Origin of the sequence: Alteriqipengyuania lutimaris, assembly GCF_003363135.1 — a bacterium.
Classification (GTDB): Bacteria; Pseudomonadota; Alphaproteobacteria; order Sphingomonadales; family Sphingomonadaceae; genus Alteriqipengyuania; species Alteriqipengyuania lutimaris.
In genome coordinates, this window is the sequence record NZ_QRBB01000001.1 from 1,415,207 (window position 1) to 1,457,500 (window position 42,294).

Below are 42,294 nucleotides of genomic sequence, written 5' to 3' on the forward strand. Positions count from 1 at the left end.
AGCGGATCATCGTGGATCGGGTCGAAATGGTGGCTGTTGAGAATGACGTTGAGATCGGCCGCGAGGGCCTGGTCGACTACGGCCTGGACCCGGTCCATCCACGCAGGGTCGACGGTCCAGGGCGCGTCCTGCAGCGTCTTGTTGTGCCAGCGGACGGGAATGCGGACGGTTTCGAACCCGGCAGCCTTGATCCGCGTAAAGTCCTCCGCGACGATCTTGGCGCCGCCCCATTGGCCTTCCTGCTCGGGTTCGAGCATGTTGCCCATGTTGATGCAGGTGCCGACCGGAAGGGCGGCAGCCGATGCGAGTGGATCGTCGGGAACGGTGTCCTGCGCAACCGCGCCGCATGCAGCAATCGCCAGCGCGCACGCGCCCAGGCTCGTGGGTATCCTCATCCGGTCTCTCCCCTGCCGGCTTACATCGGCCAGCTTTTCGGTAGCGCTATCATAGGGATCGCGATGTCGTAAAGACCCGGCGGGCGCAGTAGAGCCGGTATGGGTTCAGCGACCGCCGAGCACAGCGATCACGAAGCGGCGGATCCTCTCGTCCCGCTCGGGCGAGGGCGGGCCGGTGACCGTTCGTGCGGGAGGGGGCAGATGGTCGGCTGCGCGTTCCGCCTCCGGGCCGAACACGAAATGGTCGAACCATGCGCGCCAGGCCGCACGCTGGGCCGGCGGCTGGTCGCGGATCGCCATGATCGCATGGACGAGCGCGAGGAACCCGCCGCCATGGGCGGCATCATTGTGCCAATAGTTGAGGAGAATGTTGATCGGCGCGCTCGCCTGGACGTGATGCCACCAGAGCGTGGGGATGTAGATCGCGTCGCCGGGTTCGAGCTCGGCCGTCTGCGCAAGCTCGCGCGCATTCTCGTATCGGGGGTAACGCGCGAGGTCCGGTGCCAGCGGGTCGACCATGCTCACCGGCTGCCCGGCGGGGGTTACGTCCAGCGGGCCCACGTAGAGGTCCGGCGTGGCCTCTGGCGGAAACAGGGTAAAACGACGCTGTCCGAGGGCCACGACGGCGAAATTGTCCGACATGTCGAAATGGGTTGCCACCTGCGTCGCATTGCCCAGCCAGATGCGGGTGGTCGCTCCGCTCGCATGATCGGCGAGCGGGAAGGGGTTCGCCGTCTCGAAGCCGGGAAGGTGGGAGGCGGCGGGCGCTGCGCCCGCATACATTCCGGGCGGCGCCGGCTCATGCTCGATCCGCTGCAGTTCCCGGCTCAGCTGCGAGAGCGATGCCTGCTGCCGCTGAAAATTGAAGCCGCGCATGTCGGCTCTGTAGAAGAACCGCCCCTTCTCGGTCGGGGGGGTGAGCATGATGTCGGTCGGCGCCCCGGTGTCGAGCGCTTCGATGAGCGATAGCGCTTCCTCCGGCGAACGCTGTCCGGCCTCGACCAGGGGCCAGTCCTTCACCAGCCCACGGATCACCACCGGCGCATAGCGCGGACGAACCTCGCGCTCGAAAGTTGCGCGGTCGGGCGGCACGATTTCCTCGATCGGAGTCATGCCGCCCGCCCTAGCGTGGGCAATATCCTACGAACAGGGCAGTACGACCTCAGCATCGGTTCCGAGCCGGACTTCACCAATGGCGTAGTCGGTCTTGCCCATCGTGCTGAGCACGAAGGGATGGGTCAGCGCGGTCATGTCCGCGCCGTTCTGGCGGAAGCACTTGAGGGGAATGCCGTAGCGGACCCAATCGGTGCTTTCGGGCAGATTCATCGTAATCTGCGTTTCGTCATCCGCCGTGCCCGTGCCGATGGTCGCGCTGTCGGGCGCATCCCACACCTTGGCGGTGAAGAGCAGCTGGATGTCGGCATTGGTTTCGCGGTCGAGGTCGATCGCCTCGAAATTGCGCAGCGTCACGCCGGCCGCGCCGCTTTCGACGGCGAAGCGCCGTGCGCCTTCCTGCACCACGAAGTTCTCCGCCGTCACGCGAATGCGGCCGTTTGCCGCTTCGGCGGGGACGGTGGTGACGCGGATCTGGTCGGTCGCGGTGCGGCCGTCGACCAGCAGCGACCAGCTCGCCGCCGGGTTGCCGTTGGTGAACCACACGCGCGCGTCGCCCGCAGCACTGGTATCCACTTCGGGCAGCGTGCTCCACGCGCCGGGTGCCGACGTGTAGGTGAGGCCGTAGCCGAACGGATACAGCACCCCGTCGGCCATGTCGGGCGTGCGCGGCCAGGCTGCGGGCAGCTTGCCTGCGAAGTCGTAACGCGGCGAACCGTCGGCCTTGCCCACCAGCACATCGGCAATACCGCCGCCTTCCGAACCGGGCAGCCATGCGACGACGAACGCATCGGCTTCGTTGAGGGCATCGTTCACGTAGAGCGGGCGGCCGGTGATCATCACCGCAATCACGGGAATGCCCTGCGCCTTGAGCCGCTCCATCGTCGCATAGGGCGCGGTCAGATCGGCATCGAGCGCGAGCGTATCGCGGTCGCCCTGGAATTCGGCATAGGGCGTTTCGCCGAAGACGACGATCGCCGCATCGGGCCGCTCGGTAAAGCTGCCGTCGGGGCTGAGGACGGCGCTGCCGCCACCCTGTTCGACCGCGTTCTTGAGGCCGGTGTAGATCGACGTCGCACCCGGGAACAGGTCGTTGGACAGGCCGGTGCCCTGCCAGCTGAGCGTCCAGCCGCCCGACTGGCGCGCGATGTCGTCCGCGCCGTCACCAGCGACCAGCAGGCGCCCGCCCGGTGCGATTGGCAGCACGCCCTGGTTTTTGAGCATGACCAGCGACTTGCGCACCGCTTCGCGCGCGATCGCGCGGTGTTCGGGCGCGCCGAGCAGGTCGTACTCGCCCGACAGCGCACGATCCGATGGCTTGCCCGCATCGAACAGGCCCAGCCGCGCCTTCACTTCGAGGATCTTGGTTACCGCCTGGTCGATCCGCTCCATCGGGATCGATCCGGCGCGCGCCTTGTCCAGAAGGTCCTCGTAGATCGGCTTCCAAGTATCGGGCGCCATATACATGTCGACGCCGGCCATCAGGGCCTGAGGGCAGCTTTCATTGGTGCAGCCCGCGACCTGACCGTGGGCATTCCAGTCGGAAACCACGAAGCCGCCGAAGTCCATCCGGTCCTTCAGCACGTCGGTGACGAGCGACTTGTTGCCGGTCATCTTGACGCCCTCCCAGCTGGAGAAGCTGACCATGACGGTCGAGACGCCCTCGGCAATTGCGGGACCGTAGGGCGCGCCGTGGATGTCGCGGAGCGCTTGCTCGCTGATCGAGCTGTCGCCCTGGTCGACACCGCCGTCGGTGCCGCCATCGGCGAGAAAATGCTTGGTCGAGGCGATCACGTAGGGACCGGCCAGCAGGTTGTCGTTGCTCGGTGGCCCCTGCAGCCCTCGCACCATCGCGCCCACATAGGACGCGACCAGTTCGGGATCGGAGGAATAGCCTTCGTAGGATCGGCCCCAGCGGAAATCCTGCGGCACCGCGACAGTGGGCGCGAAGGTCCATTCCTGGCCGGTGACGCGGATTTCCTTGGCGGTCGCCGCGCCGATCCGCTCGATCAGCTCGGGATCGCGCGCTGCGCCAAGGCCGATATTGTGCGGGAAGAGCGTCGCGCCGACGATGTTCGAATGGCCGTGGACCGCGTCGGTCCCCCATACGATAGGGATGCCGACGCCGCCGTCGGTCTTGTCGACCGATTCCTCGTAGAAATCGTCTGCCGCGGCGAGCCAGTCGGGCGCGGGGGCAAGGTCGTTCCCGTTGGGGCCGCTGTTGCCGCCGACGAGGATCGAGCCGAGATTGTAGGTCTTCACGTCTTCGGGCGTGACGCAGCACAGGTCCGCCTGCACCAGCTGGCCGATCTTCTCTTCCAGCGTCATCCGCGCCAGGAGATCGGCGATCATCGCCCGATCTTCGGCGGGGACCGTCACCGGGTAATCATATTCGGGCCAGATCGACGGATCGGCCTCGCCCGCACCGGGAGCGGTGGCGACCGCTCCGATGGGTGAGGTTGCCCCATTGTCCGCCATCGTGGAACACGCGGAGACCGCAACGGCCACGGCGAGCACGCTCGCCATTTTTTTCGAGTCGATCATTCTGCCCTCTCACTTGTGTGGCTCGAAGCCGCATTTTTATATGTGAGCGTTATCATTCCGGCAAAATGCGAGAGGGGCAAGGGCTAATTCGCGCAATGCCGATCAATGTGTCCGTGACCGACGCCGCTTGCCCGATTCGATCCCTGACCCTACACCGATGCTCAAAGCTTGCGCACTGGAGGAGGGGCAAACCCTCTCGCGATGCGAGCCCACGGGAGACGAAACATGCCGCGCATTATGAATGGTAGCGCTATCTTTGTGCCGATGCTTTTGCTTTGGGGACCCGTCGTTCCTGCGATGGCGGGCGAAGTGGATCCCGTACCGCATGGCATGGTGGTCACCACCGACGACGGGCAGAAGGTGCGCGTGCTGGCCTATGGCGATGGAACCGTGCACATCACCGCGGGCGAAACGCTGCCCGAGGAGCGCGCGACCGCACAGGTCGTCGCCGATCCCGACGGCGATCCGCAGGTGACGGAGCAGGGCGATCGGGCCGTTTTGCGCACGCCCGAAGGCTCCGCCACCATCTCCTACGACGACGGTGCGCTGATCGTGCGCGATGCGGCGGGCAGGATTCTGCTGGAAGAACATGCGGATGCGCGCCGGATCGAGCCGGTCGAGCTGGAAGGGCAGCGCTGGTACTCCACGCGCGTACAGTTCAACCGCGGCACCGACGAGGGGCTTTACGGCCTCGGCCAGCACCAGAACCGCCAGATGAACTATAATGGCGAGGACCTGGAGCTCGCCCAGCATAACATGGCGATTACAGTGCCTTACCTGGTCTCGACCAAGGGCTACGGCATCCTGTGGGACAATGCCTCGATCACCCGGGTGGGGGATCCGGAGCCTTACGAAAAGCTGCGGCTGGGCTGGAATGCGCGCTATTACCTCGGCGACCGGATGGTGGTCGAGCGCACCGAAAACACCATCGATTACAAGTATTTGTCCGATCAGGAACGCTGGCCCGAAGCGGCGAAGGCGGCGGTCGAGGCGGCGACCACGGGGCAGAACACGCAGGGGAACGCGATCGAGACGCAGCGCGTCGTGTGGACAGGCACGTTCGATCCCGAGACCAGCGGAACGCACAAATTCCGCCTCTATTCATCGAGTTACGTGAAGGTTTACGCCGACGGCGAGCTGGTGCTCGACCGGTGGCGGCAGAACTGGAACCCGTGGTACCACGTGTTTCAACTGCCACTCAAAGAGGGCAAGCCGGTGCAATTACGCATCGAGTGGGAGCCTAACCAGGGCTACATCGCGCTCGAACATGCCGACCCGCTGCCCGAAGCCGATCGCCACTCGGTCAGCTTCGCGAGCGAGGCGGGCAGGGCGATCGATTACTACGTCGTGCCCGCGCCGACGATGGACGATGCCATCGCGGGCTACCGCCGGCTGACCGGCAAGGCACCGATGATGCCGCGCTGGGCATATGGCTTCTGGCAGTCGCGCCAGCGCTACAACACGCAGGCCGAACTGCTGGACGTGATGCGGATGTACCGCGACCAGAACATCCCGATCGACACTATCGTGCAGGACTGGTTCTACTGGCCCGAGGATGCGTGGGGCAGCCACGCTTTCGATCCCGAGCGCTTCCCCGATCCGCAGGCGATGGTGGACGAGGTGCATGACCTCGACGGCCGCATCATGCTGTCGGTCTGGCCCAAGTTCTATCCGACGACCGAGAACGGCGAGGAGCTGCGCGAGAAGGGCTACCTTTACGAACGGCCGCTGGAGGCGGGCCAGCTGGACTGGGTGGGCAAGGGCTATCCGAACACCTTCTACGATCCCTATCCGGCCGAGGCGCGCGATATCTACTGGCGGCAGATGAAGGACGACCTGCTGCCGCTGGGCTTCGATGCCTGGTGGATGGATGCGACCGAGCCCGACTGGCATTCCAACCTCTCGGTCGAGGAGCGCAAGCGGCAGATGTATTCCGCCGCCACCGACACGCCGGGCGCGGCGATCTTCAATTCCTACCCGCTGGTCCATGCAGAGGGCGTGTACGAAGGCCTGCGCGCCGCGCAGCCCGATACGCGGCCCTTCATCCTGACCCGCAGCGGCTTCGGCGGCGTGCAGCGAACATCGTCCGCCCTGTGGTCGGGCGACGTCGCCGCGCGGTGGGACGACCTGCGCGACCAGATCAGCGCCGGGCTCAACCTCAGCCTCGCGGGCGTGCCCAACTGGACGCACGACATCGGCGGCTTCTCGGTCGAGCAGCGCTATTCGAGCGAGGATCCGGAGCACCTGCCCGAGTGGCGCGAGCTCTACCTGCGCTGGTTCCAGTTCGGCGCGTTCACGCCGCTGTTCCGCAGCCACGGCGAATTCCCGCTGCGCGAGACGCCGATCATCAGCGAGGGCGATCCCGAGATGCGCGCCAGCCTGATCGCCTATCACAAGCTGCGTTATCGCCTGATGCCATACATCTACACGGTCGCGGCGGGCACGCATTACGACGATGGCACGATGATGCGCCCGCTGGTGATGGATTTCGAGGGCGATCGCACAGTCTGGGGCATCGACGACCAATACCTGTTCGGCCCGTCGCTGCTGGTCGCCCCGGTGAGCGAGTTCGAGGCGCGGGAGCGCGAAGTGTACCTGCCGCAGGGCGCGGACTGGTACGATGCGCGCAGCGGCGCGAAGCTGGCGGGCGGGCAGACGATCACCGCATCGGCCCCGCGCGAGAGCATGCCGCTGTTCGTGCGCGCAGGCGCGATCGTGCCGATGGGGCCGGACGTGCAGTGGACCGGCGAGAACCCGCAGGGCCCGCTGACCGTGCATGTCTTCGTCGGGGCCGACGGGGCGTTCTCGCTCTACGAGGACCAGGGCACCGACATGGGCTACACCCGCGGCGAGTACGCGCGCATCCCGATGGCGTGGGACGATGCCACGCGCACGCTGACGATCGGCGCGCGCGAAGGCAGCTTCCCCGGCATGGCCGGGAGCCGTGCCATCACCGTGGTGCTGCACGATGGCGCGGAAGGCGGCGACGTGTTCGCGGCAGAAGAAGGCCGCACGCTCACCTACGAAGGCGAGGCCGTCAGCCTCGCCTTCTAGGCTGGCCGCAGCGCGGCGGGATCAGACCTCGACGATCTGCCCGCCCGCAGCGGCACTGGCGTACATCGCCTCGATCAGGCGGATGTCGCGCAGGCCCATCTCGCCCGGCGTGCGATGCGCCTCGCCCTTGCGCGCGGCCTGCGAGAATCCGTCGACCTGCGCGGCGAACTGGCTGGCGGCGTTGCCCGCGGTGTAGGCGCGCGCCGCGCCGCCGATCTCGGCGTTGATGCGGTTGTCGTAATAGGTCGTCGCGGGGTTCATCTCGATCGAGCCGTCGCTGCCGAAATAGCGCTGGCGCGAGACGTAGGGGTTCCAGCAATAGGACGAGGAGCCCTGCACCGTAATCCCGCTCGCCATGCGCACCCGCCAGTCGAGCGCGCCCTCCACCTCGGTGAACCGCGGATCGCCCGCGGGCGTCGAATCATAGGCCGAGACGGCGACGGGCGTGTCGTCCGGCAGCATCATCAGCGAGGTGTTGAGGCCGTAGACGCCGATATCGTACATCGATCCGCCACCGCCCAGCACCTTGTCCAGCCGCCACTTGTGCGGCGGGAAGTCGGGATTGGCGTTGAAGCCGTGATCGGCGGAGATGAAGCGCATCGCGCCGAGGTCGCCGTTTCGCACACGATCCAGCACGTGCACATTGTTCGGCTCGAAATGGACGCGGTAGGCGACGCCCAGCGTGCGGTTGTTGCGCTTCGCCGCCGCGATCATCGCCTCGCACTCGGCGCTGGTCGAGGCCATCGGCTTTTCGCACAGCACGTGCTTGCCCGCGTCGAGCGCGCGGATCGTGTATTCGGCGTGGAGGCCGACCGGGAGTACGTTGTAGACGCAATCGATCTCGTCGTCGTCGGCGATCCGATCGAAGTTGTCGTAGTTGTAGAGCCGCGACACGCCGTAGCGCTCGCCCAGTTCGCGTGCTTTTTCAGGATTGCCCGAGACGAAGGCGGTGATGCGCGAATGCCGCGCCCCATCGAAGCCGGGGATGACCTGGCCGACGCCGAATGTGCCCAGGCCGACGATCGCCCACCGCATCCGCTGGCCTGCGGGCTGCGGAAGGTCCGGATTGCCCAGCAGCGGTTGCCCCTCGGCCTCCTGCGCGATGGCTCTGGTCGAAGCCATCGCAGCGGCCGCGCCCACGCCGAGCTTGATTGCCTGACGACGGGTCGAACCCGCAGTGTCCTTGCTCTCTTTCACGATTCCTGTCCCCGATCCTTGTTTGCCCGACTATGACGATGGTCTAACCGCTTGGCCATACACAATGGTAGCGCAACCATTCTTCCGGGGGAGGGTGAAATCGACGGTGAGCGTGTAGAGGGTGACGCCCTGATCGGCGGGATCGAGGCGGGGGGCACCAAGTTCGTTCTGGCGACGGGCCTGCGCGACGGAACAGTGCTCGATCGCCATATAATCCCGACCCGCGATCCCGAGACGACGCTCGCGCAGGCGGGGGCATGGTTCGGCGCGCGAGGAGAAGTCTCGGCTCTCGGAATCGGGAGTTTCGGGCCGGTCGATCTGGACCCCGTGTCGGACACCTGGGGTCACATCACCTCCACCCCCAAACCGGGCTGGCGGGGCTGCGATCATGCGGGATATTTCCGGCGCGAGCTGGGGTGCCCGGTCGGCTTCGATACCGATGTCAACGCCGCCGCGATCGCCGAATGGCGCGCGCGTCGCGCAGATCCCGCGCAGGCGCTGGCCTATGTTACCGTGGGCACCGGGATCGGCGGCGGGATCGTGAGTGCCGGGCGGATTCTCGGCGGCGCGACGCACCCGGAGGTCGGCCATATCCGCGTCGCGCGCCATCCGGAGGACCGGGAATTCGACGGCAGCTGCCCATATCACGGCGATTGTCTGGAAGGGCTGGCCAGCGGCCCGGCAATCCTGGCGCGCTGGGGGGCTCCGCTGAACGAGTTGGACGACCCCGACGCATCCAAGATCATCGCCCATTATGTCGCCCAGCTTTGCAAAGCGCTGTTCTCGATTGCCGCGGTCGACGGGATCGTGCTCGGCGGAGGGGTGATGGGGACGGTCGGCCTGCTCGATCGCGTTCGCGAGTTCGTGCGGATTCTGGACCAGGGCTATCTCCCTCGCGGAGCGGAACGCTGGATCGAGGCGCCTTTGCTGGGCCAGGATTCGGGCATCGTGGGTGCGCTGCTGCTGGCCGATGAAGCTTTGCGGACGGATCGGAGCTAGCCGGGGGGAATCGCCATCTAGCTAGCGGAGTGTTGCCGCTTCCATTCCCGCGCGCCGGCCTGGGCCTGGCGCCGGATCGGCGGCACGTCGACCCGCGCCGAGGGATCGAGCGAGACGCCCAAATAGTCCGCCATCGCAGCGACCGCATCTTCGGGCGCGTCCACGACATCCTCGTACCAGACGACGAGCGGGGTGATCGACAACTCGCGATACATCTGCGCCCACGCATTTTCCTGCGCCGCGAGTTCGCGCTTCGCGCGCTCTACCATGGCGGCGGAATAGCTCGGCTCGGCTCGCCCACCCTCTTCCTGCTCCTGCCGCCAGATGCCGGAGAGGCTTGCCCTGGCGAGCGAGATGGCGTGCGCGGTCGTGTCGCGCCGGCGCAGCTGGACGACGCGGCTGGCCGCGCCGCCTGCGAGGAAGAGGCGCATGGCCTGACCAAGCAGGGCAGGGTTGCTGCGACCCAGCTGCTCCATCTGGAGCGGAAAGGCCTTGAGGCCGAAAATGCCATTGGGAGAGGTGCGGTACCGCACCACCCGGTCCCACAGCTCGATCTGGGCGCGGGGCGAGCCATGGACGGCTCCGAACGGCCCCGTCGGCTCGAAATTGAGATATTCGAGGGGGGCACCGAGGCACCCCGTTTCCCACAGCAGATGGCTCAGATAAGTGCTGCCCGAGCGCGGCACGCTCGCGAGCATGTAGGGCCGAGGCTCGCCGCAGAACGCGGGCCAGTCGAAGCGCTCCTCGTACCCGGTAAGCATATCTGCGGGCGGCCCGCTCATCGATCCACCTTGGCCGTTGCCGCGAGCCTCATCGGTCGCCCTGTCTCCACGCGGTGCCTCCCCCGCGCGTCCCGTTTGCCCAATTGGAAAATCGTAGGAAGCGATCTGCCGCGAGATCGAAAGAATGGCGGAGACGGAGGGATTCGAACCCTCGATACCCCGATAGAGGTATGGCTCCTTAGCAGGGAGCTGGTTTCAGCCACTCACCCACGTCTCCGCACACGTGCCCGTCCACCGGATGGCACGCGAGCGGCGCGCTATAACCAGCACGGCAGGGTGGCACAAGGGTGCAGCGCAAACGAACGCGAGTTCCCGGCGCGCGACTCGTTTCGGCGCGTTTTCGATTCGGCTCGCCGCCTTGCTCCTTGATGCGCGAGGTTCAGGCGACTCAGTCTAAATGCGGAGACTTAGAACTCAGTCACACGCGAAGGAGCGCGGTTCATGGCCCGCACTGTCAGCATCCGCCACATCGCAGCGCTGTGCGCCGCGATTTTCGGCATGGCCGCCGCGCCGCTTGCCGCGCAGCCAATCGAAACGGTCGACCCGACACGCACGATCGAGGCGGGGCAGATCGATGGCGATATCGAGGAAAACCCCGGCGAACCGTCGATCTACGGCGAGCGGGGCGCGACCCCGGCCCCTCAGCCGGAATCGCAGGTATCGACCTGGACCGATATGTCGCCCGACAGCGAGGCGGACACTGCCGCCGGTTATCAGGGTGCCGCCGCTCCTTCCGCCACGACGGCCGCCTCGCCGCAAGGCCAGGCGGCGAGCGAAGCGATCGCTTCCACCGCAGCGCCTCCGGGCACATGGCAGGACGACGACCTGATCGGCGCGGCGCAGGGCTTTTTCGGCGAGAACGCCGAAGGGATCGCGCGGATGATCGAGCGGATCCTGGCGGACCAGGGCACGCCCAACGGCTATATCGTGGGCCGCGAGGCGAGCGGAGCCTTCATCGTGGGCGCACGCTACGGTTCGGGCACGCTCTACCACAAGGTCGAGGGGCAGCGCCCGGTCTACTGGACGGGGCCTTCGATCGGCTTCGACGTGGGCGCGAACGGGGGCAAGACCTTTGTGCTGGTCTACAACCTGTTCGACACCGAACAATTATACGAACGCTTTCCTGCGGGTGAGGGTCAGGCCTATCTCATCGGTGGGCTGACCGCGAGCTACCTGCGCAAGGGCGACACCGTGTTGATCCCGATCCGGATGGGCGCGGGCCTGCGGCTCGGTATCAATGCGGGCTACATGAAGTTTTCCAAGGAACACCGCTGGTTGCCTTTCTAGGCGCGGTCACGGCAGGGTATTCGGCAATAATATCGGTTGCGATGGCGCGCGTGCGATAGCATGGGGCGTCCATGCTCGATCGCCTGCAAGACACACCGCCCGACGCGCTCCTCGCGCTGATCGCCCAATTCGCCGCGGACGAGCGGGAGCAGAAGATCGACCTCGGCGTCGGCGTCTACCGCACAGATGACGGCGACACGCCCGTGTTCGAGGCGGTCAAGGCGGCCGAGCAGCGCCTTCTGGATGAACAGGACAGCAAGAGCTATCTAGGGCCCGAGGGCGATCGCGGCTTTGTCCATGCGCTGATGCCGATCATCTTCGGCGCCGATGCGAGCATGGGCGGCCGGATCGACGGTCTGCAGACGCCGGGCGGAACCGGCGCCGTGCGGCTCGCGATCGCACTGGCAGAGCGCGCGGGCGTCACCCGCGTGCATGTCGGCACGCCCAGCTGGCCCAACCATATCCCGATCATCGAGGATGTCGGCCTGAAAGCCGTCACCTTCTCGCACGCCAGCGAAGACGGCAGCGCTGATCTCGAATCGCTGCTGGACGTGATCCGCCAGGGGAAGGCGGGCGATGCGGTTCTGATTCACGCCTGCTGCCACAATCCTACGGGCATCGATTACACGCCCGAACAATGGGAAGCGCTGGCCGACGCGCTCGCCGACAGCCCCGTGCTGCCGATCATCGACAGCGCCTATCAGGGCCTCGGCGAAGGGATGGAAGAAGATGCAGGCGGCCTGCGCAGCGTCCTCGCCAAGGTGCCCTACGCGCTGATCGCCTATAGCTGCGACAAGAACTTCGGCCTCTACCGCGACCGCGTGGGAGCGTTCTACATCAAGGTGGACGAGCCCGCACAGATGAGTGCGGCAATGGCCAACGCGGCCGCGCTTGCGCGCGCGAACTGGTCGATGCCGCCCGATCACGGCGGCGCCGCGGTGCGGATCATCCTGCGCGACGAGGAACTGCGCGAGCAGTGGCTCGCCGAACTCGATGGCATGCGCAAGCGCCTGCGCTGGGTCCGTTCGCACCTGGCGGGCGCGGACAAGAAAGTCGACAGCGTGCCGCTCGCCCACCTCGAAGAGCAGAACGGCCTGTTCGCGATGCTGCCGCTCGACAAGGCGCAGATCGTCAGGCTGCGCGAGGATCACGCGGTCTACATGGCGGGTTCGGGCCGGATCAACATCGCCGGTCTGACCAAGGGCAACATCGACACCTTCATCGCCGCACTGGCGGATGTCGCGGGCTGACCTGAACCGGCAACCCGTCCTCGAAGGGGATCGGTTCGTGTTGAGGCCACTGGCTGCGGACGACTGGGACGCGCTCTATGCCGTCGCGTCCGACCCGGCGGTATGGGAACAGCACCCCATGACCGATCGCTGGCAAGCGGACGTGTTTCGCGCGTTCTTCGACGATGCGCTGGCCAGGGGCGGCGCGCTGGCGATCATCGACAAGCACAAGGGCGAGATCATCGGCTCGTCGCGATTCCAGGCGCTGAAAAGTCCCGACGAGGACGAGGAAGAGCAAAGCTCGGTTGAGATCGGGTGGACGTTCCTCTCCCGAAACTATTGGGGCAAAGGTGCGAACCATGAGGTCAAGCGGCTGATGGTCGGCCATGCGCTTCGCAGTGTCGAACGGGTCGATTTCCGGGTGGGCGAGGCGAACTGGCGCAGCCGGATCGCGCTGGAAAAGATCGGGGCGACCCAGACGCGGCGGACCGAGCTTTCCAAACATCGCGGCAAGCGCGTGCTGCATATCGTCTATGCCATCACGCGCGAGGATTTCGCGCACGGGCCGCTCGCCCAAGGCGCCTAGACGCGGTCAGCGGCTGCGCGCGGACATCGGCAGGCGCCGCGTCATGCGCAGCCCGTCGCGCATGTTCAGCGACAGCAGCGTGACATTCACCGCACCCGCGATCAGTTCCACCGCCTGCACCGCGTAGAACGCCGTGTCGAACGCGCCCGCGCTCGCCTTCCACGCGAGGAACAGCGCCGACGGGATCAGCACCAGCACGCCGTTCGCAGCGATGATCGGCATGCGCCGCAGCTTGCGCCCCACAAGGCCGCCGCGATGTCCGCGCGAGCGGATCAGCCCGGTGCCGCCGGTGGCAGCCAGGGCGGGGACGAGCAGCAGGAAGCCCCACGGTATCGCCAGTTTGACGGCTATGATCTGCGCGTGCGTGCCGAAGGCTTCCACCAGCACGGTCGACAGCCAGAAGCTTGCGACGAGCAATGTCGCAAGGGTGCCGGCGATGGGATGGACGAGTTTCGACATGATGGGTCTCCATTGCTTGCTGGCGCACGGCGCGGGTCGTTGCCGTGGTGGATACATAGCTAGCTATCGAGATAATAAGTAGCAAGCTATGTATTTGCATGACGAGCTGTGTCGATCTATCGCAAGCGACATGACCTTCTCGAAAGACAGCTCTGCCGGCTATCTGGTGAACGACCTCGCGCGCCGCTTTGCGGCTGGCTTGCAGGCGAAGATCAAGCCCATCGGGCTTTCGACCGGCGTGTTCCCGGTGATGGTCCAGCTGTGGGAGGAGGACGGGCTCACACAGACCGAACTGGTCCGCCGGATCGGGGTGGAGCAGGCGACCATGGCCAACACGCTGGCACGGATGCAGCGTGACGGTCTGATCGCCAGGCACCGCAGCAAGGCCGATGGCCGGGTGCAGGAGATCTGGCTGACCGATCTGGGCACAAGCTTGCGTGGCCCCGCAATTGCGGCGGCGGAGGCGGTGAACGCTGCGGCGCTGTCCGGCCTCTCTCCCGAAGAGCGCGACCAGTTCGTGCACCTGATGACCAAGGTCATCCGGACATTCGACGTTCGGGATGGGGATGGGGCCGGCCCGGTGGGTGAGGGCACGCGGCAAGCCTAAGGGGGCGCCGGCAGCTCAACCGGTGCCGCCCACCAGTCTCGCTGGACAGTGCGAATAGCCGATCTATATACGTTTCATATCTGATTTGCATAAAGGTTGAGCAATTGGTCTGGTCAAGATCGACGATGAACTTCACGAGCAGGTCCGCATGGCGAGTGCGGTCATGTGCCGTTCGATCAACGCGCAGGCCGAGTTCTGGATGAAGATCGGGCGGCTAGCCGAAGCCAATCCGACGCTGTCTTTCAACGATATCGTGAAGCGGGAGCTTGCTCTCGCCACCGAGACTGAAGGCGCCAGCGACACCCGCGCCGCCGCCTGACATGGTCAAGACCTCCGAAGAACTGGCGCTGATGCGCGCGTCCGGGCGTTTGCTCGCCTCGGTGTTTGAAATGCTCGACAGGCTCGACCTGGCAGGCATGTCGACCATGCAGATCAACGACCTGGTCGAGCGGTTCATCCGCGACGATCTCTCGGCCCGCCCCGCCAGCAAGGGGCAGTACGGCTACGAATACGTGCTCAACTGCTCGATCAACGAAGTCGTGTGCCACGGCGTGCCGTCCGACGAGGTGATCGTGCGCGATGGCGACATCATCAACCTCGACATCACGCTGGAGAAAGACGGGTACATCGCCGACTCGAGCAAGACGTACCTCGTCGGCGACGTCTCGCCACAGGGCAGGCGCATTGCGCGCATCGCGCAGGAGGCCATGTGGGCGGGCATCCGCGCGGTCCGGCCCGGTGCGCATCTGGGCGATATCGGCTACGCGATCGAGAAGCGCGCCAAGGCGAACAACTGCACCGTCGTGCGCGAATATTGCGGCCACGGCATCGGGCGAGAAATGCACGAGGAGCCGCAGGTGCTCAACCACGGGCGGCCGGGCCGGGGGTTACGGTTGCGAGAAGGGATGACCTTCACGATCGAGCCGATGGTCAACCTGGGCCGCGCGAAGACCGTCACCCGCGATGACGGGTGGACGGTGGTGACCAGGGACGGAAAACTCTCCGCCCAGTTCGAACATACGGTGGCAGTGACGGCCGACGGTGTGGAAGTTCTGACGCTGAGGCAGGGCGAGAGGGCGCTCGCCTGATTGCAGCGTTTGCAGCTGTCCTACACGCAGCCTTTATCGATAGGTTGCGCCCGGCTCTTTCAAACCGTGCAATTCGCCTGAAATGCGCCGCCTGCGAACCGGGAAGATTTCTCCTCCAGGACAGTGTGTCAGGTGTGTCAGGCCGCCATTGCGAAGGGGCGAACCACCGCGACGAATTGCGCATCGGGTCGCTCGGCATCGTCGTCGTTCGCCTTGGTGAGGGCCGCCGGTGCGCGCTGCGTGCGTTTGGCGCGGGAGGTCGCGCCGGTGGCCCTGCGCTGGCTCAGGATGCGCCGGTCGGCAGGCCTTCGCCCGAAACGGGGCTTCCAGCGCGCCAGTACCGAGCGCGCGCGGCTCCACGAAGCGGAGGCTGCCGCGACCACCACGACGTCGATATAGAGCGCCATATCGGCGGCAGCGCCCAGCATCAGCTCGGGGCCCAGGATCAGAGTCGCCTCCCCACCGAGCAGCAGCACGAAGGGCGCGATGATCCAGAAGATGTACTGGTGCCGCCTGTGCGCCAGCAGGATTTCGAGAGGTCGCTCGACCAGATGCGTGTTGAGCATTCGCCGGAAAGGGATGTCCGGTCCGAAGCGCATGAACAGCGCCAGCACCACAAGCATGCCGTAAGCGATCATCGTAGCCCTCTCCCCATCAGCCCATCAGCGCCTGCATCCGCTTGAGGTAGCGCGCGAGAACGTCGATCTCGAGATTGACGGCATCGCCGGCCTTCAGCGTGCCGAGCGTCGTCACTTCGCCGGTATGCGGGATGATGTTGAGGGTGAAGGTGCAGCCGCCGTCCGACAGATCGTCGACCGCGTTGACCGTCAGCGACACACCGTCGACCGTGATCGATCCCTTGGGTGCGATGAAGGGCGCGTAGTCGGCGGGAACGCGGATCACCAGCCGGGTCGATCCTCCATCCTCGCCCGCCGAGACGACCTCGCCCGCGCAATCGACATGACCGGTGACGATATGGCCGCCCAGCTCGTCGCCGACCTTGAGCGAGCGTTCGAGGTTGAGCCGCGCGCCCTCCTGCCACTGGCCCTTTGCCGAGCGCGCGACGGTTTCGGCCGACACGTCGACCGCGAACCATGCGTCGCCCGCCTCGCCGCCGCGATCGACGACGGTCAGGCACACGCCCGAACAGGCGATCGATGCGCCGATGGCGATGCTCGCGGGGTCGTAAGGGCAGGTGATCCGCACCCGCAGGTCGCCGCGCTGTTCGGCCTGCGCGATGGTGCCGATGGCGGTGATGATCCCGGTGAACATGTCAGTCTCCTTGCCGCGTCCGCTCGAACGCTTCGTACGTATCCGGCCCCAGGGCGCGGCGTTCGACCGGCTGCCAGCGATCATGGGCCTGCGCAAGCTCGGTGAGGCCGATGTCCGCGATGGCGGGAAGGCCGGAGCCGACGATGATCGGCGCGCGGTAGATCTCGAGCCGGTCGACGAGATCGGCCTCGAGGAAGCTCGCAGCGGTCTGCGCGCCGCCCTCGACGTAGAGGTAGTGCGCCGGGATGCGCGCGATGTCGGCGGGGCCTGCGATCGCGAAAGCGTCTTCGACCGGTTGCGAGGTGAGGACCCAGCGTTGCGGACTGCGCACCTCGAGGCCCGGCAGGCGCACGTCCAGGCGGGGACGGTCGCCGCGCCATGTGCCGCCGCCGACGAGAATCGCATCGGCGAGCGCGCGGCGGGAATGGACATGCGCGCGCGCGGCCTCGCCGGTGATCCAGCGGCTGCTGCCATCGGGAAGTGCGATGCGTCCGTCGAGCGAGGTCGCGAGCTTGAGCGTGACGTGCGGCCGCCCCAGCCGTGCGCGCGTCATGTACCCCGCGAGGCTCGCCTCGGTCCGGGAGCAATCCAGGATGTGCGCTTCGATACCCGCATCGCGCAGCCGCTCGATCCCCTGTCCGCAAGTGCGCGGGTCGGGGTCCTGCGCGCCGATGGCGACCCGTGCAGGAGCCGCCTCAGCCAGCAGATCGGCGCAGGCGGGCCCGCGCGAGGACTTGTGCGCACATGGTTCGAGAGTGGCGTAGACGTCGGCACCGCGCGCCGCGTCGCCTGCTTCGGCCAGCGCCATCGCTTCGGCATGCGGCCGCCCGCCGGGCTGGGTCCAGCCGCGCCCGACCACGCGGCCATGGCTGACGATCAGACAGCCGACCGAGGGGTTCGGATGGCTCGCCGGGCGCGCGCGCAACGCGAGCCGCGCCGCCGCCGCCAGCCAGCGCGCATCACTCTCCGGCGTCGTCAACCGATCCGCCGGATGTCTGCTCTGCCTGAGTATCTTCCTGCGCTGCGGCGGCGCGCGCCTTTTCGAGCTGGGCCTGCTTTATGGCCTCTTCGCGAGCGAGTTGCTCCGCGATCTCCGCTTCCATCTTGTCGGTATCGATGCCGGTCGCCTTGCCCAGCGCGCGGTACATCTCGCGCCGCTTCTCGATCCGCGCATCCAGCAACCGCTGGCGCGCTTCCTTGCGCTCCTGATTGGCGATGTTCGAGGCGACGATTTCCGCGTCGGTCCGGTCCGGCGCGAAGGTGGTGATGTAGACCACTTCGGGCGGCTTGGGGGGCACGATCACCCGCTCCTGCGCGAAGAAATACAGGAAGAACGCGGGGAAGGCGCAGGAGGCGAGGATGATCGGGATGCGATAGGGCTGGGGGCGCCTGATCTCGGTCCAGAGATCGCCAAGACCCCCGGCGACGTCGTATTTCGGGCTGATGCGCATGGTCGCAACATAAGCGCTCTCGCCCGCACCCGCCAGTGCCGATCTTGGGACGGGGCAGAAAGGGAGCGTCAGCCGAAGGCGCTGAAAAGGCGCGGGCCGTTCGCCTTGAGCCAGGCTTCGGCCTCCACCAGCTCGCCCTCGAACAGTTCGGCGAGAAGGGCATGGAAGCGCGGCGAATGGTCGAAATGCACGCGGTGCGCGGTCTCGTGCGCGACGACCGATCGGCGCACGGCGTCGGGGGCCTGCACCAGCCGCCAGTTGAGCCTTACGGTTCCGTTCGACGAGCAGCTCCCCCAGCGCCGCCGCGCGCTGCTGAGCGCGAAGTCGGGCGTCGGCAGCTGCGCACGCGCGGCATAGCAGGCGAGGTCGTCTGCGAAGAGCACACGCGCCTCGGCCTGCATCCACCGCTTGATGCGCGGGGTGAGGCTCTCGCGCGGGCCACCGAGGATGAAGGTGTCGCCATGCATCGCGATCCGCCGCGGGCGATCCGCGCTCCAGTCGATCGTCAGATCGCGGCCCCTGTAGGCCAGCCTCCCGCCCGGTTGCGGCTCGGCGCGCGCGGGTCGCTTCGCGCGCTGCGCCGCGAGCCACGCGCTGCGCGACTGCGCGAAGCGCACCGCCTCGCGCGTCGTCCCCCAGCGCGGCAGCGTGACCCGCGCGCTCTGGCCATCCTCGCTCAGGCGCAAGGTCATGCGGGTGGCGCGCGGATGGCGGCGGATCGTCAGCGGCAATTCGCCATCGGCCAGCGCGACGACCGGATCGGCCGGTTCACGCAGCCAGTCGATCATGCGTCCCACTCGACGATATGGTGTTCGATCGGCCCGGCATCGATCTCCGACACGACGCGGCCTGCCGCGCCGGCGCCCGCGAGGTGCACATCCTCGCGCGATCCGGTGAGCAGGTAGTGCCAGCGCGGCAGCCGACGCCCCTCCGCCCGCCTGCGATAGGCGCAGGTGTCGGGCAGCCACGGCAGCTTGCCCGCCAGCGAGGGCGTCAGTTGCAGGCAGTCGGGCACGTAGCTCTTGCGGTTGGCATAGTCGCGGCAGCGCGCGGTCGAGCAGTCGAGCAGGCGGCAGGCGACATTGGTTTCGGAGATTTCGCCGGTCTCCTCCTCCTCCAGCTTGTGCAGGCAGCAGCGCCCGCATCCGTCGCACAGCGCTTCCCATTCCTCCCGGTTGAGTTCGTCGAGCGGACGTTCCCAGAAACGCTCCCTCAGCGCACCCATCGGTCGAGCTCCGCAGCCACCGCTTCGGCGCTTTCATCGACCGGGAGGATGGCGATCGGCTCCCCATCGGGGCCGAAGAGGAAGGTGAAACGGGTATGGTCGACGAGGTAGCCGCCGGCCTCGCTCTCCTCGCCGATGCTGTAGGTGCCGCCAAAGTCTGCCACCACTTCGTCGAGCTGTTCCTTGGTGCCGGTCATTCCGATCAGGCGGGGGTGGAAGGCATTGGTGAACTCGCGTAGCACTTCGGGCGTGTCGCGCTGCGGATCGACGCTGACGAACAGCGGCTGGATCTTCGCCGCGCGTTCCGGGTCGCTCTCCTCGAACCGCTTGAGCCCCGCCATCGCGCGCTGGACGTCGACCGGGCAGACATCGGGGCAGAAGGTGTAGCCGAAATAGACCGTGCGATACTGCCCGTCGAAATCGCCGAAGCTCACATCCTCGCCATCTTCGCCGGTCAGGGTGAAATCGCCGCCGATATCCGCGCCCTCGAGCGGCGGCGGACCGGCAGGCTCCGAGCCCGACGAACAGGCGGCGAGCGCGAGGGCGAGCGATGCGACAAAGGGCGTGAGGTGATGTGGCGCGGTCATGGAATTCCGGTTCAGCGTCTGCTAACGGCTTTTGGGGAAGGGGCTCCGATCAGCAGAATGTGGGGTCCTAGCAGGAGTGTTTAAGGTGTCGCAGCCGTTTATCCGCAACTGGGCGCGTATGGCCATCCTTTCGACGGCCGCTATCGCCAGCGTCGCATCGGCGCAAGTCGGGGGCAAGCGCGAAGGGTACGTCTTCCTCGAAGCGGTGCGCGACCGCGATGGCACGGTCGTGACCGACATGGTCGAGCAGCCCGGCGGGGATTCGCTGATCAACACGCGCGATCTGACCAGCGGCGATACCGCGCTGCACGTCGTTGCGGAGCGCCGGGATCCTGCATGGATCAAGTTTCTCGGCGCCAATGGCGCCAATCCCAACCTTGCCAACAAGCAAGGCGTGACCCCGCTGATGATCTCCACCCGGCTCGGCCATGTCGAAGGCGTGACCGCGCTGCTCGAAATCGGGGCGCGGGTCGATCCGCTGTCGAGCACCGGCGAAACGCCGCTGATTTCGGCCGTCCATCGCCGCGACGTCGCGCTGGTGCGCATTTTGCTCGCCAATGGCGCGAACCCCGACCGGACCGACAATTCGGGGCGCTCCGCGCGCGATTACGTCGCCCTTCTGAACGAGCGCCGGATGTCCGAAGCCTTTACCGAAGCCGACGATGCGCGCGACGGAACGGCAAGCGAAGACTACGGACCGAGCCTCTAGGCCGCCAGCGAGAGAGCCATGATCGACAATTCCGCAGACCTGACGCTCGACGAATTGCGGATCGCGCTCGCGCCCGCGATCGCGGACTCCGCCATTTTCGACGGGTGGACCGAGACCGCGCTCAACGCCGCGGCGGAGATGGAGGGCGCCGACCCGGCGCTCGCGCGGCTGGCGTTCAAGGGCGGGCCGATGGTCATGGTCTCCGCCTGGATCGAAGCGATCGATGCCGCGATGGCGCGCGACCTGCCCAAGGACGTGCTCGCGACCCGCAAGGTCCGCGACCGGATCCGCGATCTCGTGCTCTACCGGCTCGATGCGGTTGCGGGCCAGGAAGAGGCGCTGCGCCGGGCGCTCGCGATCGGTGCGGCCCCGCGCAACGTGCCCGAATCGCTGCGCGGCGCGTGGGCGAGCGCGGACCTGATGTGGCGGCTCGCGGGCGACACCGCGACCGATTACAATCACTATACCAAGCGCGCGATCCTCTCTTCGGTCTATGGCTCGACCCTGCTGGTCTGGCTCGATGACGAGACGATCGGCAAGGAAGAGACGAAAGCCTTTCTCGACCGGCGGATCGACAACGTGATGCAGTTCGAAAAGGCCAAGGCGCAGCTGCTGGGCGGCGGCCCCAAGGGCACCACGCGCGAAAGCTTCAGCCCCGCACGCTTTCTCGGGCGGCTGCGCTACCCCGCGAAGTAGCGCCGGCGTGCGGGACGGCGCCGCTTTTCACAGCCTTGCGGGAAGCACCCACTGGAACGCGTCGGCGCCATCCGATAGGCCTTGGCCAACGCAAGACGAAGCCAAGCAAGAAAGGTACGTGATTCTATGGCGGGCAGCCTCAACAAGGTCATGCTGATCGGCAATCTCGGTGCAGATCCCGAGATCCGCAGCTTCCAGAACGGCGGCAAGGTCGCCAACCTGCGCATCGCAACCAGCGAGACCTGGAAGGACCGCAACACGGGCGAGCGGCAGGAGCGGACCGAGTGGCACACGGTCGCGATCTTCTCCGAAGGTCTCGTCAGCGTGGTCGAGCGGTTCCTCAAGAAGGGCAGCAAGGTCTACATCGAAGGCAAGCTGCAGACCCGCAAGTGGCAGGACCAGAACGGGCAGGACCGCTACAGCACCGAAGTGGTGCTGCGCGGCTTCGACGGCACGCTGACCATGCTCGACGGCGCGCAAGGCGGCGGCGGTGGTGGTGGTGGCGGCTACGGCGGCGGCCAGCGCAGCGGCGGAGGCGGCTATGGCGGCGGCTCGGGTGGCGGCAGCGACCAGGGCGGCGGCTGGGACCAGGGCGGTAGCGGTTCGGGCGGTGGCTCGGGCGGCGGTGCCAATTACGACGATCTGGAAGACGACATTCCGTTCTAGGTCTCTAGCCATAGTCTGAGGGGGATCGATGACAGGGTTCAAGGGACTGGCAACAGGTGCGATCAAGCTCATCGCACCCCTCGGCATCGTTGTTGGCTATCTGGCCTTCACGCAACCATGGGTTGACGACTATCCGGCCGTTGCCAGTCTCGATTGCATCTTCGAAGCGCGTGCGGATCAGGCTCCGATCCGACTTGGCGAATACAGCGCGCCCTTGCATTCGCTCCGACTGGAGGGCGATCTCTCGGATCCATTCGAAGACACGCTCTTCAATTTCGAAGGAACGGCGAGGTACAAAATCGACGGAAAGTCGATCACTGCGCCAGTGCGTGGTTCGGTCTTCCTCGACGATTCGCTCCACCCAAAGGGTCTGATTATGACCGTGGAGGACAGAAAATTCGCCAGAAATGATGGCCTGTCGATCATCACGCTCGATGATGAAGGCACGCTCGATTACTCGGAGGATCTCGCGTTTGCTTTCGTGAGACCCGAATTCAAGCTTTCCCATCCGATGGCGATGGGTTGCAGCACCGGTCCGCCTCCCGAAGCTCGGGAGCTTCTCGACTGGCTAACCTTTGGATGAATCGATGCAGAGTGCGTCTCGAGGCAATGCCTTGACACACCTGACACAGTGTCCAGAGGCAAAAAAGACGTCTTTCCGCAAAGGGCATCTCTAGTGGCTGATCGACGGATTCAAAGAGCCGCGCGATCATGCTGCGGGGCGTTGATGTAGGACAGCGCTAAAGTGGCGGTGGGGGGCACACGCGCTCGCCTGCCGCCGCGTCGTCTCCGTCGCGTTCGACGCGTGTGAATTCCGATCCGGGTCGCAGGCGGACGCGCAAAGAATGCTTTATTTGCGCGATGCTTGGGCGCAAAGCGCGAGGGTGAACGCACTCCGCGATCCGATTCGACTGATCCCCCTGCTCTTCGCAGGCGCCATCGCGGTCGGGACCATCCTGCTCAGCCTGCCCTTCGCCACGGTCGAGGGCGTGCGTGCGCCATTCCTCGTCGCGTTCTTCACCTCCACCTCTGCCGTCGCGGTGACCGGCCTGATCGTGGTCGACACGCCGACATACTGGTCCGGGTTCGGGCAGGGCGTCATCCTGCTGCTGTTCCAGATCGGCGGCTTCGGGATCATGACCAGCGCGACCTTGTTCGGCCTGATGGCGGGGCGCGGCTTCGGCCTGCGCGACCGGATGGCGACCCAGATCGAGCGGAGCCGACTGGAAAAGCACGACGCGGTCACCGCGCTCAGGCTGATCCTCGCCATCACCATCGCGGTCGAGGCGGTGGTCGCGCTAGTGCTGACCGCAAGGCTGTTCGTGCGATATCATGAATCGTTCGGAGAGGCGCTGTGGCACGGCGTGTTCCATTCGGTCAGCGCGTTCAACAACGCCGGCTTCTCGAGCTATTCGGACAGCGTGATGGGGTTCCAGAACGATCCGCTGATCCTGGGGCCGATCATGATCGCGGTCGTGATCACCGCGCTCGGCTTTCCGGTGATCCAGGACGTGCGCACCAACGGGTTCGTCTGGCGCCGATGGTCGCTCCACACGAAGATCACCGTCGCCGGCACCTTCGCGCTGCTGACCTTCGGCTTCGCCGCCATCCTCGCGATGGAGTGGCACAATCCCGAAACGCTCGGGCCGATGGGGTGGGGCGCGAAGATCCTCAACGCCGCCTTCCATTCGGTGATGCCGCGCACCGCCGGGTTCAACAGCGTGAATGTCGGTGGCTTTCACGACGAAACGCTGATGACCAATTTCTTCCTGATGTTCATCGGCGGTGGCAGCGCGGGCACGGCGGGAGGGATCAAGGTGACGACCTTCTTCGTGCTGTTCGCGATCGTCCTGACCGAGGTGCTAGGCCGCAAGGATTCAGGGCTGTTCCAGCGCCGCTTCGGGCGCGAGGTGGAGCGGCAGGCGCTGGCAGTCACCGTCCTTTCCGCCGCGCTGATCTTCGCCTCGACGACCTACATCGCCTCGATCAGTTCGATCCCGCTCGACGATATCCTGTTCGAATGCATTTCCGCCTTCTCCACCGTCGGCCTGTCGACCGGCATCACCGCCGATCTGCCGCCGAGCGCGCTGCTCGTGCTCGTCATGCTGATGTTCGTCGGCCGGGTGGGAACCATCACCGTGGCAACCGCGCTTGCGCTGGGCGGGCGCGCCCGGCCCTACCGCTATCCGCAGGAGAACCCCATTGTCGGCTAACAAGCGCAAGCCCATTCTGCTCATCGGCCTCGGCCGTTTCGGAGGGGCGGTCGCCCGCACGCTGGAGCGCATGGGGCACGAGGTGCTCGCCGTCGATTGCGATGGCGACCTGGTGCAGGAATTCGCGCCCGACCTGACCAAGGTGGTGCAGGCCGACGCGACCGACGAGGCGGTGCTGGAAAGGCTCGGCGCGCGCGACTTCGATGCCGCGGTGGTCGGCATCGGGACCGATATCGAAGCCAGCGTGCTGACCGTGCTGGCGCTCGCCGATCTCGGGCTCACCAACATCTGGGCCAAGGCGACCAACGACAAGCACGCGCGCATCCTCGAACGCACGGGCGCGACGCATGTGGTCTTCCCCGAACAGCGCATGGGCGAGCGTACGGCGCACCTGATCAACGAGCGGCTTCTGGACTTCATCTCCTTCGGCAACGAATTCGCGATCGCGCGGCTGGCGGCGCCCGAGCCGATCGTCGGCCTGCCGCTGATCACGAGCGAATGCCGCAAGAAATACGAGGTGACGGTTGTGGGCGTGAAGCGCGAGGGCGAGGATTTCATCCACGCCGTGCCCGACACGATCATCTTTCCCGGCGACGAGCTGGTCGTGTCGGGCCGGATCTCGAATATCGAGAAGTTTTCGGGGATTTAGCCGGGCAGCGCGCTAGTCCTTCCTGAGCCCGGCGAGCGCTTCTGCGAGCGGGCCGCGCGGCGCATCGTCGCTGTCCAGACCGGCCTCTTCGCGCACCGCGTCCGCATCCGGGCCGACGGCGTAGGGATCGATCGACAGCGCAAGGCTCTGGGCGATCGCCTCGCCCAGGTCGAAGGTTTCGCCCGAATAGCCGATTTCGTCGAGATCCTCCTCTTCCAGCTCGATCTCGATCTCCGCGACCTCCGCGCTCTGGTGCGTCGGCTCCATCGTGGCTGCGGGCACGAAGCGGAAGGCCACGGGCTCGTCGATGGAGACGGGGAAGTCGTCGCCCGATACCGCACATTGCTGCACGATCTGCGCCTGAAGGCGGCCCTCGGCCGCGACCCGGTCGCCGTCGCGGTCCAGCGTCACCTGCGCTGCCAACCGCTCGATCGCGACGATGGCGAAGCGCCGCGCGAGCGCGGCCCGCTCGGCCTCGTTCGCTTCGAGCTCGATCGGCCGGCCGGTGATCTGGCGCAGCGAAATGGAGCGGGAGAATTCGGGAGCAGCGTCGCTCATGCCGCGACCTCGCCGTCCTGCAGCGTTTCGAACGACGTCGCCTTCAGCCGCGCATGCAATTGGCGCAGCCCCGCGGCGATCCGCGGCGGGCCGTTCTCCTCGTCGGAGAGGTGCATGTTGCGCTGGACCACCTCGGCGAGCCCGCTGTCGTCTTCCAGCGCGAGCGCGGTGCGCAGGCTGCCCGCACGCCCGCCCAGCGTCGCCATCATCCGGCCCATCATCTTGCCCACGGTGGGATCGCCTATCCCGGCTTCGCGCATCTGGCCTTCCATATCCTCCACGAACAGCTCGGTCAGCCGCGCGGCGGCGGGCACGCCCTGCGCATCGGGGTCCTGCTCGTCCTCCAGCCGCAGCATGACCAGCGCGGTGAGCATCGAGATCATGTCGAACCGCCCGTCGAGCGTGTCCGCCGCGCCGCGCTGCGCATACCAGTGCTCCTCGCGCGCGATGCCGACCAGCCGGTGCCACAGCGGACGCCATGTCTCGCGCGGATCGGGCCGGGTGCCGAGCAGGCGGTGGAGGAAAGACATGGGCGTAATCGTCCTTTATTCAGCGGCAATTCAATCGGCGTCGTCACAGCTGCCGGTTACCGGCCAGTAGCACGCCTCGGCGGCGCAGCGTCGCCGGTGCCATTGCGCGGGGGCGGGCGAGGCCGTAAGGCTCCCGCCACGATATAGAATGCGCGGCCTTCCACGAAAGGGCGCGCGGCGAATTAGAAGGCTAGAGAATTTATGCGGATCGTGAAGCTTACCGCGCCGGTGGTATTGCTGGGGCTGGCGCTGACGGCGGGCGGGTGCACGTCGATCCGCGAAACGCGCGGCTATTTCAACGACGAGCGGCTGATCGGCCTCGTCCAGCCCGGCATCGACAACCAGCAGTCGGTGCAGGCGACGCTCGGCCGCCCGACCTTCACCAGCCAGTTCGGGCCGGAGACGTGGTATTACGTCTCCAGCACGACCGGGCGCAAACCCTTCGTGCGACCGCGGATCGAGGACCACTCGGTCCTCGCCGTGCGCTTCGACGGGACCGGCAGCGTCGTCGCGGCGGATCGTTCGGGCATGGACGAGGTCGTGTATCTGCGTCCCGACGGCGACGCGACCCCGACGCTGGGCCGCGAGCGTGGCTTCCTCGAAGACCTGTTCGGCAATATCGGCACGGTCGGCGCGCCGGGCGCGGGCCCTGGCGGCGGCGGCCCGGGTCGCTGATCCGCTTGATAGCCGCAACGCTCTACCCATATCGCGCCGCATGAACGATTCAGCGGCGAGCCACGGCCTGCAACAATGGCACGGCACCACCATCATCGGCGTGAAGCGCGGCGACACCACCGTGCTCGCGGGCGACGGGCAGGTTTCCATGGGCAACACGGTGATGAAGCCCAACGCGAAGAAAGTCCGCCGCATCGGTGAGGGCAAGGTTGTCGCCGGGTTCGCCGGCGCGACCGCAGATGCCTTTACCTTGTTCGAGCGGCTCGAGCGCAAGCTGGACCAGTATTCGGGCCAGCTGATGCGCGCGGCGGTGGAGCTCGCCAAGGACTGGCGGACCGACAAGTACCTGCGCAATCTCGAAGCGCTGATGATCGTCGCCGACAAGGACACGCTGCTGGTGCTGACCGGCAATGGCGACGTGCTGGAGCCCGAAGGCGGGATCGCGGCGATCGGATCGGGCGGCAACTACGCGCTGGCCGCCGCCCGCGCGCTGTCCGACTACGAGACCGACCCCGAAAAGATCGCACGGCGCGCGATGCAGGTGGCGGCAGAAGTCTGCGTCTTCACCAACGACCAGGTGACGGTGGAAACGGTCTGAACATTCCCTGTTCCGCTCACCCGGAGCTTGTCGAAGGGTCGTCCTTTCTTCTAGCCTGATACTGGAAGGAAAAGCGGTTCTTCGATACCCGCCTTCGCGGGCACAGGCAGGCTCAGGACGAGCGGGGTTCGGTATGCAGTCCTCCGACTTTGAGAAATGGGCGGACACGCTCGATCGTCGCCGGCTGCTGGCCGCCGGCGGCGCTACCGGCCTCTCGCTCGCACTGGGTGGCTGCGCGAGTGTGCCACCCTCCATGCCGGGCGCAGCTGCACCCCTGTGCCTGCCGCGTGTGAAGGTCAGCCCGAACCGTGTGATCCGCACCGTTGCAGGCCTGCGGCCCTATCGCCGGACCGGCTTCGTGGTGCGCGAACAGCGCCTCGGCGCGACGCGGGTGATCCACAATTACGGCCATGGCGGCGGGGGCATCACGCTGAGCTGGGGCAGCTCGCGGCTCGCGGTCGATCTCGGCCTGCCCGGCCATTCGGGACCCGTCGCGGTGATCGGCGCGGGCGCGCTGGGCCTCACGACCGCGAAGCTGCTGCAGGAGGCGGGCCTTGCCGTGCGCATCTATGCCGAAAGCCTGCCGCCGCACACCACCTCCAACGTGGCGGGCGGGCAGATCAATCCCACCAGCGTGTTCAGCCGGTCGGCGGTGGACGACGGCTTCATGCGGCAGTTCGAGGCGGCGATGGACTACAGCTTCCGCCGCTTCCAGATATCGGTCGGCGAGGACACCGGGGTGCGCTGGCACACGACCTATGACGCGTTCCGCGAGCGGCCCTTGAGCGATCTCGAACGCCGTATCATGCCCGATGCGCGCGTGCTGGGCGAGGGCGAGCATCCCTTTCCCGTCCCCATGGTCCGCGAATGGCGCACGATGTATGTCGAGACGGGCCGCTGGCTCGCGCACCTGCTGCGCGACATCCGTATCGCGGGCGGCACGATCGAGCGGCGCGGTTTCGGCTCGCCCGCCGAGATCGCGGCGCTGCCCGAGACGCTCGTCTTCAATTGCACCGGGCTGGGCGCGCGCGATCTGTTCGGCGATACCGGCATGGTGCCGATCCGGGGCCAGCTCGCGATCCTGCTGCCGCAACCCGAGATTCGCCATGCCTATACCGGCCCCGCCGGATACATGTTTCCGCGGCCCGACGGCATCCTGCTGGGCGGGACGTACGAGCGCGGCGCGTGGGACCCTACGCCGCAGCCCGACGATATCGCCGTCATCATCGCCGCCCATGCTGAGTTCAATCGCGAGATGACCTGTACGGCGTAGCTTTCGTCCCGCCCGCCTTGCGCGCAGGGCTCTCGCGCCCCAAATGCCGCGCCAATGACCAGTTCAACAACTCCCCAGTCGCTCACCCCCAAAGCGATCGTCGGCGCTCTCGACGAACACATCATCGGCCAGAAGGATGCCAAGCGTGCGGTCGCCGTGGCGCTGCGTAATCGTTGGCGCAGGCAACGGCTCGGCCCCGATCTGCGCGACGAGGTGACGCCCAAGAACATCCTGATGATCGGGCCGACCGGCTGCGGGAAGACCGAGATTTCGCGCCGCCTCGCGCGGCTGGCCGAAGCGCCCTTCGTGAAGGTGGAAGCGACCAAGTTCACCGAAGTCGGCTATGTCGGCCGCGATGTCGAACAGATCGCGCGCGACCTGGTCGAAGAAGCGATCCGGCTGGAGAAGGACCGTCGGCGCGAGGCGGTGCGCGAATCCGCCAGCGAAGCTGCGATGGAGCGCCTGCTCGATGCGCTGGTAGGCGACAATGCCTCCGAAGCGACGCGGCAGAGCTTCCGCGAGCGGATTACGCAGAACGCGATGAACGACGTCGAGGTCGAGATCGAGGTGCAGGACCAGCCTGCGACCACGATGGACATCCCCGGCATGGGCGGCAATGTCGGCATGATCGACCTTAGCGACATGTTCGGCAAGGCGATGGGCAAGAAGCCCACCAGCCGCCGCAAGCTGCGCGTGCCCGAAGCGTGGGACCGCCTCGTCGACGAGGAGGCCGAAAAGCGCATGGACCAGGACGATGTCGCCCGCGTTGCGCTGCAGAACGCGGAGACCAACGGCATCGTCTTCCTCGACGAGATCGACAAGATCGCGGTCTCCGACCAGCGCGGCGGCACCGTCAGCCGCGAAGGCGTGCAGCGCGACCTGCTGCCGCTGATCGAGGGCACCACGGTGGCCACCAAGCACGGCCCGATGAAGACCGACCACGTGCTGTTCATTGCGAGCGGAGCGTTTCACGTCTCCAAGCCCAGCGACATGCTGCCCGAATTGCAGGGCCGCCTGCCGATCCGGGTCGAACTGCGCGCGCTGACCGAAGAGGATTTCGTGCGCATTCTCAGCGAGACCCGCGCCAACCTCGTCCAGCAATACACCGCGCTGATCGGGACCGAGAAGGTGACGCTCGATTTCACGGAAGAGGCGGTTCACGAGGTCGCGAAAATCGCCGCGCAGGTGAACGAGGCGGTCGAGAATATCGGCGCCCGCCGCCTGCAGACCGTGATGGAGCGGCTGCTCGAAGACATCAGTTTCGAAGCCGAGGAGCACGCGGGCGAGACCATCACCATCGACGCCGCCTATGTGCGCGAACGGCTCGACGACCTCGCGCGCGATACGGATCTCAGCAAGTATATCCTGTGATCCCATGACGTTCGTCGATGGATCGCGCCTTCCGCTGGATGCGGATTGACGTGGGTTTTCGTGCGGATAGCGTCCGGCGGATGAGCTCGATCACGCGATTCGCCGCCGCCCTCCTGGTTCTCTGCACGCCCGTGGCGCCCGCGCTCGCGCAGGATGGGGGCGATCCGACGACGGATGCGTCCGCGCAGGAGCCGACCGACTGGGCCGACACGGCGCGGCGCGATGTGCTGGCCGCTTACGACGCCTTCGTGCGCAACCATCCCGGGATCTACGACCTCGCCAATCCGGGCTTCCCGGCGCAGCTGGCGCAGGCGCGTGCCCGCGGGCTGGAGGCTGCCGCGAAGGCGCAGGACCTGCGGGGCTATTCGCGCGCGCTCGCGGAGTTTTCCGCCGTGCTGCAGGACGGGCACGCTGGCGTTGGCGTCCCCTCCGGCGCGCAGCCCGATGGCGAGCCGGTCTGGCCCGGTTTCATCGCGGTCTGGCGCGGCGACGGTCTGTTCGTGCGCACGCAGGACAAGGCCGATCCGCTCTACGGCGCGCGGTTCGTCTCCTGCGAAGGAGAACCGATCGACGCGTTCCTTCGCGATCGCCTGACGATGCGGTACTTCCGCCCGAACGAGGCGGGGCAGTGGTGGGTGCGCCCCATGCAGCTCTTCTACGCCTCTTCCGGATTGCAGGAGGAGCAGCCGCGATCCTGCACCTTCGCGCGTTCCGACGGCGCACAAACCGAAGTCACGCTCGACTGGCGGCCGCTGAGCGAGGACGAGGAAAAGTGGCGCAGCATCGGCTTCTGGGGCGAGCGCGAACCCACCGCGCTGAGCGAGAAGCGCGACGGCATCTACTTCATCGGCCTGCAGGATTTCGACCCCGACGAGGCCGGGGTGGCCGCTTTCGACGCGCTCTATGCCGATGTGCGGGCCCGGCGCGGCGAGTTGAAGGACGCCCGCGCACTCGTGCTCGACCTGCGCCGCAACGGCGGTGGCGGTTCGCGGTGGAGCGAGCGGCTGGCCGACATCCTGTGGGGCGAGGGCGCGGTGGAGGCCCGAACGGCCTCGTCGGCCGACGTGCTCTGGCGCACCAGCCCCGGCAATACCGCCTACATCGCCTCGGCGGAGGCGGATTTCCGCGCCAATGGCGACGACGAAGTGGCCGATTTCATCGCGCGCCTCGCAGAAGGAATGCGCGCCGCGCACGAGCGGGGCGAGGTGTTCTTCGCCGAAAGCACGCTCGAGGATGAGACCGCCGAAGCGGCGGGTGGAACCCCCGCCTCGCCCGAAACCGACTTCGCGACGCCCGTATACGTCATCGTGCCCGGCAATTGCGCGAGCGCGTGCCTCGACGCGCTCGATTACTTCACCCCGTTCGAGAACGTGACGCTCATCGGCGCTCCGTCTTCCGCCGATTCAACCTATATGGACGTGCGCAGCGAGGATCTGCCTGCCGGGCCGGGCATCGTGACGATTCCGATCAAGGTCTATGTGGGCCGCAAGCGTGGCTGGGGCGAGGTCTATCCCGCCGATATCGAGACGACCGATCTCGACTGGTCGACCAGTGCCTTCCTCGATGCGATCGAGGCCGATCTGGCGGCAAGGTAGCGGCTCCCGCCATCGCCGCTTGACCGCGCTGCCTCCACCCACGAAGGCGGGCGGGAATGAACGAGCCCACCCGCCTCAGCAAAGCGCAGGAATACTGGCTCGCCGTCGCGGCGGCGGTGGTCACTGCCAACGCCTATTACATCCATCCGATCATCGGCGACGTCGCGCGGCATTTCGGGGTCAGCGCATCGCAGATCGGGCTGGTGCCTGCGCTCAACCAGCTCGCGCTGGCGCTGGGCATCCTGCTGCTGCTGCCGCTGGGCGACCGCTATTCGAACCGCACGCTCACCATATTATTCACCATCGGCCAGTGTGGCGGCCTGATCGTGATGACGCTGGCGCAGGGCTTCACCCTGTTCACCGCCGGATCGACGCTGCTCGGCTTCTTCACCATCGCCCCCTACCTGCTGCCCGCCTACGCCTCGAAGCGCGTCGCGCCCGAGCGGCTGGGGCAGGTGACCGCGCTGCTGACCGCGGGCGTGATCTTCGGCATTCTGGTGGCGCGCGTGGGGGCGGGCGTGGTGGCCGAGCATTACGGCTGGCGCACCGTCTACTGGATCGCCAGCGGCCTGATGATCGCGATCACGCTGGCGCTGCCGACGATCATGGAAAAGGGTGTGCGCGACAAGGACCCCAGTCGGCTGTCCTATGTCGGGCTGATCGCATCGCTGCTGGCACTGGTGCGCGAACGGCGCGAGATCCTGCTTTCGGGGGCGATCCAGGCCATCGGCTTTGCGCAGTTCATCGCGCTGTGGCTCGCGCTGGCGCTGCACCTGACCGGGCCGGAGATGGGCTACGGCACCGATGTCGTCGGCTATCTCGCCGGGTTCGCCGCGGTCAGCGTGTTCTCCACGCCCTACTGGGGGCGGCTGGCGGACCGGATCGGGCCGCGCAAGGCGCGCGTCGGCTTCGCGGTGGTGCAGGCGGCGGGCATTTCGCTGCTGGTGCCCTTCGGCGACAACCTCTGGCTGCTGATGATCCCGATCCTGCTGGGCAATATCGTGGGGCCCGCGATCGACGTGACCAGCCGGATGACGTTCCTCTCGCTCGAGCCCGAACTGCGCACGCGGCTGACCACGATCTACATCGTGATGATGTTCATCGGCGGCGGCATCGGCAGCATTGCGGGCACCGCGCTGTTCGAGGCCTATGGCTGGGAGGGAACCGCGCTGACGATCCTGCTGTCCTGCCTGTGCCTGACGGCAATCGCCTTCCTGGGGTACCGCCTGTACGGGTATCGCGACGCGAAGCGGTAGGTGTGCGGCCCTACGGGGCACTCACCGGATCGCCCTCGCGGGCGCGTTCGACTTCGGTCGGGTGGCTCGATCGGCGGGGCAGGAACGCCCGGCTCAGCGCCCGGCGGACGGGCAGGTCGACATAGGTGGCCAGTAGCCAGGACAGGAGGCACAGGAGAGCAATGAGGGCGAGAGCCGCCCACGGCTGGTGCGCATCCATGAACGTCGATCCCTGCCAGTTGTTGTAGCGCCCGGCGAACAGGTAGACCGGCGCGTGGATGACGTAGAGCGGGTAGCTGATCGCGCCCAGCGCCGCGCAGATCCTTCGCCAGATCCCGTCCGCCTCGCTGCCGGTGCCCAGCCAGACGAGGAGCGGCATCCACACCGTGATCACGGCCAGTTCGTAGAGCCAGGCGAGCGGCAGACCCTCCGCCGGACGCCAGAGCAGCGGCAGGGCGAGCAGCACCAGCATGATGGCCGGGTGCAGAGCAATCCGGGTGGTACGCCACTGCCACAGCCGGTGCAGCGCGACCCCTGCGAAAAAGCTGAAGGTGACCCGCGCCATTCCGCCGATGATACTGGGCCGCCAGGTCCCCCGGTCGAGCGTGCCCTCGGTGATGCCGGTATAGATCAGCGCGGCGAGGCCGAGCGCGATCACGACGATCAGCACGCTGGTGGTCAGCCGACGCGCGAGGATTGCGAAGAGTGCGTAGGCGACCATTTCGTAGAACAGCGACCACGCCGGGAAATTGAGCGGGAACAGGTTGTCGTATTGCTGCGGGAAGGGCAGCGGATAGGGCAGCATGAACAGGTTCGCGGCCAGGTGGCCGAAGAACAGGCTGCGGTCCTCCGGCAGTTCGTACATCCAGATCGAGATCGCCCCGAGGATCAGCCCGATGAGGAAGAGCGGGTAGAGCCGGATGTAGCGCGCAAGCATGAAGTGGCGCCGTCTCAGGCCCGCCTTGAGGTCCGCTTCATAGGCGTAGGCGATCACGAAGCCGCTCAGCACGAAGAAGAAATCGACCGCGAGGGATACGATTGCCGGGTGAACCCAGGCGAGAAACCACTGGATATGCATCATGGCGACCGCGAGGGCGGCGATGCCCCGCATCCCGTTCAGCGTGTCGAACGTCTTTTTCGCAGACCGTGCCCCGACCATGGATCCTCCCCCTCCATGTTAACGTTAACATGGAGAGCTCGGTATGAGCCGGGACTATCGCGGAGTCCATTTGCGCAATCGCGCGGCGAACAGGGGTGCAGCGAATGCTCCGGCGCGCGATCCGTCAGGGGTGCGGAGCGAGGCCGATCTCCACGCCCGTGCGATCGGTCGCGCCGTGGCGGTCGACCAGGTCGGCGCTCGCCTCGTTCAGCCCTACGACCTGCACGCTGCGGCCATGCATCCGCATCCGCTCGACCACCTTGTCGAGCGCGCCGATCGCGGAAATGTCCCAGAAGTGCGCGCGGCTCACGTCAATGATCACGTGGTCGGCCGGGTCGGGCTGGAGGCTTTCCGGGCCCAGCGCTGCCTCGAACCGGGCGACGCTGCCGAAGAAGATCTCGCCATGTGCGGTGTAGGTGGCGGTGTCGCCTTCCTTCGTGCGCGTGACCTCGAACATGTGCATCACCTTCTGGACGAAGAAGATGCCCGACAGCAGCACGCCGACCAGCACTCCGATCGCGAGGTTGTGGGTGAAGACCACCACCGCGACGGTGACGAACATCACCATCGAGCTCTGCCACGGGTGCACGCGCAGGTTGGGGATCGAGTTCCAGCTGAACGTGCCGATGCTCACCATGATCATGATCGCGACCAGCGCGGGCATCGGCACCTGGCCGACGATCCCGCCGAGCAGGACGAGCATGATCAGCAGCGCGAGGCCCGCGGTGAAGGTCGATAGCCGCCCGCGACCACCGGAGGTCACGTTGATCACCGACTGGCCGATCATCGCACAGCCGCCCATGCCGCCGAACAGCGCCGCGACGATATTGGCGATCCCCTGTCCGCCGCATTCGCGCTGCTTGTCGCTGCCGGTGTGCGTCATGTCGTCGACGATTTGCGCGGTCAGCAGGCTTTCGAGCAGGCCGACCGCCGCCATGGTGAGCGAGTAGGGCGCGATGATCGCCAGCGTCTCCCACGTCAGCGGCACGTCGGGCAGCATGAAGAAAGGCAGGCCCTGCGGCAGCTCGCCCATGTCGGACACGGTGTTGACCGGCGAACCGAGCCACAGCGACAGGCAGGTAAGCACCACGATGGCGACCAGCGGGCTAGGGATCGCGGTGGTCAGCCGGGGCACGAGGTAGATCATCGCGAGCCCGCCCGCGACCATCGCGTAGGTGATCCAGTTCACCCCCTCATTGGTCGGGTCGAGCTGGGGCAGCTGCGCCATGAAGATCAGAATCGCGAGCGCGTTGACGAAGCCGGTGATGACGCTGCGGCTGACGAACTGCATCAGCAGGTTGAGCTTCAGCAGCGCGGCAATGCCCTGGAAGATGCCCATCAGGATGGTCGCGGCGAAGAGGTATTCGACCCCGTGATCGCGCACCAGCGGCACCACGACCACTGCAACGGCGGCGGTGGCGGCGGAGATCATGCCCGGACGCCCGCCGGTGAAGGCGATCACCATCGCGATTGCGACCGATGCGTAGAGGCCCACGCGCGGATCGACGCCCGCGATGATCGAGAAGCCGATCGCCTCGGGGATCAGCGCCAGCGCCACGACGATGCCGGCCAGCACGTCCGCGCGGACATTGCCGAACCATTCGCTCTTCCATCGGGCTGTTGTGCTGGCATGCGCGGTCGCGCCGGTGCTGGGCGTCATGGGAAATCCGTCAATTTTTGCTTGGAAGCGCCACCCGTGCACCATGCTGCGCTGCAACACAACCCCGCGATTCCGCCCGATGGCGGACGGCTGGATGTGGTTGGTCGATGAGGCCATCGTACCGCTTGCGCCGGCAGAGGCACTCTGGTTCATTCGCCCGCGTAGCTTTTCTGGGGGACCATCATGCTGAAATCCGCACTCGCCGTCGGTGTCGCTGTACTCGCATTCGCCACGCCCGCGCTCGCGCAAGAAGCAGCGCCGGATCTGGAGCCGGGCCTTTCGGCTCCCGAGATCGAGTTCACCGAATGGACGCTCGACAACGGATTGCGCGTCATCGCGATTCCGGACGAGGGCACGGCCACGGTCACCACCTCGCTCTGGTACGAGGTCGGATCGAAGCACGATCCAGAAGGGCGCAGCGGCTTCGCCCACCTGTTCGAGCATATTCTCAGCCGCAAGACCGAGAACATGCCCTACAACATGATCTACGGCCTGACTGCCGATGTCGGCGGCACGCGCAATGCCTCGACGGGGTCCGACCGCACGAACTACTACGAGACCGTTCCGGCGGAATATCTGGAGACCATGCTGTGGACCCACCGCGAACGCATGTTCAAGCCCGTGATCGACCAGCAGGTGTTCGATTCCGAGCGCGAGGTGGTGAAGGAAGAGCTGCGCCAGCGCGTGCTCGCACCGCCCTATGGCCGCCTCCAGCGCTTCGTCATCGCCGAGAATGCCTATGACGTATTGCCCCAGCGGCGCCCGGGCATCGGTTCGATCGAGGAGCTGGATTCGGCCACGCTCGACGATGCGCGCGCCTTCCACCAGGCGTATTACGGGCCAGACACCGCGACGCTGATCGTCGCGGGCAATTTCGAGATGGCGAACCTGCGCGCGCTGGTGGACGAATATTTCGCGGACATCCCGCGCCGCGCCGATCCGGTCGACCTGACGATTTCCGCGCGTGAGCCCGAGCGGACGAGCCCGCGCAGCTTCGTCGCCACCGCGCCCAACGTGCCGCTGCCGGTCGCAGGCTCGATCTGGAAGGCTCCGGGATCGGGCAGTGCGGACAGCGCCGCGCTCGACGTGCTGACCGCGATCATGGCGCGCGGCCAGAGCAGCCGCCTGTACGATGCGCTGGTCCGCACCGGCAAGGCGGTCGACAGCGCGATGTTCTATGGCGAGAGCGAGGAGGGCGGCTACGTCGCGTCCTTCGCGATCACCAATCCGATGGCCGATGCGGACGAAGTCGACGGGCTGCTCAAGGACGAATTGGAGCGCATCCGCACCGAGCCGGTGAGCGCCGCCGAACTGGCCGAGGCGAAGAGCGAGCTGTTCTCCGATTCGCTCCAGCGGCGCGAGACCGCGCGCGGGCGTGCCTTCGAGCTGGGCGAGGCGCTGGTCTCGACCGGCAATCCGCGCGCGGCGGATGACCGGCTGGCGGCGATCGCGGCGGTCAGCGCCGAGGATGTGCAGCGCGCGGCGGCCAAATGGCTTGCGCCCGACGCGCGGGTCGACATGCGCTACGTCGCGGGCGAGGAAAACCCGTCGGCCTATGCCAACCCGGTGCCGATGCCGACCTTCCGCAGCCTGCCTTCGGCCACCGGCGAGCCGCTCGCCGTCCTGCCCGAGGGCGAGCGGCAGGAGCCGCCCGCTGCCGGAACGCGGCCCGAGGTGGTCGCCCCCGACATCATGGAGCGCACGCTGGCCAACGGGATCGAAGTGGTCGCCGCGCAGACCGGCGAGGTTCCGCTGGTCACGATGACCGTGCTGGTCCCCGGCGGGGCCTCCACCGACACGCGCGACAAGGCCGGGGTGGCCCAGTTCGCTGCGCAGCTAGCGGATCAGGGCACCGCCGACATGAGCGCGCAGGACATCGCCGCGCGGCTCGAGAGCCTCGGCGCCAGCTTCAGCGCGAATGCGGGCCGCGACGGCACCTTCTTCAGCCTCACCGCGCCCGCCGCCAATATCGAAGCCGCCGGTGGCTTGCTGGCGAGCATCGTCCGTACGGCGCAGTACCCGCAGGCCGAACTGGACCGCGAGCGCAAGCGCGCGATCGACGGGCTGCTGGTCGAGATGAAGGACCCGGGCGCACTCGCCGGCAAGGTCGCCACGCTGGTGATGTACGGCGATGCGCCCTACGGCTCGCAGCCCGGCGGAACGGCCGAGAGCCTTGCCGCGATCACGCGCGAGGATCTGCTTCAGCACCGCCGGACGTGGTGGCACCCCGGCGAAACGAAGATCATCGTAAGTGGCGGGCTCGATCCCGCGCAGGCCACCTCGCTCGCCGAGGCGCTGTTCGGCGACTGGAGCGCCGATGGCCCCGCGCCGACGCCGCCGTCGGACCCCGCAGGCGAAGCCCAGCCGGTCCGCACCGTGGTGATCGACATGCCCGAGGCCGGGCAGGCGGCAGTCTATGCGGCGGTCCGCGCGATGCCGCGCGACGACGAGCGCTACTATGCCCTCGAACTGAGCAACGCCGTGCTGGGCGGCGGGTCGAGCGGGCGCCTGTTCGAGGAAATCCGGACCAAGCGTTCGCTCAGCTATGGTGCCTATTCGGGCTTTGCGGATCGCAGCGACGACTCGGTTCTGACCGCGAGCGCGCAGACCAAGAACGAAACGGCGGACGAGGTCGCGCAGATCTTCCTCGACGAGTTCGCCCGGCTCGGCACCGAACCTCTGGACGAAGCGCTGCTCGACAAGCGGCGGCTCTATCTCGGCGGGAATTACGCCCGCTCGCTCGAAAGCAGTTCGGGCTTCAACGGGATCGTCGCCGGGTTGCTGCAGCAGGGCCTCGAGCCTGCCGAAGCGGCGCGCTACGCGGAGCGGCTGGCGGCGGTGACGCCCGAGAGCGCGAGCGCGGCGGCGCAGGAATTCGTCGATCCGGAACAGGCGACGCTGGTGATCGTGGGCAATGCGGCCGAGTTCATCGACGGCGTGCGCGCCATCCGGCCCGATGTCGAAGTGATCCCCGCCGAAGACCTCGATCTCTCGGCGGCCGATTTCGGACTGCAAGAATAGGCGCTCGACTGGCGCGCCGGCAGCGTCAGGCGTCGCTTTCGGCCTGTTGGCGTGCCCACATCTCGGCATAGAGGCCGTCGCGGCGCAGCAGCTCGGCGTGGCGGCCCTGTTCTGCTAGGCGGCCATTGTCCAGCACCAGGATGCGGTCCGCATCGGCGATGGTCGACAGGCGGTGCGCGATGGCCAGCGTGGTCCGCCCCGCCGCCACGCGATTGAGCGTCGCGAGGATTTCCTGCTCGGTCCGCGAATCGAGCGCGCTGGTCGCTTCGTCGAGGATCACGATCGGCGGATCCTTCAGCAGCGTGCGTGCGATGGCGACCCGCTGCTTTTCCCCACCCGACAGCTTGAGCCCGCGCTCGCCCACCGGCGTGTCGAAGCCTTCGGTCAGCGAATCGATGAATGGCAGGATGGCGGCGCCGCGCGCGGCCTCGCGGATGGCGGCTTCGTCCGCACCTTCGCGGCCATAGCCGATATTGTAGCCGATGGTGTCGTTGAACAGCACGCTGTCCTGAGGGACGATGCCGATATTCGCGCGCAGGGAGTCCTGCGTCACACGCGCGATATCCTGCCCGTCGATCAGGATACGGCCCGCGCCCGGATCGTAGAAGCGGAACAGCAGCCGCGCGATCGTGCTCTTGCCCGCGCCCGACGGGCCGACCAGCGCCACGGTCTCCCCCGCCGCGATCTGGAAATCGAGACCGTGCAGGATCTCGCGCTCGTCCTCGTAACCGAAATGCACGTTCTCGAAGACGATCGACGGCCGCTCGATCGCCAGCGCGGGCGCACCGGGTACGTCCTTCACTTCGACCTCGGCATCGATCAGCCGGAACATGGCCGCCATGTCGATCAGCCCCTGCCGGATCGTGCGATAGACGAAGCCGAGCATGTCGAGCGGGCGGAAGAGCTGGACGAGGTAGGTGTTGACGAAAACGAGGTCGCCGGTGGTCAGGTCGCCGCGGCTCCAGCCCCACACCGTATAGGCCATCGCGCCCGCCATGAGCAGGTTGGTGATGAGCGACTGCGCGATATTGAGCCAGCCGAGCGAGGAATCGGATTTGATCGCTGCTTCGGAATATTGCCGCGCCGCCTGGGCATAGCGCGCTTCCTCGCGCGCCTCCGCGCCGAAATACTTCACCGTCTCGTAGTTCAGGAGCGAATCGACCGCGCGCGCCAGCGCCTGCCCGTCGAGATCGTTCATCTCGCGCCGCAGCTTGGTCCGCCATTCGGTGATGAGCTGGGTGATCACGATGTAGAGCACGACGGTAACGGCGGTCGCGATGACCAGGCCGATGCCGAAATTGAGGTAGAAGATCACCGCGACCGCGATCAGCTCGATGGCCGTGGGCGCGATGTTGAACAGCAGGAAATAGAGCATCGTATCGATGGTCTTGGTCCCGCGCTCGACCGTCTTGGTGATCTCGCCCGTCCGGCGCGACAGGTGGAAGCGCAGCGACAGGCGATGGAGGCGGCTGAACACGTCCTCGGCAAACTGACGGGTGGCGTCCTGCCCGACGCGCTCGAACACCATGTTGCGGATATTGTCGAAGGCGACGCTGGCGAAGCGCCCGGCGCCATAAGCGAGGACGAAGGAGATCGCGATCATCGCGGCTTCGTTGGCGGGCGTTTCCATCGCATCGACCGCCGCGCGATAGGCGTAAGGCAGGGCGAGCGTCGCTGCCTTGGCGACCAGCACCAGCAGCATCGCGATCACGATGCGCACGCGCAGGTCGGTCCGGTCCCTGGGCCAGAGATACGGAAGGAATCGGCGCATGGTCTGCCAGCCTTCGGGCGACGCGCCGTCTTTGTGCGATCTTGGTTCGGTCGGCCCCATTGCGGTGCAGCATGTGGCGATGCGGGGCCTGCTTCTCAAGCGGCGGGTGCCGCAAGCACTCCTTAAGGGGACTGCGTTATGGCACACGCACGATGCTGCATATTCTCGAACCCGTCACCGACCGGATCAGGAGCGCGCGCTTTCACCGGGCCGCCCGCCCGATCCTCGACACCGCGCCGATCGTGCCGCGTGACGATGGCGTGATCCTGTTCTCGATGATGGGCACGCGCGTGCTGCTGGCCTATCTCGTGGCGATCAAATCGGTCCATTCGTCCTTGCAGAGGGGCCGGGTCGTGATCCTCAACGATGGGACGCTGACGCAGCGGGACCGCGCGATCCTCGCGCATCATTGCGGCCATCCGCAGATCATTCCGATCGCTTCGGTCGATACCGGCCCCTGTCCGCGCGGGGGCACGTGGGAGCGTTTGCTGACCATTCTCGACCTCAGGCGCGACAATTACGTGGTCCAGATCGATTCCGATGTCGTCGCGCGGGGAGCAATGCCGGAGGTGGCCCAGGCCATCGCGGACGGGCGGTGCTTCACTTTGCGCGGGGAGGAGGAATCGGAGCTGCTCGACGTCGCTTCGATCGCGCGCCAGCAGCAGGTATATGAGACAAGCCACGTTCAGGGCCTGATCGAACAGCAGATCGACCGGGTCGCGATTCCCGGCTGCGACGATCTGCGCTACGTGCGCGGATGTTCGGGCTTTGCGGGCTTTGCCCCCTCGACCGACGGGCGCGCCTTGGCCGAGGCTTTCTCCGCCGAAGCGGAACGCCTGATCGGCCGCGCGAAATGGGCCGAGTGGGGCAGCGAACAGGTGACGAGCAATTTCGTGATCGCGAACACGCCCGATCCGCTGTTGCTGCCCTATGATCGCTATATGAATTTCTGGGACGCAGGCGTGCCGGACGGTGCGCGGCTGGTGCACTTCATCGGCACCTACCGCTACGACCGCGGCACTTACGCGCGGGCTGCGCGCGATGTGATCGCCCGGCTGCGCGCTACGCCGGACGAACCTCTCCGCCTCGCGCCTGCCTGAACCCGGCCCACTTCAGGTGCGCAGCGCCCCGGCAATGGCGGCCGCCATGTCGCGCACCTGCCGCTCCATGGAGAAGCGGTCGACCGCGCGGGCTCTTGCAGCCGCGCCGTGCCGTGCGATCAGTGCGGGGTCGCGCAAATAGGCTTCGACCGCCTCCACGAACCCATCCTCGTCGTCGAGCGCGATCAGGCGACCGGTCTCTCCATCGGCGACGATCTCCGAAGGACCGGCTGCGGCCGAGGCCACCACGGGAAGCCCGCAGGCCATCGCTTCGGCCAGCACGAGGCCGAAGCTCTCGCGCTCCGCCGCGTGGACCATCAGGTCTGCCTCGCGATAGAAGGGCAGCAGGTCGCTCTGATGCCCTGCGAAGTGGACCCGATCCGCGATACCCAGTTCACGGGCGAGGCGCTGCCATTCCTCCAGCATCGGCCCCGCGCCCACATAGGTGAAGCGGACATGGTCGAACTCGGGCTGCGCGAAAATGCGTGCGGCGACGCGCAGGATCATGTCGACCCGTTTCTCCGAACGGGCCTGGCCGGCGCATATGACCTCGAGCCGATCGCGGGTTTCGCGTCTCTCCGCCGGGGTGAAGTGATCGCAGTCGACGCCATTGGCGGCGACCGTCAGCCGGGCCGGCGGGATCAGCGCATAGTCCTGCAGCCAGTCGCGCTGCGAATGCGAATTGGCGATGTGCAGATCGTGCAGCTGGCGCTTCAACCCGCGCCGCACCACGAACTTCGCCGCGCGTCGGACGAAGGAATCGCGGATGCGATGATCGAAGCTGTCCTGCTCGGTATTGATCGTCTTCACGCCCAGCGAGTGCAGGAAGGCCATGTCGAGCATGGTCGGCAGCGCGCTCATATAGACGATGGCGGCGATATCGTGCTGGTCGACGAAGGCGCGCAGCTTCGCCTTGTCGGCGGGCGCGAGCGTGTAGGCG

The 42,294-nt window shown here is 66.7% G+C and carries 41 protein-coding genes and 1 tRNA gene (2 of these 42 only partly in view); 22 read left to right on the plus strand and 20 right to left on the minus strand.

What is annotated here, in order from left to right; all coding sequences use genetic code 11:
• From DL238_RS06765 to DL238_RS06775, 3 genes are all read right to left on the minus strand, one after another.
• Positions 1-395 carry the start of a glycoside hydrolase family 5 protein gene (locus tag DL238_RS06765; protein ID WP_115491565.1) on the minus strand. 640 nt of this gene lie to the left of the window's left edge, so 395 of the gene's 1,035 nt are visible here — the first part of the coding sequence; the start codon lies at positions 393-395; its stop codon lies off the left edge, out of view.
• A gap of 105 nt (positions 396-500) precedes the next feature.
• Positions 501-1,508, minus strand: a complete 1,008-nt coding sequence (locus DL238_RS06770; RefSeq protein WP_115491566.1) for a cupin-like domain-containing protein — start codon at positions 1,506-1,508, stop codon at positions 501-503.
• A 27-nt stretch (positions 1,509-1,535) separates the two neighbouring features.
• The gene (locus DL238_RS06775; RefSeq protein WP_234030994.1) at positions 1,536-4,052 is read right to left on the minus strand and encodes a glycoside hydrolase family 3 protein; all 2,517 of its coding nucleotides are present in this window, start codon (positions 4,050-4,052) and stop codon (positions 1,536-1,538) included.
• 297 nt (positions 4,053-4,349) lie between these two features.
• Here DL238_RS06775 and DL238_RS06780 point away from each other — a divergent pair, with 297 nt between their 5' ends.
• Positions 4,350-7,106 carry a glycoside hydrolase family 31 protein gene (locus DL238_RS06780; protein WP_181883851.1) on the plus strand — a complete coding sequence of 919 codons (2,757 nt, stop codon included), beginning with the start codon at positions 4,350-4,352 and terminating at the stop codon, positions 7,104-7,106.
• Positions 7,107-7,127: 21 nt separating this feature from the next.
• Here the strand turns inward: DL238_RS06780 and DL238_RS06785 are convergent, their stop codons facing one another.
• A complete protein-coding gene (locus tag DL238_RS06785) occupies positions 7,128-8,303 on the minus strand; it encodes a Gfo/Idh/MocA family protein (RefSeq protein ID WP_199798038.1) in 1,176 nt (391 codons plus the stop codon).
• Between the two features lie 51 nt (positions 8,304-8,354).
• On the opposite strand from DL238_RS06785, the gene DL238_RS06790 reads away from it, so the two are divergent.
• Positions 8,355-9,302, plus strand: a complete 948-nt coding sequence (locus DL238_RS06790; protein ID WP_234030995.1) for an ROK family protein — start codon at positions 8,355-8,357, stop codon at positions 9,300-9,302.
• Positions 9,303-9,319: 17 nt separating this feature from the next.
• On the opposite strand, the gene DL238_RS06795 is transcribed toward DL238_RS06790, so the two are convergent.
• Together DL238_RS06795 and DL238_RS06800 are read right to left on the minus strand one after the other, a co-directional pair.
• Positions 9,320-10,084 (minus strand): Stf0 family sulfotransferase, encoded by a 765-nt coding sequence (locus tag DL238_RS06795; protein WP_115491568.1) that lies wholly within the window; start codon positions 10,082-10,084, stop codon positions 9,320-9,322.
• 125 nt (positions 10,085-10,209) lie between these two features.
• Positions 10,210-10,301, minus strand: a tRNA-Ser gene (locus DL238_RS06800).
• A 224-nt stretch (positions 10,302-10,525) separates the two neighbouring features.
• On the opposite strand from DL238_RS06800, the gene DL238_RS06805 reads away from it, so the two are divergent.
• The 3 genes from DL238_RS06805 (at position 10,526) to DL238_RS06815 (ending at position 13,186) form a co-directional block, all read left to right on the plus strand.
• Positions 10,526-11,371, plus strand: coding sequence for a DUF1134 domain-containing protein (locus tag DL238_RS06805; RefSeq protein WP_115491569.1), 846 nt, complete (start codon positions 10,526-10,528; stop codon positions 11,369-11,371).
• 71 nt (positions 11,372-11,442) lie between these two features.
• The gene (locus DL238_RS06810) at positions 11,443-12,621 is read left to right on the plus strand and encodes an amino acid aminotransferase (protein WP_115491570.1); all 1,179 of its coding nucleotides are present in this window, start codon (positions 11,443-11,445) and stop codon (positions 12,619-12,621) included.
• The gene (locus tag DL238_RS06815; RefSeq protein WP_115491571.1) at positions 12,608-13,186 is read left to right on the plus strand and encodes a GNAT family N-acetyltransferase; all 579 of its coding nucleotides are present in this window, start codon (positions 12,608-12,610) and stop codon (positions 13,184-13,186) included. Before DL238_RS06810 ends, DL238_RS06815 begins: the two co-directional genes overlap by 14 nt.
• A gap of 6 nt (positions 13,187-13,192) precedes the next feature.
• Here DL238_RS06815 and DL238_RS06820 read toward each other — a convergent pair whose 3' ends face one another.
• Positions 13,193-13,645 carry a hypothetical protein gene (locus tag DL238_RS06820; protein ID WP_115491572.1) on the minus strand — a complete coding sequence of 151 codons (453 nt, stop codon included), beginning with the start codon at positions 13,643-13,645 and terminating at the stop codon, positions 13,193-13,195.
• 130 nt (positions 13,646-13,775) lie between these two features.
• Here DL238_RS06820 and DL238_RS06825 point away from each other — a divergent pair, with 130 nt between their 5' ends.
• From DL238_RS06825 to map, 3 genes are all read left to right on the plus strand, one after another.
• Positions 13,776-14,252: a MarR family winged helix-turn-helix transcriptional regulator gene (locus DL238_RS06825; RefSeq protein ID WP_115491573.1), complete on the plus strand. Its 477-nt coding sequence runs from the start codon at positions 13,776-13,778 to the stop codon at positions 14,250-14,252.
• 103 nt (positions 14,253-14,355) lie between these two features.
• Positions 14,356-14,571, plus strand: a complete 216-nt coding sequence (locus DL238_RS06830) for a ParD-like family protein (RefSeq protein WP_115491574.1) — start codon at positions 14,356-14,358, stop codon at positions 14,569-14,571.
• A 1-nt stretch (position 14,572) separates the two neighbouring features.
• Complete coding sequence (map, locus tag DL238_RS06835) at positions 14,573-15,340, plus strand: type I methionyl aminopeptidase (protein WP_115491575.1); 768 nt, start codon at positions 14,573-14,575, stop codon at positions 15,338-15,340.
• Between the two features lie 137 nt (positions 15,341-15,477).
• Here map and DL238_RS06840 read toward each other — a convergent pair whose 3' ends face one another.
• The 7 genes from DL238_RS06840 to DL238_RS06870 form a co-directional block, all read right to left on the minus strand.
• Positions 15,478-15,978, minus strand: coding sequence for a hypothetical protein (locus tag DL238_RS06840; protein WP_115491576.1), 501 nt, complete (start codon positions 15,976-15,978; stop codon positions 15,478-15,480).
• A 16-nt stretch (positions 15,979-15,994) separates the two neighbouring features.
• Positions 15,995-16,612 carry a riboflavin synthase gene (locus tag DL238_RS06845; RefSeq protein WP_115491577.1) on the minus strand — a complete coding sequence of 206 codons (618 nt, stop codon included), beginning with the start codon at positions 16,610-16,612 and terminating at the stop codon, positions 15,995-15,997.
• Between the two features lies 1 nt (position 16,613).
• Positions 16,614-17,591 (minus strand): bifunctional diaminohydroxyphosphoribosylaminopyrimidine deaminase/5-amino-6-(5-phosphoribosylamino)uracil reductase RibD, encoded by a 978-nt coding sequence (gene ribD, locus DL238_RS06850; RefSeq protein ID WP_234030996.1) that lies wholly within the window; start codon positions 17,589-17,591, stop codon positions 16,614-16,616.
• Positions 17,572-18,063 (minus strand): hypothetical protein, encoded by a 492-nt coding sequence (locus tag DL238_RS06855; protein ID WP_234030997.1) that lies wholly within the window; start codon positions 18,061-18,063, stop codon positions 17,572-17,574. The genes ribD and DL238_RS06855 overlap by 20 nt, the downstream gene beginning before the upstream one ends.
• Positions 18,064-18,131: 68 nt before the next feature.
• Positions 18,132-18,851 carry a M48 family metallopeptidase gene (locus tag DL238_RS06860; protein ID WP_115491578.1) on the minus strand — a complete coding sequence of 240 codons (720 nt, stop codon included), beginning with the start codon at positions 18,849-18,851 and terminating at the stop codon, positions 18,132-18,134.
• A complete protein-coding gene (locus DL238_RS06865) occupies positions 18,848-19,288 on the minus strand; it encodes a YcgN family cysteine cluster protein (RefSeq protein ID WP_115491579.1) in 441 nt (146 codons plus the stop codon). Before DL238_RS06865 ends, DL238_RS06860 begins: the two co-directional genes overlap by 4 nt.
• Entirely contained in the window at positions 19,276-19,875 is a 600-nt protein-coding gene (locus DL238_RS06870) for an SCO family protein (RefSeq protein WP_115491580.1), read from the minus strand. The genes DL238_RS06865 and DL238_RS06870 overlap by 13 nt, the downstream gene beginning before the upstream one ends.
• 85 nt (positions 19,876-19,960) lie before the next feature.
• On the opposite strand from DL238_RS06870, the gene DL238_RS06875 reads away from it, so the two are divergent.
• The 6 genes from DL238_RS06875 (at position 19,961) to DL238_RS06900 (ending at position 24,808) form a co-directional block, all read left to right on the plus strand.
• On the plus strand, positions 19,961-20,584 hold the full coding sequence (locus tag DL238_RS06875) for an ankyrin repeat domain-containing protein (protein ID WP_234030998.1): 624 nt from the start codon (positions 19,961-19,963) through the stop codon (positions 20,582-20,584).
• Between the two features lie 18 nt (positions 20,585-20,602).
• Entirely contained in the window at positions 20,603-21,280 is a 678-nt protein-coding gene (locus tag DL238_RS06880; protein WP_115491582.1) for a COQ9 family protein, read from the plus strand.
• 126 nt (positions 21,281-21,406) lie between these two features.
• Positions 21,407-21,946 carry a single-stranded DNA-binding protein gene (ssb, locus tag DL238_RS06885; protein ID WP_115491583.1) on the plus strand — a complete coding sequence of 180 codons (540 nt, stop codon included), beginning with the start codon at positions 21,407-21,409 and terminating at the stop codon, positions 21,944-21,946.
• Between the two features lie 28 nt (positions 21,947-21,974).
• Positions 21,975-22,529, plus strand: a complete 555-nt coding sequence (locus tag DL238_RS06890) for a hypothetical protein (protein WP_115491584.1) — start codon at positions 21,975-21,977, stop codon at positions 22,527-22,529.
• 301 nt (positions 22,530-22,830) lie between these two features.
• The gene (locus DL238_RS06895; protein ID WP_234030999.1) at positions 22,831-24,159 is read left to right on the plus strand and encodes a TrkH family potassium uptake protein; all 1,329 of its coding nucleotides are present in this window, start codon (positions 22,831-22,833) and stop codon (positions 24,157-24,159) included.
• Positions 24,149-24,808: a potassium channel family protein gene (locus DL238_RS06900; RefSeq protein ID WP_115491586.1), complete on the plus strand. Its 660-nt coding sequence runs from the start codon at positions 24,149-24,151 to the stop codon at positions 24,806-24,808. Before DL238_RS06895 ends, DL238_RS06900 begins: the two co-directional genes overlap by 11 nt.
• A gap of 12 nt (positions 24,809-24,820) precedes the next feature.
• Here DL238_RS06900 and DL238_RS06905 read toward each other — a convergent pair whose 3' ends face one another.
• Positions 24,821-25,366 carry a YceD family protein gene (locus DL238_RS06905; RefSeq protein WP_115491587.1) on the minus strand — a complete coding sequence of 182 codons (546 nt, stop codon included), beginning with the start codon at positions 25,364-25,366 and terminating at the stop codon, positions 24,821-24,823.
• Positions 25,363-25,896 (minus strand): ubiquinol-cytochrome C chaperone family protein, encoded by a 534-nt coding sequence (locus DL238_RS06910; protein ID WP_115491588.1) that lies wholly within the window; start codon positions 25,894-25,896, stop codon positions 25,363-25,365. Before DL238_RS06910 ends, DL238_RS06905 begins: the two co-directional genes overlap by 4 nt.
• Before the next feature lie 201 nt (positions 25,897-26,097).
• Between DL238_RS06910 and DL238_RS06915 the strand changes: the two genes are divergently transcribed.
• From DL238_RS06915 to DL238_RS06940, 6 genes are all read left to right on the plus strand, one after another.
• Complete coding sequence (locus DL238_RS06915) at positions 26,098-26,571, plus strand: outer membrane protein assembly factor BamE (RefSeq protein WP_115491589.1); 474 nt, start codon at positions 26,098-26,100, stop codon at positions 26,569-26,571.
• Between the two features lie 40 nt (positions 26,572-26,611).
• The gene (hslV, locus tag DL238_RS06920) at positions 26,612-27,169 is read left to right on the plus strand and encodes an ATP-dependent protease subunit HslV (protein WP_115491590.1); all 558 of its coding nucleotides are present in this window, start codon (positions 26,612-26,614) and stop codon (positions 27,167-27,169) included.
• Positions 27,170-27,302: 133 nt separating this feature from the next.
• A complete protein-coding gene (locus tag DL238_RS06925; protein WP_234031000.1) occupies positions 27,303-28,442 on the plus strand; it encodes an FAD-dependent oxidoreductase in 1,140 nt (379 codons plus the stop codon).
• Positions 28,443-28,496: 54 nt separating this feature from the next.
• Positions 28,497-29,813: an ATP-dependent protease ATPase subunit HslU gene (hslU, locus tag DL238_RS06930; protein ID WP_115491591.1), complete on the plus strand. Its 1,317-nt coding sequence runs from the start codon at positions 28,497-28,499 to the stop codon at positions 29,811-29,813.
• Between the two features lie 80 nt (positions 29,814-29,893).
• Complete coding sequence (locus DL238_RS06935; RefSeq protein WP_181883852.1) at positions 29,894-31,408, plus strand: S41 family peptidase; 1,515 nt, start codon at positions 29,894-29,896, stop codon at positions 31,406-31,408.
• Positions 31,409-31,464: 56 nt separating this feature from the next.
• Positions 31,465-32,664 (plus strand): MFS transporter, encoded by a 1,200-nt coding sequence (locus DL238_RS06940; RefSeq protein WP_115491593.1) that lies wholly within the window; start codon positions 31,465-31,467, stop codon positions 32,662-32,664.
• A 10-nt stretch (positions 32,665-32,674) separates the two neighbouring features.
• Here the strand turns inward: DL238_RS06940 and DL238_RS06945 are convergent, their stop codons facing one another.
• On the minus strand, positions 32,675-33,802 hold the full coding sequence (locus DL238_RS06945) for an acyltransferase family protein (RefSeq protein ID WP_115491594.1): 1,128 nt from the start codon (positions 33,800-33,802) through the stop codon (positions 32,675-32,677).
• A 124-nt stretch (positions 33,803-33,926) separates the two neighbouring features.
• Positions 33,927-35,462 carry a SulP family inorganic anion transporter gene (locus DL238_RS06950; RefSeq protein ID WP_115492815.1) on the minus strand — a complete coding sequence of 512 codons (1,536 nt, stop codon included), beginning with the start codon at positions 35,460-35,462 and terminating at the stop codon, positions 33,927-33,929.
• A gap of 183 nt (positions 35,463-35,645) precedes the next feature.
• Here DL238_RS06950 and DL238_RS06955 point away from each other — a divergent pair, with 183 nt between their 5' ends.
• A complete protein-coding gene (locus tag DL238_RS06955) occupies positions 35,646-38,483 on the plus strand; it encodes a M16 family metallopeptidase (RefSeq protein ID WP_115491595.1) in 2,838 nt (945 codons plus the stop codon).
• Positions 38,484-38,508: 25 nt separating this feature from the next.
• On the opposite strand, the gene DL238_RS06960 is transcribed toward DL238_RS06955, so the two are convergent.
• The gene (locus tag DL238_RS06960) at positions 38,509-40,254 is read right to left on the minus strand and encodes an ABCB family ABC transporter ATP-binding protein/permease (protein ID WP_325048438.1); all 1,746 of its coding nucleotides are present in this window, start codon (positions 40,252-40,254) and stop codon (positions 38,509-38,511) included.
• A gap of 152 nt (positions 40,255-40,406) precedes the next feature.
• Here DL238_RS06960 and DL238_RS06965 point away from each other — a divergent pair, with 152 nt between their 5' ends.
• Positions 40,407-41,354: a hypothetical protein gene (locus tag DL238_RS06965; RefSeq protein WP_115491597.1), complete on the plus strand. Its 948-nt coding sequence runs from the start codon at positions 40,407-40,409 to the stop codon at positions 41,352-41,354.
• A 12-nt stretch (positions 41,355-41,366) separates the two neighbouring features.
• On the opposite strand, the gene DL238_RS06970 is transcribed toward DL238_RS06965, so the two are convergent.
• Positions 41,367-42,294 carry the 3' portion of a glycosyltransferase gene (locus tag DL238_RS06970; protein WP_115491598.1) on the minus strand. It continues 191 nt past the right edge of the window, so 928 of the gene's 1,119 nt are visible here — the last part of the coding sequence; its start codon lies beyond the right edge, outside the window — the gene reads right to left on this strand; its stop codon occupies positions 41,367-41,369.

What these genes read in the sequence shown, in the direction of transcription:
- DL238_RS06910 (WP_115491588.1), bottom strand. Translation starts at nt 25,896, where the DNA reads ATGTCTTTCCTCCACCGCCTGCTCGGCACCCGGCCCGATCCGCGCGAG.
- DL238_RS06840 (WP_115491576.1), bottom strand. Translation starts at nt 15,978, where the DNA reads ATGATCGCTTACGGCATGCTTGTGGTGCTGGCGCTGTTCATGCGCTTC.
- DL238_RS06860 (WP_115491578.1), bottom strand. Translation starts at nt 18,851, where the DNA reads ATGATCGACTGGCTGCGTGAACCGGCCGATCCGGTCGTCGCGCTGGCC.
- DL238_RS06775 (WP_234030994.1), bottom strand. Translation starts at nt 4,052, where the DNA reads ATGATCGACTCGAAAAAAATGGCGAGCGTGCTCGCCGTGGCCGTTGCG.
- DL238_RS06950 (WP_115492815.1), bottom strand. Translation starts at nt 35,462, where the DNA reads ATGACGCCCAGCACCGGCGCGACCGCGCATGCCAGCACAACAGCCCGA.
- DL238_RS06825 (WP_115491573.1), top strand. Translation starts at nt 13,776, where the DNA reads ATGACCTTCTCGAAAGACAGCTCTGCCGGCTATCTGGTGAACGACCTC.
- DL238_RS06935 (WP_181883852.1), top strand. Translation starts at nt 29,894, where the DNA reads ATGAGCTCGATCACGCGATTCGCCGCCGCCCTCCTGGTTCTCTGCACG.
- DL238_RS06815 (WP_115491571.1), top strand. Translation starts at nt 12,608, where the DNA reads ATGTCGCGGGCTGACCTGAACCGGCAACCCGTCCTCGAAGGGGATCGG.
- hslU (WP_115491591.1), top strand. Translation starts at nt 28,497, where the DNA reads ATGACCAGTTCAACAACTCCCCAGTCGCTCACCCCCAAAGCGATCGTC.
- DL238_RS06795 (WP_115491568.1), bottom strand. Translation starts at nt 10,084, where the DNA reads ATGAGCGGGCCGCCCGCAGATATGCTTACCGGGTACGAGGAGCGCTTC.
- DL238_RS06810 (WP_115491570.1), top strand. Translation starts at nt 11,443, where the DNA reads ATGCTCGATCGCCTGCAAGACACACCGCCCGACGCGCTCCTCGCGCTG.
- DL238_RS06865 (WP_115491579.1), bottom strand. Translation starts at nt 19,288, where the DNA reads ATGGGTGCGCTGAGGGAGCGTTTCTGGGAACGTCCGCTCGACGAACTC.
- DL238_RS06915 (WP_115491589.1), top strand. Translation starts at nt 26,098, where the DNA reads ATGCGGATCGTGAAGCTTACCGCGCCGGTGGTATTGCTGGGGCTGGCG.
- hslV (WP_115491590.1), top strand. Translation starts at nt 26,612, where the DNA reads ATGAACGATTCAGCGGCGAGCCACGGCCTGCAACAATGGCACGGCACC.
- DL238_RS06845 (WP_115491577.1), bottom strand. Translation starts at nt 16,612, where the DNA reads ATGTTCACCGGGATCATCACCGCCATCGGCACCATCGCGCAGGCCGAA.
- ssb (WP_115491583.1), top strand. Translation starts at nt 21,407, where the DNA reads ATGGCGGGCAGCCTCAACAAGGTCATGCTGATCGGCAATCTCGGTGCA.
- DL238_RS06780 (WP_181883851.1), top strand. Translation starts at nt 4,350, where the DNA reads ATGGCGGGCGAAGTGGATCCCGTACCGCATGGCATGGTGGTCACCACC.
- DL238_RS06925 (WP_234031000.1), top strand. Translation starts at nt 27,303, where the DNA reads ATGCAGTCCTCCGACTTTGAGAAATGGGCGGACACGCTCGATCGTCGC.
- DL238_RS06940 (WP_115491593.1), top strand. Translation starts at nt 31,465, where the DNA reads ATGAACGAGCCCACCCGCCTCAGCAAAGCGCAGGAATACTGGCTCGCC.
- map (WP_115491575.1), top strand. Translation starts at nt 14,573, where the DNA reads ATGGTCAAGACCTCCGAAGAACTGGCGCTGATGCGCGCGTCCGGGCGT.
- DL238_RS06770 (WP_115491566.1), bottom strand. Translation starts at nt 1,508, where the DNA reads ATGACTCCGATCGAGGAAATCGTGCCGCCCGACCGCGCAACTTTCGAG.
- DL238_RS06890 (WP_115491584.1), top strand. Translation starts at nt 21,975, where the DNA reads ATGACAGGGTTCAAGGGACTGGCAACAGGTGCGATCAAGCTCATCGCA.
- DL238_RS06960 (WP_325048438.1), bottom strand. Translation starts at nt 40,254, where the DNA reads ATGCGCCGATTCCTTCCGTATCTCTGGCCCAGGGACCGGACCGACCTG.
- DL238_RS06870 (WP_115491580.1), bottom strand. Translation starts at nt 19,875, where the DNA reads ATGACCGCGCCACATCACCTCACGCCCTTTGTCGCATCGCTCGCCCTC.
- DL238_RS06955 (WP_115491595.1), top strand. Translation starts at nt 35,646, where the DNA reads ATGCTGAAATCCGCACTCGCCGTCGGTGTCGCTGTACTCGCATTCGCC.
- DL238_RS06965 (WP_115491597.1), top strand. Translation starts at nt 40,407, where the DNA reads ATGCTGCATATTCTCGAACCCGTCACCGACCGGATCAGGAGCGCGCGC.
- DL238_RS06855 (WP_234030997.1), bottom strand. Translation starts at nt 18,063, where the DNA reads ATGCGCATCAGCCCGAAATACGACGTCGCCGGGGGTCTTGGCGATCTC.
- DL238_RS06905 (WP_115491587.1), bottom strand. Translation starts at nt 25,366, where the DNA reads ATGAGCGACGCTGCTCCCGAATTCTCCCGCTCCATTTCGCTGCGCCAG.
- DL238_RS06820 (WP_115491572.1), bottom strand. Translation starts at nt 13,645, where the DNA reads ATGTCGAAACTCGTCCATCCCATCGCCGGCACCCTTGCGACATTGCTC.
- DL238_RS06945 (WP_115491594.1), bottom strand. Translation starts at nt 33,802, where the DNA reads ATGGTCGGGGCACGGTCTGCGAAAAAGACGTTCGACACGCTGAACGGG.
- DL238_RS06805 (WP_115491569.1), top strand. Translation starts at nt 10,526, where the DNA reads ATGGCCCGCACTGTCAGCATCCGCCACATCGCAGCGCTGTGCGCCGCG.
- DL238_RS06880 (WP_115491582.1), top strand. Translation starts at nt 20,603, where the DNA reads ATGATCGACAATTCCGCAGACCTGACGCTCGACGAATTGCGGATCGCG.